Source organism: Novosphingobium sp. (genome assembly GCF_031417815.1).
In the GTDB taxonomy this organism is placed as follows: domain Bacteria; phylum Pseudomonadota; class Alphaproteobacteria; order Sphingomonadales; family Sphingomonadaceae; genus Novosphingobium.
The window spans coordinates 1-56302 of sequence record NZ_JANOWI010000031.1; the positions used below are offsets into that span (position 1 = coordinate 1).

Here is a 56302-nt window from a genome sequence, read left to right on the forward strand (position 1 = left end):
CCTGCAGCGCGCGCAGCAGCTTGGCCTGAAGCCCCAGCGGCATTTCCGCGATCTCGTCGAGCATCAAGGTGCCGCCATCGGCCGCGCGGAAGAAGCCTTGCGCCGCTTCGGTGGCCCCGGTGAAGGCGCCCTTCTTGTGGCCGAACAGCAGCGCTTCCAGCATCGTTTCGGGCATCGCCGCGCAGTTTACGGCCACGAACGGCTTGGCACTGCGCGGGCTGCGCTGGTGGATGAAGCGGCTCAGCACTTCCTTGCCGGTGCCGGTCGGTCCGCCGATCAGCACCGGAATCTGGCTGGCGGCCAGTCGCTCAGCCAGCGCCAGCACCGACAGCGATTCGGGATCGGCGGCGATCGGCAGACCCGGCGTAGCCATTACGGCAAGCAGCGCGGCCAGCGCGCTTTCGTCGCCCGGGTCTGCATAAGCAAGCGTGTAGCGGCCGCGGCCGCCGTCGCGGGTCAGCGCGCAGATTGCAGAGCGTTCCAGCGTGATCACCGGGCCGGGTCCGGGCTGAACCGGATCGGCCGGGCAGCGCAGCAGCGGCATTGCCGATCCTTCCAGCGTGCCGAGGATCGCTGCGGCACGCTGCAGCAATGCCGCGTGGCCGCGCCTGAGCCCCTCTGTTGATCCCAAACCGTTCATCGTTATGGCCCCCTGATTAACCATGCTTCGCGGGCTCTTTTGTGCGCAGAACGTCGAACGGTTCGGTAATTTAAGCCCAAGGACAAACGCTTAAGTATTTTCCCGTTGACGCGGGAAGCAACACCGGCCCGCTCCCCCGGCCCGACCACCCGTGACGTGGTACCCTTGGGGTGGTCGGGGTGCCCCGACGAAATTGTCCCCCGGACATTTTCGCGATCTCGTGACACGGGAACGGGCCGGTGGTGCTTCCCGCGTCAGGGGGAAATTACCTAAGCGTTTGTCCCTGAGCTTAAATTACCAAACAGTTTGCCGTCTTGCGCGCAAAAGAGCCCTCGAAGCATGGTTAATCAGGGGGTCATAACGATGAACGGTTTGGGAGCAACAGAAGGCGTCAGGCGCGGCCACGCGGCGCTGCTGCAGCGCGCTGCGGCAATACTCGGCACGCTCGAAGGTTCGGCGATGCCGCTGCTGCGTTGCCCGGCCGACCCGGTTCAGCCCGGGCCCGGCCCGGTGATCACGCTCGAACGCTCTGCAATCGCTTCGCTGACCCGCGACGGTGGCCGCGGCCGCTTCACCCTTGCCTATGCCGACGCAGGCGACGAAAGCGCGCTGGCCGCGCTGCTTGCGGTGATGGCCACTCCGGGCCTGCCGATTGCCGCCGATCCCGAATCGCTTTCGGTGCTGGCCCTGGCAGAACGGCTGGCCGCCAGCGAGATCCCGGTGCTGATCGGCGGGCCGACCGGCACCGGCAAGGAGGTGCTGAGCCGCTTCATCCATCAGCGCAGCCCCCGCAGCGCCAAACCATTCGTGGCCGTCAACTGCGCGGCAATGCCCGAAACGATGCTCGAAGCCTTGCTGTTCGGACACAAGAAAGGCGCCTTTACCGGTGCCAGCGAAGCCGCACTGGGCTTCTTCCGCGCGGCTGATGGCGGCACCTTGATGCTGGACGAGATCGCGGAAATGCCGCTGGGGCTTCAGGCCAAGCTGCTGCGCGCGCTGCAGGAAGGCGAAGTCGTGCCGATCGGATCGACCGAGCCGATCAAGGTCGATGTGCGGATCATCGCCTGCGCCAACCGCGATCTGCCCACCGAAGTGGCCGAAGGCCGGTTCCGCGCCGATCTGTTCTACCGCCTCAACGTCTTCCCGCTGGGCCTGCGCCCGTTGCGCGAGCGGGCCGAGGATATTGCCCCGCTGGCCTTTGCCATGGTGCTGCGCCACACCGCGTCAAACCGGGCGGTGCCGTGGATTTGCGCAGCAGCGCTGGCCATGCTCAAACTGCACGGCTGGCCGGGCAATGTCCGCGAACTGGAAAACGTGATGCGCCGCGCGCTGCTGCTGGCGGATGGCCAGACAGAGATTGCACCGCACCATATCGTCTTCGATCAGCCCGCGCGGCTGGTCGGCGATGCCCTGCCCGCCGCCGGCCAGCCCGATCCGCGCCGTCTGTCGAACATCGTCCAGATTTCCGAAGCCCGCGCGATCATGGCAACGCTGGCGGCCTGCGGCGGCAACCGGCTTGCTGCAGCGCGCGAGCTGGGGATTTCGGAACGCACGCTGCGTTACCGCCTGGCCGCGTTTCGTGACGCCGGGATCGCCATGGCCGGAGGCCGGCGATGAACGGAATCGGCCCCATTGGTGGCGGCGGGATCCAGCAGATCCTGGCGATGCGCCAGCAGATCCTCGATCGCTCACAGATCCTCAAGGATGTCCATCAGGCCACGCAAGGCGGTGCGCCTGCCGCGCAGGCCCCGCCCCCTGGCGGGGGCTTTGGTGGCGCGCTGAGCAATGCCTTGCAGGACGTATCGGCCACCCAAGGCCGGGCGGAGGATCTGTCCGCCGCTTACGAACGCGGTGACGTGACCGACATCGCCAAAGTCATGCTGGCCCGCCAGGAAGCCGGGGTCGCGTTCGAGGCAACGCTGCAGGTGCGCAACCGCCTGCTCAGTGCCTACCAGGATATCATGCGGATGGGAGTGTAACCGATGGCCGAGGCTGACTTTGCCCCAACCAACACGCCGCTGGTGCCGCTTGCCACCGGCGGACCGCTGGACCGCCTGCGTGCGCTGAGTGCCCAGCCGCTGGTGCGCCGCGCGCTGCCGTGGTTTCTTGGCGCCGCCGCGATCGGCGGTGTCGCGCTGACCTGGTCGCTGCTCAGCCCCGCGCCGCAGCGCATCCTTTATTCCGAACTTGATGACAATAGCCGCGCCGGGGTGGTTTCCAGCCTCGACAAAGCCGGGATCGCCTACAGGATCGACAACGCTACCGGCACGCTGACGGTGGCTGAAGATGATCTTTACAAGGCGCGGATGCTGGTCGCGCAGGATGGCGCGCTGGCCACGCCCGATCCCACCGCCGCGCTCGACAGCCTGCCGCTGGGTGCCAGCAAGAACCTTGAAGGCGAACGCCTGCGCGCCGCGCGCGAGCACGAGCTGCAACTGACGATCGAGGAGATCGACGGGGTGGAGGGTGTGCGCGTGCATCTGGCCGAAGGGGCCAGGTCGGTCTTCGTGCGCGACAATTCACCGCCCACCGCATCGGTGATGCTGCGCATGGCCAAGGGCCGGCAATTGTCCGACGGGCAGGTGGCGGCGATCGTCAATCTGGTCGCCGGGTCGGTGCCGGGGATGAACGCCGATGCGGTGCGCGTCGCCGATCAGCGCGGCAAGCTGCTGTCCGCTGGCGGCAATGCCGACAGCGACCGGCTGGAACTGCAGGGCCGGATGGAAGACAAGCTGCGCGCGCAGCTTGATACCCTGCTGACCCCGATGCTGGGGGCGGGCAATTTCTCCAGCGAGATCCAGCTTGAGCTTGACATGGACGAGGTCACTTCGGCGCGCGAACGGTTCGACAAGGACGGTGTGGTCCGCTCTGAAACGCAGGAACAATCGCAGGCCGGCAGCACCGCGCCGGGGCTGGCGCAGGGCATTCCCGGCCAGCTTTCGAACACTCCGCCGCCTGCGGCCACCGCTACGCCGGGCCCGCCGCAAGGGCAGAGCGCCGCGGCAGCGCCCGCACAAGGCGGGGTTAACGGCGAAAGCTCGGCCAGCCGCACTTACGAACTGGGCCGCGAAGTTTCGGTCGCCAATGCCGCGCCCGGCAAGATCAAGCGGCTGTCGGTCGCGGTTGCGGTCAGCCAGGAGGTGATGAAGAAGGCCAAGCCCGGCGATATCGAGCAGATCAAGGCGCTGGTCGCCGCTGCGACAGGGGTCGATCCGCAGCGCGGCGACCAGATTCAGGTGCTGGTCCGCCCGTTCGACGTGCCCGAAGACACCGCCTTGCCGTTCTACGAAACGCCGTGGTTTGCCATGGTGGTGCGGACAGTGGCGGCCTTGCTGGGCGTGTTGCTGGTTTTGCTGATGGGCGTGCGCCCGCTGGTCCGCGCCTTGAAGCGCGATCCCGCCCCCGCCGGTGAACGTAATAACGGCAGCGCCGCGCCGCGAACTTTGCCCACGCACGGCCCGGTCGATGCTGCAGTCTTGGGACGCCAGGTCGGTCTGGCGCAGCGGATCGTCGAGGAAAAGCCTGAGGACGCGCTGGTGGCACTGCGTGCCATGCTGGGCCAATCGGCAGCGGAGACGGCACGATGAGCGCGCTGGCCGAAACCGCGCTTGCCGGGCTGGGCGATGCCGAACGTGCAGCCGTCATGATCATGCTGCTGGAAGAGGATCAGGCCGCGCAGATCCTCAGCCAGCTGGGCCCGGAAGAGCTTGCGCTGCTGGGCGAGAAAATGTGCAGCCTGGGCGATATCAGCCCCGACCAGATCACCCAGGCAATCAGCGGCTTCGTCAATTCCGCGCAGCAGCAAGGCATCAGCGCGCGCGGGCGCAACGATCACGTGCGCCGGGTGATGACCAAGGCGGTGGGCGCGCTGAAGGGCGAGAACCTGATGCAGAAGATCCTGCCCGAAGGTGCAGTAACCGGCCCCGCAATCGAACTCGCGCGCTGGCTGACCCCGCAGGCGCTGATCCCGCTGGTCAAGGGCGAGCACCCCCAGGCGATTGCGGTGCTGCTGGTGCAACTTGACGCGCAAGTGGCAGCCGAAGTGCTCCATGCGCTCAAACCCGATGAACAGACCCAGGTGGTCCACCGCGTCGCCACGCTGGGGCCGATCTCTGGCGATACGGTCACCATGCTTGAAACGCTGCTCGAACAACGCATCGCCCAGCGCCACGGCAAGGGCGTGCTGTCGATGGGCGGGGCCAAACAGGCCGCAGACATCATCAACCAGGCCGGCAAGGCCGCTGAAAAGCGGATCATGCCTGAACTGAACAAGATCGACAAAGCACTGGCCAAAGCGATCGAAGGCGAGATGTTCAAGTTCGAACACCTGTTCGCGCTCGATCCCCAGGCGATGGGTGCGCTGCTGCGCGAAGTTGAAAGCGAAGTGCTGATCGACGCGCTGAAAGGCACCGCAGAGGAAAGCCGCGACGTGTTTTTCCGCGCCATGTCGAGCCGCGCGGCTGACGGTGTCAAGGACGAGATCGCGGCGCGCGGACGCCTGAAAATGGCCGAGGTGCTCGAAGCGCAAAAGGCGATTGTCACCATCGCCCGGCGGCTGGCGGTAGATGGCGTGATCCAGTTCGGCGCAGGCGGCGGGGATGACGACTATGTCTAGCCTCCCCTTCGCGGCGCTGGCGGCGGGTGGCGGGTTTCAGGCCGATCCGCGCTATGCCACCGACCTTTTCGAACGCGAAGCCGCCGACCCGGTCGATCCCCTGACCCAGGCCTGGGACGAGGGCTATGCCGCCGGTCATGCCGAGGCCAGCGCGGCGGCGCTTGCCGGAGCCGAAGCCGATGCCGCAGCGCGCGCTGCGATCACGCTGTCGCTGGCCCGGCTCGATTCGCAGCTGGCCGAAGCGCTGCGGCAAAAGCTGTTCGTCACGGTCGAAACCTTGTGCGAGGCGGCGATCGCACCGCTCGCGCTCGATCAGGCGGCGCTGACCGTGCGGGTCGAACGCGCCGCGGCAATGCTGTCGCGCGCCGATGATGAACGCGTGCTGCGGCTCCATCCCGACGATTTCAAACTGGTTGCGCGGCACTTGCCCGCCGACCTTGAAGTGCTTTCTGATCCGGCGCTTGAACGTGGAAGTCTGCGGATCGAAAGCGCCAGTGGCGGGGTCGAGGACGGCCCGGCCCACTGGCGCCGCGCGATTGCCGAGGCGCTGGGGCAATGCTGAACCTGTTCGACCCCCTGCTCAGCGAGCTTGCTGCCGCAACGATCGATCTCTCACCCGGCCGATATGGCTTGCTGACCGCTTGCGATGGCGGGCTGCTCGAAGTTTCGGGCCTCAGCGCCCCGGTCGGCGCGCTTTGCAAGGTGGCGCAAGGGCCGAACGAACCGCTGACCGCCGAAGTGATCGGCTTCAGGAATGGCCGTACCTTGATGATGCTGCTGGGCGATACGGTGATGCTGCGCCCCGGCGCGCGGGTGCGGGCCGAAGGCCAGCCCGGGATGCTGTATGTGGGCGAGGCGTTTTTGGGGCGCGCCGTCGATGGCCAGGGGCTGGCGATCGATGGCCTCGCGCCGATCCATTCGCGGCAAGCCTGGCCAGCGGGCGGCAAGCGCACCTCGGCGCTCGACCGATCAGGCGTGCGCGAACCGTTCGACGTGGGCGTGCGCGCACTCAACGCGCTGACCACCTTCGGGGTCGGCCAGCGGATCGGGATCATGGCGGGATCGGGCGTCGGCAAATCGGTCCTTCTCGACATGATCGCCAGCGGCGCCGAGGCCGAAGTGGTCATCGTCGGCCTGATCGGCGAACGCGCGCGCGAAGTGTCCGATTTCGTCGAACGCCATATGGCCGGGTCCAGGCGCGCGCGCACTGCGGTGGTTGCAGTGCCGGCTGACCATGCGCCGAACCTGCGGCTGCGCGGGGCGATGCTCGCCACGTCGCTGGCCGAATATTTCCGCGCACAGGGCCGCCAGGTGCTGCTGATCATGGACAGCTTGACCCGCGTGGCTCACGCCGCGCGCGAACTGGCGCTGTTGCTGGGCGAACCCGGCGCGGCGCGTGGCTATCCCCCTTCGGCACTGGCGGCGATTACCAAGCTGGTCGAGCGCGCGGGCAATTCAGCTGCCAGCGGCGGTTCGATAACCGGGATCTACACCGTGCTGGCCGACGGCGACAACCAGGACGATCCGGTGGTCGATACCGCGCGCTCGATCCTTGATGGCCACGTCGTGCTGAGCCGCGATCTGGCCCAGCGCGGGCAATATCCGGCGATCGATGTCGCCGCCTCGCTCAGCCGGGTGATGGACCGGATCGTAAGGCCCGAGCATGCCGCGTTGGCGCGCGAATTCCGCGCCCTTGTCGCCACTTACGAGGCAAACCGCGACCTGGTTCTGATGGGCGCATATCGTCCTGGTGCCGACCCGCTGCTCGACCGGGCGATCGCGATGCACGATGCGCTGAGTACGTTTCTGGGCCAGCACGCGCGCGAAGTGGTGCCGCTGGAGCGCAGCACCGCGGCGCTGGCACGGCTGCTGAGCGATGCGGACTGAGCAGCGCAAGTTGACGCGGCTGCGGCGGCTGGAAAAAGTGCGGGCGCTGGCCAGGCAACAAGCCGCACAGCAGGCCGCAGAGGCCGAAGGCACGCTCGCCCACCTGAACGCCCTGGCCGCGCGGACCCGCGCCATGGCTGATGGTTACCGCGATCTCAGCGCAATTGGCGATGGCCAGGCCTTGCGCCAGCAGGCCCGGTTCACGCTTGGTCTGGCCGGGATCACCCAGGCTACCAGCCGCGATGCCGCTTCGGCGCAGGCCATGGCCGATCTGCGCCAGCAGGAGCTGGCCCAGGCCGAACGCCGCCGCGCCGCTGTGGAAGACCGCGCGGCAGCCGGTGAACGCGCGCTCGCCCAGCGCGGTTCGCACCCGGCCAGCACCGCCCGCAAGCAAATTGGCACGGGGCTTGAATAGTGGGCGGCAGAGCCAATGCGAAGGAACCCCGTCGATGATTGCCAGCCCTGCCCTGACCGCCTTGGCCGCCCTGCCGATCCCCGGCAGCATGCCGCCAGGTGAACCGGCAGAAGCCGTGCAAGGCCCAGATTTCCTGACAATTCTGGCCCAGTCGGCCCGGCAGACACTGCCCGCCAGCGATGTTCCGATAGATCCGGCGACGTTCACAGCGCCCATCCTGCCCCAGCCCGCACCGGCAAGCGCGGCGGCAACCACCGGCAAAATCTTGCCGCCCGCCTTGCCGCAAACCGCCTTGCCCGAAGCGGCGCTTGCTGCCGAAACAACGTGCGAGGCGGACGCACCGCCCAGCGCTGCTTCGCCAACGGTGTTGCTGCACCGCGCAGCCCTGCCGCGCGGGCAGGCGAAGAAGGCCGAGCCTGCAGGGCCCATACTGGCCGAAGAACCCGCCCCCACCATCACGGACGAAGCTGACCTGCCCGAAGCAGCGCCCGAACCCGCCCCGGTGATCGCACTGCTGTCACTCCCCGCTCCGGCGCTGGCGGCACTGACCGCACATGCGCCCCAGCAGCCCGGGCACAGTGAGCATGCCGCCGTGCTGCGCGCTTTGCCCGCGCTGCCCGCACCCAGCCGCGCTGTCAGCGCTGAGCCTGAGGCCGCACTGCCGATCGAACTTGCCGCGCCGCAGACAGCGCTTGCCGTGCTGGCGCCGCGGGTCCAGCGCCGTCTCGCTCCCGCCGCGCCGCTGATCGAGACGGCTGCGTCGTCACTGTCCGTTCCGGCCGATCCCACGCCGAATCCGGCTCCGGCGCCGCTCCGCCAGGTGCGGGTCGCGGTGGCGCTGGCCGAAACTTTGCCGCGCGCCACCCGGGCCGAAGCCGGCGGGCTGATCCGGTTGCCGGCCGCGCTGCCCGGCGACGAAGGCGAAGCCGCAGCGCCCGCCATGTTGCCCCTGGCCGCGCCGCCAGCCGCGCCGCAATCGCTATTGGCGGCCGCACCCGCTGCGCCGCCCACCCGGCCGCAGGATTTCGCTGCGCTGATCGACCGGCTGTCCGCCGCGCGCGAGGCAGCCGCGCCGCAATCGGTCACGGTCAGCCTGGCGCATGCCGATTTTGGCCGGGTCCAGCTGAATTTCCGCCACGAGGATGGCACGCTGGCGGTTTCGCTGGCCAGCGCCGATCCCGATTTTGCCCGGATTGCCGCGCAGGCCGCACCGCCGGTCATCGCGCTGGCCGAACCGCGCAGCGCCGAAGCGGCGGCCCAGCAATCGGGCAGTCTGCAGACCAGCGCGCGCAGCGATAGCCAGAGCGCCCAGACCGCGCCCGGCAGCCAGCAGCGCGGCCACGGCCAGGATCGCCGCGGCGATGGCCCGCACCGTTTTGAAAGCCAGCCGCGCGCCCGCGCCAGCGCCGAACGGCCCGCCGGTCGCAGCGGCATTTTTGCCTGAACGATCAATGCAAGGGGACCAGACGATGAGTGACACAGCCGAACCGGGCGACAAGCCCAAGAAGAAGAAAAAGGGCAAAGGCCTGATGATCACGGCGATCGGCGCGCTGGTGCTGGTGGCAGCGGGCGGCGGCGGCACCTTTGCGCTGGTCCGGGCGGGGATGTTGGGCAGCAGTGCGCACGCCGAAAAGAAGCAGGAAAAGGACCTGCCAAAGCTGATCAAGAAGGGCGAGGAAGATCCCTATGCCCCCAAGACCGAAGCCAAGGAGGGCGAAAGCGAGGGCGGCGAGGAGGTCGAAGGCGAAGGCGGCAGTCTCTACAAGACCAGCTATTACGCCTTCACCGAAGACTTCACCTCAAACCTCAAGAATTCCAGCTCGCTGGTGCAGATCAATATCGCCTGCTCGACCCGCCGCGATGGCCGCGTGCTGATGTGGCTCAAAAAGCATGAACTGGCGATCCGCAGCGAAATCCTGGTGGTGCTGGCCGATACGCCCGAGGAAGACGCCTTCACCCCCGAGGGCAAGGACCACCTGCAAAAGCGGCTGACCGCAGCGATCAACAAGGTGCTGAGCGATACCGAAGGGTTCGGCGGGGTCGATCAGGTCTATTTCAAGAGCTTCCTGGTCCAGTGAAGAGCGCGCCTGCCTTTGTCGCTGAACGGGCGGCTGCGCAGCATTGCGCCGAATTGTTGCGGCGCGGGCCCGAACCCGCCGATCTGCTGCCCGCGCTGGCCCGCGCCGGGGAACGCTTTGCCCGCGCGCTGGCCCCGGCCTTGGCTGACCTGATCGGCGGCGATGCGCCCACGGTCACCGCGCTTGCCGCCGGCGAATTGCGCGAAAACGAGCTGGCGCAGGAACTGGGCGCACTTGCCGCCAACAGCTTGCTAGCCCCCTCCGCCCCCGGGGTCACGCTGCTCGCTTCGATCGATGGCGGCGCGGTGCTGCGGCTGGTGGACCGTGCTTATGGCGGAAAAGGCGATGCAGCTGGCCCGCTTCCGGCGCAATTCCCGCTTTCGGCCGAACTCCTGATCGCACGGCTTGAAGCGGTGATTGCCGCTTGCCTGGGTCTGGCGCTGGGCGAAGGGCCGCTGCGGGCGCTGAAGCGCAATCCGCGGATCGCGGAGCTGGCCCCGTTTCCCGCCGGTGCACCGCTTGCCGTGCTGCCGATCGAGGTGATGGAAGGCAAACGGGCTCCGTGGAAGCTGCGACTGGTCCTGCCGCTGGCTGCGCTGCCCAAGGTTCTAGGGGGCAGCGGCGGTTCTGGCCCCGGGCGCGCGCCGAGGCCAGCCGATCCGGCAGCCGCACCATTTTCCGAAGTGCCGCTGTCGCTGGTTGCGACCTTGGTCGACATGAACGTACCGCTCTCGGCGATCGCGGCGCTGGAGCCCGGCGCGGTGCTGCCGGTGGCGGTGGCGCGCGCGGTGCCGCTGAGCATCGGCGGGGCGGTGATCGCGCGCGGCTCGATCGGCGCACAGGACGATCTGGTGGCAATCCGCCTCACGCAGATCGCCGTTTAGAATTCTTGGACAGGGGACCAACATGACCATCCACACCCGCGGCTTCGACTTTCTGAAGGAAGTCGATGTGCGCCTTTCGGTCGAACTCGGCCGCACCGACATGAAGCTGAAAGACGTGCTGGCGCTGGGCGAAGATAGCGTGGTGATGCTCGAACGGCTGACCGATGCGCTGCTCGATGTCCACGTCAACGGCAAGCTGATCGCACGCGGCGAAATCATCGCGCAGGGCAATCGCTTTGGGCTACGGATCGTCGAAATGGCCGGTGCGCCGGCAGCCGGCGAGGGCGCGGCATGATCTGGTATGTGATCAAGCTGATCGTCCTGCTGCCGCTGATCGGCGGCCTCGCCTGGGGCACCCTCAAACTGGCGCAGAAGGCGCAAGGCCGGCTGGGCGGCGCGCAAGGCGCGGCCAGGCGGTTCCGGATTATCGAGACAACGATGCTGTCCCCGGGATTGAAGCTGGCGGTAATCGAATTCGGCGGGCGCGAGATTCTGGTCTCGGCGAGCCGTCAGGGGCTGACCCGGCTGGGCGATGCCCCGGTGCGGGAGCTGGGCGAATGAAGCGCCTCCTCGCCCTCCCCTTGCTTCTCCTTCCCACCCTCGCCCACGCGCAGAGCGCGATCCCCGGCGCGCTGGACCGGGCGCTGGGGCAAGTCGGCCCCGGCGGCGGGCCCGGCCTGTCTTTGTCGCTGCAGTTGCTGCTGGTCATGGGGCTGCTGACACTGCTGCCCGGGCTGATCCTGATGATGACCAGCTTCACCCGGGTGCTGGTGGTGCTGTCGATCCTGCGCCAGGCGCTGGGTCTCCAGCAAAGCCCGCCCAACCAGGTGCTGATCGGGCTGTCGCTGTTCCTTTCGCTGTTCGTGATGGCGCCGACGCTTGATGCGGTGAACGCGAAGGCGGTCCAGCCCTATGGTGCCGGGACGATCAACGCCGAGCAGGCCTTTGCCGCGGGCGGCGTGGAGTTTCACACCTTCATGATCCGCCAGACCCGCGAAAAAGACCTGATGATGTTTGCCGAAATGGCCAAGGCACCCAAGTTCGCGAACGTGGCGCAGGTGCCATTTTCGATCCTGCTGCCGGCCTTCGTCACCAGCGAACTCAAGACCGCGTTCCAGATCGGCTTCATGCTGTTCCTGCCGTTCCTGGTGATCGATCTGGTGGTTTCCTCGGTTTTGATGAGCCTGGGGATGATGATGATGAGCCCGACGATCGTCTCGCTGCCGTTCAAGCTGCTATTGTTCGTGCTGGTCGATGGCTGGGCGATGCTGATGGGCAGCCTGGCGGCGAGTTTCGGGTGATGGGGAAGCTTGGACCAGCAAGGTCCTCTCCATTTTGCGAAGCCAAATGGGGAGGTGGCATTCGCGCAGCGAATGACGGAGGGGTATCCACCCTCGCGCCATTACCCCTCCGTCTGCGGCTGGACGCCGCAGCCACCTCCCCATTTGCGGCATTCGCCGAAAATGGAGAGGATCTCAGCCGGGCTTTTTCCCATGGATGACACCGCCGCGCTTCTCGATCTGGCCGACCGGATGCTGTGGGTTACCGCGCTGGTAGCCGCCCCGGTGCTGCTCGCCAGCCTCGCCGTCGGGCTGGTGGTCGGGATCGTCCAGGCTGCGACGTCGGTCAACGAACAGACACTGACGTTCGTGCCCAAACTGGTGGTGACCGCGCTGGTGCTGGTGCTGTTCGGCGCTTCGATGCTGGGGCTGGTCGGCGATTTCACGGCCGAGATTTTCGCCCGGATCGCGGATACTGCGCGGTGAACACGCTGACTTTCGGGTTCGGTGCCGTCGAAACCGAGCTGTGGCGGCTGCTGTTCGTGATGACCCGGATCGGCGCAGCGCTGCTGGCCGCCCCGTTCTTCAGCGCCGCCGCCGTGCCGGTGCAGCTGCGCGTGGGCGTGGCCGGGGCGATCGCCGTGCTGGTAATCACCTGGCTGCCGGTCCAGGTGCCGCCCGCAGTGCTATCTGCCAGCGGGATCCTGGCGCTGCTGGCCGAAGTGCTGATCGGCCTGGCACTGGGCTTCGTGCTGCAATTGTCGTTCGCCGCGCCGGTGCTGGCGGCCGAACAGATCGGCGGGGCGATGGGGATGAGCATCGCCACCGCATCCGATCCGGTCAGCGGCGCGCATTCGCCCGCGCTGGGGCAGTATTTCACCGTGTTGCTGACGGTGGTGTTCCTTGGGCTTGGCGGGCATCTGACCTGGCTGGAACTGGTGATCGAAAGCTACACCGCTTTCCCCCCTGGCGCGGCCTGGCTAAGCCCCGATCACTTGCGCATCATTGTGGGCTTTGGCAGCGACATGTTTGTTGCCGCTGTCGCGATCGCGCTGCCGGTCACTTTGGTGCTGCTGCTGGTGCAGATGGCGGCGGGCGTGCTGAGCCGCTCTGCCCCGTCGCTCAACCTGTTTTCGCTGGGGCTGCCTGCGGGCGTGCTGGCGGGTATGGCTGCGCTGATCGCGGTTGCCCCGCTGCTGACCGATCAGTTCAACGAGCTGTCTTCCCAGATGATCGAACAGACCGCGAGCCTGCTGAAACGATGAGCGGCGAGAAAACCTTTGCCCCGACCGAGAAACGCAAACGCGATGCGGCGCTGAAAGGCGATGTGCTGCGTTCGCGCGATATGGCTAATGCGGCGGCGCTGCTGGCCGGGGCGGCGTGGCTCAAATTTGCCGGGCCGTGGCTGTTCGGCCGGTTGGCGCAAGGCGCGCGGGCCGGATTGCAGTGGGACCGCGCCGCGCTTGAGGACTTCTCTCCAGGCGCGGCGATGGCGCGGCTCGCGCTTGATGTGGCTGCACCGGTCCTGCTGCTGGCGCTGGGCGTGATGGCGGCGGTGCTGGCGGTGCAGCTGGGCCCGGCCGATGGGCGCTGGGTGGCGGCAAACCTTGCGCCCAAGGCTTCGCGGATCGATCCGCTGGCCGGGCTGGGGCGGATGTTCGGCGCGGCGGGATGGATCGAAGCGGGCAAGGGCATCGCCAAGGTGCTGCTGCTGGGCGCGATCGTCTGGACGTGGAGCCGCGCGCATCTGGCCGATCTGATCGGGCTTGGCCGGGTGGCAGCGCTGGGCCCGGCGCTGGCACTGGCGTGGCAGGCGCTTACGGGCTTGCTGTTGCTGCTGGCGGGCGGGCTGTTGCTGATCGCGATGGCCGATTTCCCGATCCAATGGGTCCGGCGCTATCTGCGCCTGCGGATGAGCCAGCAGGAACTGCGCGACGAGCACAAGGAAAGCGAAGGATCGCCCGAACGCAAGGCCGCACAACGCCAGCGCGCGCGGCACTATGCCGGTGGCGCGGTGGCCAGGGCGATGCGCGAAGCCCAATTCGTGCTGACCAACCCCAGCCACTTCGCGGTGGCGATGGCCTATGATCCGGCCAAGGCGGCCGCACCGATCGTGCTGGCCAAGGGCCGGGGTGACAAGGCGCTGGCGATGAAACAGCTGGCCGCCGAACTGGCGGTGCCCACGCTCGAATACCCGGCGCTGGCCCGTTCGGTCTATTTCACCACGCGCGAAAACCAGATGATCCGCGAAGAGCTTTACGCCGCCGTCGCCGCGGTGCTGGCCTTCGTCTTCTCGCTGCGGCGCGGGGAAAGCCCGGCGCGCCCGGCGATCGCGGTGCCGCTGGCGCTGCGCTTCGATGTGGAAGGCCGGCCCGATCCTGCGGCAAACACTTAAACGGGCGCGGCGCGGGCCGTTCTACGCATCATGCCCACCACATCCGTCACCAGTTCGATCGTCCAGACGCTTGGCGGCGGCAGCGGGATTGATATGGCAGCGTTGGCCGAAAGCCTGGCCACCGCGCAGTTCGCCGCCAAGATCGATCGCAACACCTTCAAAGCCGAATCGGTCGATCGCCAGATCACCGCAGCTTCGACCATCAAGAACATGATCCAGCAGCTGGCCTTGGGCGTGGGTGAGCGCGTGCGCACCGGCGATCTTTCCAGCCAGCCGCAAATCGCCAATGGCGCGGTCGCCGCCGTATCGCGCGGTGCGGCGACCGGCAGCGGCAGCTATACGCTCGAAGTGACCGGCCTTGCCGCCAGCCAGGTGCTGAGCAGCCCGGCGATTGCCGCACCGACCGGCCCGGTCGGTTCGGGCAGCCTGACGCTGCGCTTCGGCACGGTCAGCGGCGCGGCCTTCAGCGAGGATACCGCCCACGCAGCCGTGGCCATAACCATTGCCAGCGGTGCCACGCTGGCCGATGTGGCTGGCGCAATCAACGCCGCCGGCGCCGGGGTAACCGCCTATATCCTGAACGGCAGCGACGGCGCGCATCTGATGCTCAAAGGTAGCAGCGGCGCGGCCAATGGCTTTGTCATCGAAGCCGCCGAAACACCTGGCGAGGAAGGCCTTGCCGCGCTCGCCTGGACCCCCGCAGGCGATCCCGCGCGGTGCCTTGCCAATGCCGCCAGCGCGCAGTTCAAGCTTGATGGTCTGGCGATGACCAGCGCTTCGAACACGATCAGCAATATCGCCCCGGGGCTTACCCTGACATTGACCGGGACCAACGTGAACGCGCCGACCACGATCCGCTTTGGCGATCCGGCCGCTGCGGTGACCACCTTCATGAACGACCTGACCGCCGCGCTCAACGAGCTGGCGGGCGAGCTGGGCAAGGACGCCGATCCGCTCTCGGGCGATCTGGCGCGCGATCCCGGTACCCGGGCGCTGCGCCGCGCGCAGGCGCAGTTGGCCGGCAGCACGGTGATGCCCAACGCCGCAGCGGGTGCGCCGCGGACCTTGGCCGATCTGGGCCTCGCCACCAACCGCGACGGCACCTTCCGCCTCGATTCCACCCGGCTGGCCGCCACGCTCGGGTCGTCTCCCCCGGGCGTGACGGCAATGCTGACCAATGGCATCCACGGCGTGTTCGCCACAATCGACAAGCTGGGCCGCACCGTCAGCAGCATCAGCGATCCGGGCACCCTGGGGGGCTCTCTCGCCCGGCTCAATGCGCAGAAACTCAAGCTTGCGACCGAGAAGACCGACCTGGCCGAAGCGCAGGAAAAATTGCGCGCCCAGTTCATCACCCGGTTTGCCGCCACCGACAGCCGGGTCGGTGCCGCGCGCGCCACGCTCTCGTTCCTCAAGAACCAGATCGCAGCGTGGAACAACCCCAGCAACGGATAGGCCATGCACCTCCTCACCACGCCCAGTCAGGCCTATCGCCGGGTCGATTTCGATGCCCGGGTGGCCGTTGGCGACCCGCGCGAGCTGGTGCTGGTCTGTTTTGACCAGCTGGGCCATGCGCTGGGCCGCGCGCAGGCCGCGTCTGCTGCGGGCGACAACCAGGCCAAAAGCGAAGCCCTGACCCGCGCACTGGCAGCCATTGCGGCGTTGCAGCTGGGCATCGATCCCGCCGCCGTCATGGCTGCGGCGCTGCGCCAGTTCTATGCCGGCGCGCGCCGCGTGCTGCTGGATAACGTCATTGATTACGATCCGGCCGTGATCGGCGCCCTGGCCCGCGATCTGGGCGAGGTTGGCCGCGCACTGGGTGGAGGGGATTAATGTCCGATCTGGAGCAAGCTAAGTCTGCAATTGCAAACGATTTCATGACCACCTGCCGCCGCATACGCTTCGAAGTCGAGGTAACGCGGCAAGCATGGCAGCCACCTTCGGCATATCCCCTAGGCACTAACAATTAGGGTAAACTGCGATGCAACAGGGGCATACAATCATTTTGGTCGATTGCGACTTCCGCCGCCGTGCGGGGATTTCGCACAACCTTGCCGGGACCGGCATTCATGTTGAACCGTTCGAAAGTGTCAACGAGATGAAGCAGCGCTGGCCGCGCGGCTCTGTGGCCTTTGTCGCGGACGAAGCCGACGAGATTCACGACCTGATTGGTGCCATGGCCGATAGCGGCAACTGGCTGCCGCTGGTCGCCTATGCCGAAAACCCGTCGATCCCGCGGGTGGTGCGCGCGGTGCTGGCCGGCGCGCTGGACTATATCGACTGGCCGGTGGGCGAGGCGCAGGTACGCCTGGCGATCGACATGGCACAGACCAGTGGGGCCGCCACCGGCAATGCCCGCCTGCGCGAGGCGATGGCCCGCAGCCGGATCCGGAAGCTGACCCGGCGCGAGCGCGAAGTGCTGGAAGGGGTCGCCGATGGCCTGTCCAACCGGCTGATCGGCGAACGCCTGGCGATCAGCCCGCGCACGGTGGAAATCCACCGCGCCAACATGCTGGGCAAGATGGGTGCCAACCACACCAGCGAAGCGATCCGCATCGCGATCGAAGCTTCGCTGGTGGGTTAGGCTGCCACAGTCCGGCCAATCCAAGCCGCTGTAACCAAAATGCAGAAGGGGCCCCGTGCTGTTGCACGTGGCCCCTTCGCTTGGCTCCCCTCCCAGGAAGCTTAGAACTTCATGCCGGCCGTGATGCCATAACGGCGCGGTTCGAGCGTGAAGACGTTGGTGTAGTTACCCGACGATTGATCGGTCACGTAGAGACCGGTGATCGCGTCGTTGTCGGTCAGGTTCTGGATCCACCCGCGCAGGAACCATTTCCGATTCGGTCCATCGAGCTGTAGCTGGGCATTGACCTGGCTGAAGCTGGGCACTTCGTTGATGGCACCGTTGAAGATGTTGCCAGTCGACTTGCCGGTGTAGACGAAGTCAACACGCGGGGTCAGCGTCATTTCGCCCACCGGTGCGGCATACTGGATGCCGGCCGAGAACTTGTAGTCCGGAGCACCGGGCAGCTTGTTGCCCTTGATGTTCGATGCGATGCCCGCACTGTAGACCGTGAACGGCAGCGGCCCGGTCGGGGTTGCAAAGATGCCCCGCAGCCCGGCCGACGGGGCAGCGATTGCCCCCGCCAGCACGTTGCAGATCCCGAAGGCACCGGTCGAAGCGATGCCGCTTCCGGCACCGAACCCGGCCGGGCCAAGCAAGCCGAGACCGCCGTTGACCAGCGTCACGAACTGCTGCGTGCCCGAGGCGTTGCCGGCCGTGGTGGGAGCCACTGCGCAGTTCGCGCCATTGGTGATGTCCTTGATGATCACCGCATCAGCGCGGCCGCCACCAAAGTCACGCGGGTTGGCCAGCAACTTGTCTTCCGAAACTTCGGTGTGCAGGTAGCTTGCCCCGAAATTCATCGACAGTTCCGGGGTCGGCCGGATGACCGATTCGATTTCCAACCCGTAGATCGTGGCGCTGACGTTATCGTTGACCGAGGTCCGGGCAACGATGCGGCTAAGCTGCAGATCCTTGTAGTTGTAATAGAACGCGGTGACGTTGAAGGTCATCTTCCCGTTCATCAGCGTGTTCTTAGAGCCCACTTCAAAGGCGTTGACGAATTCCGGATCAAAGGTTTCCGGGACCGTGAAGATCGGCTGAAGCGGCGGATTGATGCCGCCCGACTTGTAACCGCGCGAGTACGACAGATAGACCATGTTGTCCGGGCTCAGATCGAAGTTGAGCACCGCACGCCCGGTCATTTCACTGAAGCTGACACTGCGGATCTGATAGGCCTCGCAGCCCGGAACCGAACCAATCGCACCAGCCACGTTCGAACCCGACGGTGAGCAGGCCGTTGCCGGATCGGCATCGAAGCCGGCGGCATAAGGCGATTGATACGCGTTGGTCGCGGTGTACGGGGTAATGAAGCTGGCCAGCGTGCTACGGGCCGTGATGAACTTTTCATCATGGTTGTAGCGCACGCCCAGGGTCAGCTTCACGCTGTCATTGAAGTCGTAATAGGCTTCCCCGAACAGACCCTGACTGTTGACCCGCAGGTCATCGGAATTGTTCCGGAACGTCGGCGTGCCAAGATAGCTGGGCGGACGACCCGTGCTAAGCGAGGTGAACGAACCGAACACACCGACGAAGTAATCGATCCCGAATGCGTCCACATAGTAGCTGTTTTCGGTCAGATGGAACTTCGAATAGATCCCGCCGAGCAGGATGTTGAACTTTCCGTCCCACTTGGAGGAAATGATCGCTTCGGCCGACCAGTTCGAGGTGTAAGAGTTTGAACGGTCAAAATCCTGCGGGGTTGTCGAACAGAGGCGGTGGCCGCCAAACACGCCGGTGCCGGTTTCTTCGGGCAGCGAGGTGCAGAGCGTGCCGTTGGGGCCATTGGGGATCAGCGCAGCGGCCAGCGGTGCAAAATAGGGGACAAATACGGCCCCGGCATTGCCCGCTGCAAAGAACGCCAGCGTGTTCAGCGCCGGCGCGTAATTGGCGCGGTTCTGCACCGACAGGTTGTAATCCTGCTGCGATTCGATCACCACGTTCTGGTAATTGCCCTGGAGGCTGAGGTTGAGCCCGCCGCCCAGGTCCTGATCCAGCCCGGCCTGCGCGATCCATTCACGCGTGTAGTAAGTCGGCGTGAAATCGGTGTTGACCGTGCGGTAGTCCGCCGGGTTGGTGGCACCGGCCCAGTTGTAGGGATCGATGGTGTTGCCATAATTGGCAAGCGACGACGAGCTGGTCCAGTTGGTGGCACCCACGCCATAAAGATCGCCCAGCGCAAATGACGTCGGCAGACCATTGATCGCGAAGAACTGCTTCGAGGTCAGCACACCCACGAACGAGGTGTTGGCATTGGTCATTTCAAACTCACGGCTGCCGGCCAGGCAGCCGAGCACGCCGGTGGGATCGCGATCGCACATCTGCTTCTGGATGCGCATGCGATTGTCTTTTTCATGGAAGTACTGGACCATGAAATCCATCGTCGTGCCGGTATCGGGTTCAACCCGCAGCGAGACGCGGCCGCCCCACATGTCGCGATCGTCGAGCTTGGTGTTGTCGAAGATGTTGGTCGTGTAACCACCGCGGTTGAGGTAGAAACCGGCCACGCGGACGGCGGCAACATCGCCCAGCGGCAAGTTGACCATCATCTTGCCCTTGATCGAATTGTAGTTGCCGTATTCGGCTTCCACAGAGGCTTCGGTGGAGGTCAGCTTGGGGGTCTGGGTCTTGAAGTTGATCACGCCCGAAGTGGCGTTGCGGCCATACAGCGTGCCTTGCGGCCCGCGCAGGACTTCGATCTGGCCCATGTCGTAGAATTCACTTTCGAACAGACGCGTGCCGGCCAGCGGCGCGTTGTTCATGTGAATCGCAGTGGCGCTATCGCAGGTCACGCCCACGCAGAGATCGCCGATCCCGCGGATGGTGAAGCTCGACCCGGTGAAGTTGCCTTTGGTGAAGGTCACGTTGGGCAGCGACAGCTGAAGATCCGACGTGTTCTTGATCTGCTGCTTGTCGAGCGCTTCGGAACTGAACGCGCTGACCGCGATCGGCACGTCCTGCAGCCTCTGGCTGGAACGCTGCGCGGTGACGACGATATCCGTTGTTGCCACGGGTTCTTCTGCGGCTGCAGTGTCCTGCGCGAAGGCCGGAAACGCGATTGCGCCGGCGCATACGCCAGCAAGCAGGGTCAATTTGCCCCTCATTATCCCACTCTCCTCATTGTGCCCGTCCCTATCCCGGGCGGTTGCGCATACGAATAGACCACCGTCTGCCGCGCTTTACAACAGGTTTTAATCGAAAGGTTAGTTCGGTTGGAAAGCGTAGCGTTCGCGCCACACCCGCCGACCGCCAAAGGCCGGCACCGGAACGGTCAGCCCATGTGACTTTCATCACTGCGCCGGTTGTGCCGCCGGGCGATTCACGGCAGCACGGCGCAACTGCCGCAAGGCGCAAGGGGAACGGCAATGGCGCGCGAGACGACCAGCAAGAGCATCGACGGGATCGCCGACCTGGTGGTCATCGCCCCGATAAAAGAAGGTTTCATCAACGCATACGAAAATATCACCTATGCCACGCGCCTGCGGATCGTGGCCGAGGCGCTCAACCGGGTGCGGGTCAGCGCGCGCGAGCACGAACTGGGTGTGCCGTTCTCGGATGTTACCGAACGCATCCTCACGCTGCTCGATTTACGCATCGGGGTGCTCGACAAGGGCCTGCTGGCGCTTGAAGGCCGCGGCGCCGGCGAACCCGAACTGCGCCCGCGCCGCTACCTCTATCTGACGGCGACGTTCGATACCGCGCTCGAACCCTACATGCGGCTGATCTGGGATCCGCTCGGGCCGTTCCTTGATCTGATCTTCTGCAACTGCGAAGGCTATGTGACGGCCGGCGATCACAGCTGCGAGGAATTTCTGGATTGGGTCCGCGCCAACCAGATGGACAGCGCAATCTTCTATGCCACCACCGGCAACACGATCCGCGACGATACCTATCACGGCAAGATCGACCGGCTGTTGCGCGATGTGAAAAGCGGCCCCGGCGAACTGGAGGTGCTGCGTGCCCGTGAACTGGATGTGGTGCGGGCGACCGCGCCCAACCCCGATACCGAAGCCAGCAAGATCCGCCGCCAGGCGCTGATCGAAGCCATGGCGGGCAAACCTGAAACCAACGTCAAGGTGGTCAAGCTGAACGAGCTGGCGCTGGAAGTGCTGACCGTGCTTTACCGGCTGGCCGATTTCTACCCGCCCGAATGGCAGTTCAACAAGCCGCTGGGTTCCTCTGCGCCGCCGCTCACAGAAGGCAAGTACCTCGCCCGGGTAGCCTACTCCATCCTGCAAGGCTGGAGCCCAAAGATGCTGAAGGGGGAAACCCCCAAACTCTTCAAGGAACCGCTTGCGTGGTACGAACGTGCGGCCGGTAAACTTGCCGACGGATCCATTCCCAACAAGCTGGGCCGCGCCACCCGGCCCGACCCGGCGTTCGATCCCAGCGAGGTTCAAGGCGGCATCCTGACCGCGCTTGACCAAACCGGCGATCCGGTGCGCCACGGCGCTTTGCTGCTGTTCAGCATTACCGAGCGCCACACCGCGCGCCGCTTCCTGGCCAGCCTGCCGGTTCACTTCGAGGGCGATCCGCCGCCGGCCAGCGGGCTTTATCTGACGATGGCCTTCACCTGCGAGGGTCTGCGGCGGCTGGGGCTTGACCAGGCGGTGATCGATGCGCTGCCCAAGGAATTTCGCGAAGGCATGGCGGCCCGCGCCGGGCTGATCGGCGATCTGCGCGAAAACCACCCGCGCCGCTGGACGCTGCCGCGCCGATGCTGGCCCGAAAAGACCAAGGTGCCGCCCCCGCCAGTTGACCTGACCGAGATCGATCTGGCGCTGCAACTGCGCTATGCCCCGCCAGCAGGCAGCGACCCCAACGACACCTCACCGCTCGAGGCCGAGATCACCCGGCTCGGTGCCGCCGCTGGCGCCGCCGGACTGATGCTGGTGGCCTGCGAGACCATGGGCCGCCTGCCGCACAGCGGCGATCCAGCCAGGTTCCAGGACCATTTCGGCTTTACCGACGGCATCAGCCAGCCCGATGTGCAGGGTGCCGAAGCGCCCGGGGCGCCCGATCTGTTCGAAACCATCACACCGCCCGACCCGTGGAATGCCGGGGTCCCGCTTGCCAAGCGCTGGAACAACAAGGCGCGCCTCGGCGAAGTCGTGTCAGGCTATCGCAACAACCGGATGGACCATGCGGGTGAGATCAAACCGATCACGCCGCGCAAGGACTATGGCGATTGGCAGGCCTGGCCGAAAAACGCCGCACGCCAACTGATGTTTGGGGGCAGCTTCCTGGTGGTGCGCAAGCTGCGCCAGCAGGTCGGCGAATTTGATCGCGTGCTCGAACAGGAAGCCGCGCGGCTGCGCGATCAGGATGGGCTGAAGATCGATGCCGAACAGCTTGCCTGGCAGATCATCGGCCGGCGCAGGGATGGCAGCCCGCTGGTCCAGGCCGGGACCGGACCCAACGATTTCACGTTCGAACGCGACGATCAAGGCAGCGCCTGTCCGTTCGCCGCGCATATCCGCCGCGCCAATCCGCGCAATTTCGAACATGGCCGTCCTGCGCCGCGGATTGTGCGCCGCGGCATGTCGTTCGGGCCGCTCCACGATCCCGGCGATCCGGCCTCGGCCAATGCGCCGCGCGGGCTGATGTTCATGTGTTACCAATCAAGCATTGCCGAGCAGTTCGAAGTGATCCAGCGCTGGCTCAATGGCGGCAACAGCACCGGCATTGCCTCAAGCCACGGCGATCCGCTGCTGGGGATCGGGCCCAAGGCTGATGCGCTTGGCTTTGGCGGGCCCCACGGCCAGCCGCGCCTGTTCCAGTTCGAATGGCAGGGCCGGGTGGCGCGGGTTGCCTTTCCCCGTCCGTTCGTCTCGCTTGATTGGGGGCTATACCTGCTCACCCCGTCGCGCCGGGCGCTGGCCATGCTGTGCGAGCAGTCCGACGAAGGCCGCGCGGTCATGACCGACCAGCCGATCGATTTTGCCGAGCTGAGGGAGAACCGCGGCCGCACTGCGATCGGGCGGGCCGCCAACTTGCCCGCCGAAGCCGCTGCGCTCGAATGGAAGCGGCTGCTTGAGGATATCGACGCCAAGGATCCGTTCGAGCTTTCGCAAACGCCCGATATCTGGTCCTCGATCCGCTGGTACGGCGGTGGTGCGTTGCGCCTGCAAACCCAGCAGACGGTGGTCACCACGCTGCGCGACATGCCATACAAGGATGTCCAGCCACTGTGGGCCAAGCTTGGCAAGCTGCTGAAAATCGGCTCGGCAGCGCTGCGCGAAGATGCCGCCAGCACCGCATTCAACCAGGCCGAGGTAGCCGCCGATGCGTCCGCTGATGCAAGCGCCAACGAAGCCGAAAAGCAGCCCACAGTGCTGGTTGCCAGCCCTTATCACGTCCGCCGCGTGCTGTCGGACTGGAAGCGCTATTCGGTTGACGAGCAACTGCACCGGATCGAGCAGACCAGCGGCGCGATCTATGTGACCCAGCAGCCTGACGACATCTACAAGAAATATCCTGAGCTCAACCACAAGTACAATTACCGCAAGGAAGCGCTGGCCACGAACCAGATCCTGCTGGCCTATGACGAGGCCGACGGGTTCGCCGACGGCTATGGACCGGCCACAGCGATCCTGGATACGGCGCGGACCACAGCGGCCGCGGTGCAGGTGGCGCCGCCGCTCGACTATTTCAAGCTTGAGCTGCGCCGCCAGTTTCTGATGCCAGCGCTGGGGGCGGTCTGTTCAAAGTGGTTCGGCATTCCCGGGCCGCCGGGTGACACGCCTGATCCCGAAGGTCTCAACAAGATCATGCTGAATGGCGGGTGGAACTGGGACACTGCAACCAAGGCCGACGATCCCAAAGGCGAAACGCTGCGCACCGCGCAGTGCCCGGGCGATTGCCTCTCACCCTCGCGCGGGGCGTTCTATCCGCGCCCCACGCCCAGCATCACCGCCTATGCCCACGATCACGGCCCCGCAATCCGCAAGGCCGGAAAGATGTTTATCGACAAGTACTGGGACAGCGGCCGCCCCCCGCCCGGCGATGTTGCCAGCGCAATGTTTGCGGCGATGGACGACAAGGCGGCGGTCTCGCGCAACCTCATCGGCATCATGGTCGGCGCGATGCCGCCGATGGACGGCAATCTGCGCGGCATTCTGGTCGAATGGCTGGGCGAACGGACGCTGTGGCGCCATCAGGCTGCCTACCTGCGCAAGCGCGCCGCGGGGATGGCGCCCTTCGAAGCCGCCCGCGCCGCGCTGTGGCGGCCGATGACCCGGGCGATGTGCAAACGCCCCGCGCCAGACCTGATCTATCGTCAGGCCAACCGCGACGATGTGCTGAAGCCCAATCCGAAGTCGAAATCGAAAGCCCAGCCAACCGCGGTGAAGGAAGGTGATCTGGTGATCGTCAGCCTGGTTGGCGCGGCGCAGGAATCGCTGCGCGATGGCGATCAGGACGGCGATGTCTCGATCATTTTTGGTGGTGACCGAAAGGCCGCATGGCAAGGCGATTACAAGTCCGGCTGCCGGCGGCACGAGATCGCCGATCCGGTCCATCCGGTCCATGCCTGTCCGGCCCAGAAAATGGCGATGGGGGCGATGCTGGGGATCCTGGCCGCGTTGTTCGACGCCGGCCGGATCGAAGCTCTGCCCGCATCGCTGATCGTCAAGATCAAGAACCTGCCGGCGCCGTAAGTGCCGCCAGGCGGCGCTGCATGCCAAGCGCGGCAAAGCCCGCGTGCGCGCGTGCGCGGCAGGCCTCTGCCATGGCGTGATCGCCCTGCAGGGCAAACACGTCAGCCGCGCACAGATCGGTTTCGAACTGTTCGCGCGGGGCCTCGCGCAGCCGCGCCGAAGCATAGGCGCGGTCAAGATAGTGGCGCGGCTCGAACGGTGTCCGGCCTTGCACAGCCAGCCGCGCGATGGCCCGGCAAGCCGTCCCTTCGCCGAGCCGGTCGCCCTCGTCCGCGCGCCTGCAGGCGGCCTCGTAGTGGTCCAGCGCGCGCTGCGTCTCGCCCGTCTCCGCTGCCATTTCAGCCAGCCAGCCGTGGTAGTTCGAAAGCCGCTGGCGACTGGCCGATCCGGTCAGCCAGGCGATGCGCGATGACAGCGCCTCGACATGCCGCTGGTCGCGGCTCAGCACCCACAGCGCGTAATCCTCAACCGCGCGGCACGACATGGTGAGATACCGCGCACGGGTCAGCAGGCTCACCTCGATCGCCTCGCGGATGAACGGCAGGCTGGCCTCGAATTCGTGTTCGCAGATCAGCCCGAGCGCGCGCAGCGACTGGATCGAGGCGATCAAGGGATGGAACGTGCCTTTGAGCGCCGCCATTGCCGCTGCAAAACCCAGGTGCGCTTCGCTGAAATGCCCCTGCACCGCCTCGACATAGGCGCGGCTGGCATAGGCATAGGCCAGCCCTGTTGCCGGCTCGCGCCCGGCCGAAGCGGCTTCCTTGGCGGCGATCGACTGGCTGAGCAGCGCCTTGGCCTGCGCGTAATTGCTGGCTATGGCATGCGATTGGCCAAGGTTGCCAAGCAATTGCGCGGTGAAGCCCGGACGCGCGGCTGCATCAAGCATGGCGCGCGCGGCTTCGAGGTGGTGGATTGAAGCCGCCGCATTGCCAAGGCCATAATTGATCGAACCCAGCCAGTATTCGGCCAGCAGCAGGCCCTCCTCATCCCCGGCTGCACGCGCGATGGCCGCCGCCGCTTCCAGCACCGGCAACTGTTCGTGCGCGGGATCGACCACCGATGCGCGGCCGAACCGGCCAATCAGGCTGCGGTGCAATTCGCTGCCCCCGCCGCCTACGCCAAGCTGTTCAAGGCCGAGCCGGTATTGCGCCTGCGCCCGGTCAAGCGCGCCTGCCGTCATCGCCAGATCGCCCGCCTTGATCGCATAACCGATCGCCTTTTCGGCACTGCCGCAGGCAGCGTGATGCCACGCCAGGGCATCGACCAGCCCGGCTTCACCGGCGCTGGCCGCCAGCCGTTCAAGTTCTTCACCGACCCTGGCGTGCAATTGGCGGCGCTGATCCAGCCCGATCGTGCGGTAAATCGCATCGCGGGTCAGCGCATGCTTGAACCGCATGATGCCGTCCACCTCGCCGCGGTGCAGGAAATCGCTTTCACTCAGCGCGGCCAGCACCGGGTCGTCTTCGGCCACACCGGTCACGCCCGAAAACAGCGCCAGCGGGACCATGTGGCCGATCACCGCAGCGGCCCGAACAAGGTCAGCCTGATCTTCGGGAAGCCGGAAAAAGCGCTTGTGGACAAGCGCTTCAAGCCAGGCTCCGGCATCGTTCCCGGCCGGTGCGCCCTGCCCGGGCAGTCGCGCGCTTTGCGTATGACACAGCTCTTCGATGTACAGCGGGCTGCCCCCGGCCAGATCGCGGATCCGCTCGATCCGGAAGGGATCGGCCGAGCGCAGCAGGCCCGTGATGATCTGATCGGACTCGTCGGGCGAAAGCGGCCCCAGCTTGATCGCGGCGATCCCGTCCTCGATCGCCGGCGCCGCGCCTTCGGGCCGGCTGGCCAGCACCACCAGCAGGCCTTCGCGGCGGCAGCGCAGCACTTCGCCCAGCAGCATATGGCTGGCATCGTCGGCCCATTGCCAGTCGTCGATCGCCAGCACCGCCGGGCGGTCTGGCGGGGCCCGTGCCCAATCGAGCACTTGCGCCGAAAGATCACCGCCGGCCAGCGCCGCCCCGTGGCGCAGCGACTGGGCAATCTGTTCGAACGGTTGCAGCGGCCGCGCGCCAAGATAGGCCTCGCAATACCCCTGGTGCACCGCGCAGCCGGCCGCAGCCGCTTCAGCCAGGAATTCGCGCAGCAGACGGCTCTTGCCGATGCCGGGCTCACCCCACACCAGCACCTGGCATTGCCCGCCGCGCACCGCCGCACCCAGATGCTGGCGCAGCACCGCAAGCGCGTCCTGCCGCCCGCTGAACGGCGACGCCCCGCGCCGCAGCCGCGCGCCAAAGCGATTGCCCACCGCCGCCCGCCCGGTGACCAGCAGCGCCTCGAGCGGCGCGCTGCGGCCTTTTACGCTGACCGCCCGTTCCGCGCCGATTTCAAACAGGTGCAGATCACCGCCAAGGCTGGCCTGGCTGACCAAGATCTGGTCGGCTTCGGCGGCATCGCACAGCCGCGCGGCAAGGTTTGTGGCATCCCCCAGCAGTTCGACCCGCCCGCGCACCAGATCGCCTTCGCGCACCAGCACCGTGCCGGCGTGAATGCCCGAATGGAGCCGCACGACCACGCCGGGAAAGCCGAACGACTGATCGAGCGCGGCAACCGCATCGTGCAGATCGAGCGCGGCTTCGGTGGCGCGGCGTCCGGCATCGTCGCGCGGCTGGGGATAGCCAAACACGCACAGCAGCCCGTCGCCATCGATCCGCACGATCAGCCCGCCGTGGCGATCGACCACGGCATCGAAAATGCCGCGCAGCGATTCGAGCAGGGCGGCAAACTGTTCGGGCTCAAGATTGCCAGAAATCAGGGTCGAATCGCACAAATCGCAGAACAGGATCGCCACATTGCGCCGCTGGCTGGAGGGCGGCGGCGCGGGCGCCTTCATCGCCGCAGCTCCTGCATCAGCGCTTCGAGCTGCGGCACTGACGGGATCGTCAGCGTGCGGCCCTGCTGCACGATCAGCCCCTGCCGCGCCAGCGCGCGCAGTTCACGCGTGGCGGTTTCGCGGTGCGTGCCGATCCGCGCGGCCAGTTCGGCATGGGTCGGCATCCGCGGCACGCTGCGCGCTTCGCCCTGGCCGGATCCGGGCAAGCGCAGCAATTCGGCGATCAACCGCCCCGCCACCGGCAGGCTGGCCATTTCAAACGCGCGGTCAGACAGGTTGCGGACCCGCACCGCCAGCTGCTGCGCCTGCCACAGGCCGGCGCCGGGAACGTCAGACAGGAAGCTGCGGAACTGCTCCGCGCTCAGCACCGCCAGTTCGCTGTTGCGCTGGGCCACCACGCTGGCTGATCGTTCGCCCCCGTCGATCGCCGCCAGTTCGCCCACCAGTTCGCCCGGTCCCATATCGCGGAACACGGTTTCCCAGCCGCCGAATGACAGCACCGAGGCGGTCAGCGTGCCCGCGACGATGTAATAGACTTCGCTGGAGCGCGTCCCCTCGCCGATCACGGCCTGTCCCGCGCCCGCCGAAACGCGCCGCGCCCGCGCCAGAAACGCCGCCGCCAGATCCTGCGGCAACCGCGCGGCCCCGCCACGCTGGCTCGAAACACTGTCTGATGGATCGGCGCTGTGCATGGTTCCCCCCGGAATCGCGACAACGATATGCTGATGTGAGGTTCGTCACAAGCCGCTTGGCACACCGCCCGCTGTTCGGTTTCGGCGCGGAAGAGCGGCAGTGCGCAGGGATGGTCCACACCCGCCCCGGAATCTCCCCATCGACTTGCGATGGGGAGGTGGCAGCCGGAACAGCTGACGGAGGGGTAACGCGCGCGAACCGGTCCTAAGCGGGCAAGAACCCGAGTTCATAAACCATCGGCCGCAGCTTGTTACCCAGCGCCGTATAGGCAGTCTTGAACGGATCGAAATCGGTCAGCTCGGTATCGCCATAGGCTTCGAGCGCCGTAGAATCCTATTTACCGCTCTTGATCCGATTGTGAGGCTGACACAGCATCTGGCAATTACTGGCGATAGATTTGCCGCCCTTGCTCCACGGCGTAATATGATCGGCTTCCATCGCCGAAATGTCGAATTTTTGCTTTGGTTCATCACAGGCCGGACAGAGCCCACCCTGGCGCTCATAAGCTTCACGCTTCATGTTGTCGGTAAAGGCTCTGATAGACAGTGTCCGTACACTGCCACTCAGAACATAGTCAAAAATGCCCGATTTCCGGGTGACATCTTCGTCCTGCATCAGGCGCAACACTTCGGCCTCAAGCTTTGATGTGTCCAGCTTCTCTTTACCATACCGGTTGTAAAGCGGCCCCCAAGCCACACCCTTCATCTCCCGTCGATAGTTTGGGAAAGTCAGGTTGACCCAATTGAGGACGGACTGAAAATAGCTCCACAGTTCGTTGGCATTTTGGTCGTGCTGGTGCTCGGCCATATAAACTTCAATCTTGCCTCCGGACAACCAGTCGAGCGCGGTTTCGAGATAGTCCTGCCGGATTGGCGTCCCATTCACCAGCTTGCTTCCCAGCGCTGCTGCAGGTGCGCCTGTGCGCGAGAACCAGCGCTTGGCGTCGCCAAGCCACGGGCCAGTGTAGATGGCGTTGCGCAACTCTTGCTCAGTCAGCTTCTCGCCCGCGATGTTGATAACCTTAAACCAGTCGAGCTTCTCGCCGTCATCGCCGTCGCAGACATAAACCGACAATTCATAGTCGAGAATCTGCTGCTGGCGCTCTTTGGGCAGATTGACGAAGCCGAACGGGTTGCCGTCGATTTCGACCGAATAATCCCCGTTCACATATTGGCAGATACTGACTGTGCGCTGTTGACCGTCCATCAGTTCGTAGCCGTCGTCCGCGACCGCCCAATACATCGTGTTGAGCGGAAACCCCCGGCGCACCGTGTCGATCACAGCGTTACGCTGCTTTTCCTTGTAGATAAATTCGCGCTGATATGCAGGGCGGATGTTTAGTCGACCGCTATAGCCGGTCACGCCCTGCTCGCCACAATCGGAGAAATTGTCGAAAAGTTCGGCAATTCGTATTTTCCGCAGATCGATTTTCATGTTGGCCTATGCCTGATTACCACACGGTCATACATCCGTTTATATTGTGCGTTCCCCATGTCGAGGTAGAAACGACCCGAACCAGACTGACCCGGGACGGCCAGTGCCATAGGGCGGGCCAGGTTCCCACTAAATCCTACAATTTCGAATTGATCCGGCGAAATCTTAGCTAACGCGGTAATTGGTAGACCCATATTCCCATCATAGTCACAAGGTATTTCTGTATATCTACCAACTTCTATTGCATCATAATTGACATAAGAAGGGTAACTTTTTGAATCATATGATCTAAATAAATTAAGCTTCTCATGCCTTTTTGAGAAATCCAAATTCGTGTACCAGCACCCTGTGCCTAGGCTTCTCCATTTTTGGCCATCATCATCAATCCAATAACGAGTATCACGTGGTTCGTAGTAAGATGGCACACGAAAGGCCATATCCCCGCAATATACTCCTTGCCACATGATGACGTCTGTTATCAAATTCGCAATTTCATTTGTAGCTACTTGATTTTGATTTCCTACAATAAGAAATTTTTTCTGATATTTTATCAACTGTGCGACAAATTCTCGAAATAAAGAAAATGGTGGATTCGTCACCACCACATCAGCCTGCTCCAGATATTCGACGCACTCCACACTCCGAAAATCGCCCGGTCCATATTCGGCGTCGCCCTTCAGCGTGCGGCAAGTGTTGGCATCGTTACGCAACAGCCATTCGACATCGGCGAGGTCGGTTGCACCGTCACCATTGGCGTCTGGAACTTCGCTGATCTCGATCGCATACGGTTCCTTCCCCTCTGGCTTCAGCCCTTTGATATCCAGCAAAGGCAAATAGCCGCCCGCAATTGTTGACTGAGCATAGCTCGTTGCGATCAATTTCTTGAGGCCCAGCGCGTTGAAATTGAGTGCGAAATAGCGGAAGAAATTGCTTTCATAAGGGTCATCACAATTGCACAGCACAACGTTGCCGCGCAATTGGGCACGGTAATGCTTTAGCTCGTTCTCTATATCCACGAGCTGTGTATAAAATTCGTCCTGCTTGGCGCTTTTCGCTTTTGAAAGCGCGCGGTTCCCGGACCCTTCTGTTGCATTTTGACGACTCATATCAATCCAACCTTCGCCTGCATGTTCCTTAATTGTTCCGATCTATAAGTTGAAGCTCCATTTGGGTCCAGTCTTTGATCGCATTTGCCCCCGTTTCGGTTCATCTTGATCGCGGGCGCACCAACATCGACCAGCCGCTTGGGCTCGTTTATAACGGTCAGTTCGGGATCGATCTGCTGAAACAGCCGCGCCAGTGCCGGACGGAAGCCGTGTTCGGTGGTCTCACAGCTCTTATAAAGGTGGCGGACTTCATCAAGATAGGCGGCAATCTGCATGCCCGTCTTACTTCCCTATTCGGAAAGTTCCCGCAAGGGCCGATCTTCTGGACTCCGTTTGCGCCGGAACCGGGATCTTCGGGACGAGAGCGTGCCCCTTCGCTTGCGCGCGGGAGTTTTTTGGATGACCGTCCCCCGGACGGTCATTTGATCCAATAAAATGGTGCCCAGAAGAGGACTCGAACCTCCACGCCCTTGCGAGCGCCAGCACCTGAAGCTGGTGCGTCTACCAATTCCGCCATCTGGGCACGGGTGGCATCCAGCGCCAGTTTGCGCGGGGTGCCGGGTAGGAGCGCGCCTCTAGCTGGGGGGTGAGCGGCTTGTCAACCAGTCGCTGCGCGACTTGTGGGTGTTTTTGCCAAAAAGCGGAAGGATTGGTTCACGCCAAGGCGCAAAAGGCGCGAAGGGATTGTGGTTGGGGTGATGGGAATCGTGCGCGGCAGCGCTGGGCCAGCGGCGGCTTTGCACTCTTGCAACCCGCTGCGCGGGGGAACTGGCTTTGAGGTTGATTCCATCCTCTTTGCGCCTTTGCGCCTTGGCGTGAACCAGACTTCCTTACGCGTTGACATCGGCGTAGTGGCTGGGCGGCTGGATCACTTCCATCCGTTCGGCCAGCAGCGGGCGGAAGCTGGGGCGGCTTTTGATCACGCCGTACCAGGCGGCGGCCTGTTCGTGCCCGGCCCAATCGAGCCCGCCGAGGTAATCGGCCACCGAAAGCTGCGCGGCGGCGGCCAGATCGGCCAGGCTGATCGTGGCCCCGGCCAGCCACGGGCGGTGATCAACCAGGTGATCGATGTAATAGAGATGCTCGTGCGCCAGCTTCATCGCTTCGCGCAGCATCCGGCTGTCGGGCGCCTGGCGATAGACCAGCCGCTTCTTCATCCGTTCGTGGAGCAGCGGCGCGGTGACATCGCCGAACAGGTTTTCATCGAACAGCGCGATCAACCGGCGAATTTCCGCGCGGGTCGCGGCGGTGCCGTTGATCATCGCATTCTTTTCAACCGTTTCTTCGAAATATTCGCAGATCGCCCGGCTATCACACAGGGTCAGGCCCTTTTCGCTTTCGTGCAGCACCGGGGTGCGTCCGGCGGGATTGAGGCCGAGGAAATCATCGCGCGCTTCCCACGGGTTTTCGCGCCACAATTCGTAAGGCACGCCCTTTTCGCTGAGCAGCAGGCGAACCTTGCGGCTGAACGGACACAGGGGGAACTGGAAAAGCTGCCACATCCCCCTGCCATGCCCAAGGGCGATTCGCGCCACAAGGCACGAGGGGGCGGAGCGACGACTTAATCAGGTGGATAACTGTTGCAGGAGCAGCCCCTCGCGCAGGCCGGTGGTGGAGATCTGGACCGTCTGCGCCCCGGTTTCCCCGATCAGCGCCGCCAGCAGCGCGGCAGCATGATCCAGCTGGCCGGCGCGGGCGGAACTGATCCCGGGCAGTGCGGCCAGCCGGCGCGGGCCGTATTCACGCACCGCTGCCTTGAGCGCGCGCGCCTCGGCGGCGAGAAACGGATCGGTGAAGTTCTGGCCCGAGCGCGCGGCTTCGAACTTGCCCAGCGCGCGCCACGATCCGCCGACCAGGTAAAGCGTCTCATCCGGCGCCATCTGTGCCCAGGGATGATCGCGCAGCCGTTCCTTGAGCGCGGCGCGCAACAGCCCGCGGCCCCCGGCCCGGATCGCCGCCACCGGCAGCACGCCCAGCCGGAACGAGGTGCATTGCGCCACCCGGTCATCGCCGATCCGCGCCAGCTCAAGACTGCCGCCGCCAAGATCGGCGACCAGCCCTTGCGCCCCGCCATGGGTGGCGATCACCCCGATCGCCGAGGCGCGGGCTTCATCCTCGCCCGAAAGCAGGCGGGCGGGAAGGCCCAGGGCGCGCACCGCAGCAAGGAATTGCTCGCCGTTGGCCGCATCGCGCACCGCCGCGGTGGCGACCACCTGCACCGACGTGGGCCGGATCAGGCGGATCAGCGCGGCATAACGGCGCAGTTCGCGTAAAGCCGCATCCATCGCGCGCTTATCAAGCTTGCCCTGCGCGACAACGCCGCGGCCCAGCCCTGCGGCCAGCTTATCGTTATACAGAACGTCGCCCACCCCGGCCCCGAACACTTCGAGACGGATGGTGTTCGATCCGATATCGACGATCACGTGGCGCGGCGCAGCAGACATCTTGCCGCGCTTAGCTCCATTTTACAGCGAAGGCGAAAAAATCAGTCGAGATCGCCCAGATCGCGCTCAAGCTGCTTGCCGATCGCCGCGAGCTGGGGGGCCAAGGTTTCGGCCACGCCCAGCAGCGATCCCGCCGCAGTCATCATGCCGGGCACGCGGCGTTTGATTTCGCGCGGCATGGTCCTGGCATCGGGGCCGGCCAGATCGCCCAGCGTGGCCCCTTTGGGGATCCTGCGCGCGGCATCGTGGTTGCCGGTGCTTTCCATTACCCGCACCAGCGGATCGGCCGGCATTGCCAGCATCGCCGCGATCAGCGCGCCCATGGCATGGCCCACGGCCGCCTGGGTGCGAGGATCTTCCAGCTGGCGGATCATATCGTCCGCAGCACCCGCGCGATCACGCGCTGCGGCCGGCACCGGAGCGAGCACGAGCGCGGCCAGCGGCAGCGCCAAAAGCTTGACCATCGACATTGGCGAATTCCCCTAAAACCCGAATGCCGGGCGCGCCGGATAATTAACGCCAACGAGCTTGCGCGTATCTGAATGAACCCGCGGTGGCGGCGGTTCAGGCCATCGCGGTCTGTCGGCCAAACAATGTACCCTGGCCAGGGGCTTGCGCATCGGCCATCAGCCGCGCCTCGATCCCGTTGCAGAGCCGCGCCAGGGCGCGCGCGGCATCGCCATGTGCGGCAAAGGTGCCAAGCGGCGCGCGTTCCACGGCCACCTGCTCAAGCTGCGCGGCAAACGGGATGACCGGCCAGCCCGCCGCTGCGCCTTCACGCACCGCGCGGTGCAGCGGGCGGCGCGAATTGTACATCGAAAGCACCGGCAGCAGCGGCGGATGCCGATGGTGGTGGCGCACCAGCTCGCGCCGCAACATTTCGAGCGCGCGGGCCGAAAGCGGGCTGGCGGGGAGCGGCACGATCAGGACATCGGCGGCGGCGATCACCTGGTCGGAAATCTCGCTGAGCCCGGCCGGACAATCGATCACGATCCGTTCAAAATCACTTTTCAGCAGGTTGGTCATCGTCGCCAGGCGGCGGCGCTGGCCCAGCCGTGCCAATTGTCCGGGCAGATGGCGCAAGCTTTCGTCGCCAGGGATCAGCGAGAGGCGTTCATAAGCTGTACGCTCAATCAACTGGCGCGGCTTGCCATCGCGCTGGAAAGCCGCCGCAGCCCGGCCGTGCGGAACCGGATCGAAGCCCAGCAGGAACCCCGCCCCGGCCTGCGGATCAAGATCCCACAGCAAGGTGTTGCGCCCGCCGGCGCTGGCCAGGCGCCAGGCCAGATCGACCGCCAGCGTGGTCTTCCCGACCCCGCCCTTCATGCTGTAGACGGCGATTACCGCCATCGTTTGCGCCCCTTGTCTGCGTGCTTGGAGCCAGCATGACGCAATGCTGCCGTTTGGCAATCGGTAGGTTTCCGCTATCCACCAGCATCGTGCAAACGATTGTGCCGCGTTTAATCCGCCATGGCCGATTGACCCGGCCCAAGCATCGGATAAAGTGGCATAACGCAACTGGATGGAGAGAGCAGATGTACAGTCACAACATGGTGGGATCGAACGATCTGGCCAAGGCGAAAACCTTTTATGATGCCACGTTCCAGGCGCTGGGCGGCAAGGAAGCGATCCAGGACGACAAGGGCCGCCTGATCTACATGCACAACAACGGCATCTTTATCGTCACCCCGCCGATCGATGGCCAGCCCGCCACCGCCGGCAACGGCTGCACGATCGGCTTTGCGGTCGACAGCCCCGAACAGGCCAATGCCTGGCACGATGCCGGCGTGGCCGCTGGCGGCAAGGCGATCGAAGATCCGCCGGGGGTGCGTGAAGGCGGCATGGGCGCGCTCTACCTCGCCTATCTGCGCGATCCCGATGGCAACAAGCTGTGCGTCCTCAAGCGGATGTGAGCGAAACCCTGTTTGAAATACGGCCAGACGGCACCCGGCGCGCGATCACACGCGACTGGGTGCCCGAAGCCCCGGTGGCGCTGGAATTCAACGGCCTGTCCTATGCCGTGATGATGGCCAGCCCGGCAGACCTCGATGATTTCGCCACGGGCTTTGCGCTGAGCGAGGGCTTGGCCGCCAGCCCCTCCGACATTTCCGATATTGCCGCCGCCGAAGTGGAAAACGGCTGGGTGGTGCGCGCGCAGCTGGCCGGGCTGGGGATCGACAAGCTGACCGAACGGGTGCGCAACCGCGTGGCCGAATCGAGCTGCGGTCTGTGCGGGATCGACAATCTGGCCGAAGTGGCGCGGCCCTTGCCGCAGGTCGCTCGGCATCAAGCGATCGAACCGGCGGCGATCTTCGCCGCGCTGGCAGCGCTGCGCCCCTTGCAGGAACTGACCCGCCGGACCGGCGCCGCCCATGCCGCGGCCTGGGCTTCGCCAAGCGGCCAAATCGGGCTGCTGCGTGAAGACGTGGGCCGCCACAATGCCATGGACAAGCTGATCGGCGCGATGGCCCGCGCCGGGCGGCCGCTTTCCCCCGGCTTTGTGATCAGCACCGCGCGGTGCAGCTATGAAATCGTCGAGAAGGCGGTGCGCGGCGGCGCGACGACGCTGGTTTGTGTGTCGCTTCCGACGTCGCTGGCGGTGCAGCGGGCCAAAGCCGCCGGGCTCAGCCTGTGGGCGCTGGCGCGCGACGATTCGGTGCTGCTGGTGACTGCCGCTACCCCCTAGGACTGCACCATTTTCACACAGTGCAATTGGGGCGGGGGCTGTGCGAAGCACTCACGGAGGGGTATCGACCCTTGCGCCATTACCCCTCCGTCACGTCCTGCAGACGATCCACCTCCCCATTTGTGGCATTCGCCAAAAATGGAGAGGACCTCCGGCTTATCTGGACAGCAGAAACACCGCGTGCTCGGCGCGCCAGGCCGCCGCAGCCGGGCCGATCCGCCGGTCGCCCGAAAGGAACCATTCGCCTTCCACCCGGCAGCCCTTGTCCGCCACCAGCAGGCGGAAATCGCGCACCGTCACGTGGTGGATGTTGGGGGTTTCGTACCAGGCGATCGGCAGCAGCCGGGTCACCGGCATCCGCCCGTTCCACAGCAGGCTGGCGCGCACCCGCCAGTGCGCGAAATTGGGGAACGAGACGAACGCCTTGCGCCCGACCCGCAGCAGCTCTTCCAGCACCTGATCGGGCCGCTTGGTGGTCTGCAGGGTCTGGCTGAGGATCGCGTAATCGAACGCCGCATCGGGATAGTCGGCCAGATCGGTATCGGCATCGCCCTGCATCACTGAAAGGCCCTTGGCGACGCATTCGGCAACGTTGTGCTGATCAAGTTCAAGCCCGCGGGCATCCACTTGATGACGATCACGCAGTTCGGCCATCAGCGCACCATCGCCGCAACCAACATCGAGCACACGGCTGCCCGGGACGATGTTATCGGCGATGATCGCAAGATCGGGACGCAGCGCGGTCATCCCAGGAACCCCGCGATCACCCGGTCAAGCGCCGGTACATCAAGCAGGAAGCTGTCGTGGCCGAACGGGGCCGACAGTTCAACGAAACTGACCGCCGCGCCCGAGGCGTTGAGCGCATGGGCGATGGTGCGGCTTTCTGCCGTGGGATAAAGCCAATCGGTATCGAAGCTGACCAGGCAGAACCGCGCGCTCGAACCGGCGAAGGCCTGGGCCAGTTTTCCGCCCCCCTCACCACCTGCAACCTCCTCGGCCAGATCGAAATAGTCCATCGCCCGGGTGATGTAGAGGTATGAATTGGCATCGAACCGGTCGGTAAAGCTCAGCCCCTGGTGGCGCAGATAGCTTTCGACCTGGAAATCGGCGTCGAAACCGAATGTCTTCACATCACGGTCTTGCAGTTTGCGGCCGAACTTTTCGTGCATCCCCTCTTCGGACAGATAGGTGATGTGCGCCGCCATGCGCGCCACGGCCAGGCCGTTATCCGGGCCCTTGCCGCTGGCGTAGTAATCTCCGCCCTGCCACTTGGGATCGGCCATGATCGCCTGCCGGCCAACTTCATGGAACGCAATGTTCTGCGCCGAATGGCGCGCGGTGCTGGCAATCACCAGCGCGGCGCGGGTGCGCTGCGGCCAATTGGCGGCAAAGCTGAGCGCCTGCATTCCGCCCATCGATCCGCCAACCGCGGCGTGGAGCTGTTCGATACCCAGCGCATCGAGCAACGCAACCTGCGCGCGGACCATATCGCGGATGGTGATCACCGGAAAGCGCATCGCATAGGGCTTGCCATCGGCGGCCAGGCTTTCTGGCCCGGTCGATCCCATGCACCCGCCCAGCACATTGGCGCAGATCACGAAGAACCGGTTCGTGTCGATCACATTGCCGGGGCCGATTGACTTGGCCCACCAGCCCGGCTTGCCGGTCTTGGGGTGCGCGCTGACCATATGCTGGTCCATTGTCAGCGCATGGAACACCAGAATGGCGTTCGACTTCCCGGCGTTGAGCGTGCCAACCGTTTCATAGGCAACTGCCACTTGCGCCAGCGATTGTCCGCCATCAAGCGGCAGCGGTGCGGGCAGCACAAGGGTTTGATTCACCAGGTTCAGATCGGCGGCGGCCATGGCGGCCCGATTGGGCGAGGACAGGGGCGCTGTCAATTCCTCCCCGGTGCGGGAGGGGGAGGAACTGGCTGGCAAATCCGCCGTCACCTGCTATGCGCAGCCCGCAATGGCAAGCGCACCCATCCCCAAGCCGTGGATCGCCGCGATCCAGGCCTATGTTCCCGGCAAGTCCGGGGCAGACGGTGTGCCGGTGGTCAAGCTTTCGGCCAACGAGAACCCGCTGGGCTGTTCGGCGCTGGCGCTGGCTGCGCGGGCCGATGCGCAGCACCCCAGCCGCTATCCCGATGGCGATAGCGCCGCGTTACGGGCCGCATTAGGCGCCCTTAACGGGATTGACCCCGCGCGGATCATCATGGGTGCCGGTTCGGGCGAACTGCTTTACCTGGCTGCCAGCGCCTATGCCGGGCCAGGCGATGAAGTGCTGTTCTCTGAGTATGCCTTCTCGCTTTATGATATCGTTGCGCGGCGCGCCGGGGCGGAGCCGGTGGAGGCCCCGGCCAGCGATTACGGCACCGATGTCGATGCGCTGCTGGCAGCCGTCACGCCGCGGACCCGGGTGGTGCTGGTCGCCAATCCCAACAATCCCACCGGCACCTATCTGCCCAAGGCCGAGATCGCCCGGCTTCATGCCGCGCTGCCCGCTGACGTGCTGCTGGTGCTCGATCTCGCCTATATCGAATATGTTGATCCGGCAGTCGATGATGGCGCGATGGCGCTGGCGACGAGCCAGCCCAACGTGCTGGCTACCCGCACCTTCTCCAAGGCCTATGGCCTGGCCGGTGAACGCGTCGGCTGGGGCACGGGCAGCGCCGCGGTGATCGAAGTGCTGAACCGCCTGCGCGGTGCGTTCAACGTCTCGAACGAAGCCCAGGCGATGGCGCTGGTCGCGCTGGACGATCAGGCTTTCGTTGAACAATCGCGCCGCCACAACGCCGCGGTGCGGGCGCGCTTCGCCGCACAGATCGAGGCTTTGGGCAACCACGGCCTGCGCGCCGTGCCCAGCGAAGCGAACTTCGTGCTGGTGTTGTGCGAGGGCAAGCTGACCGGCCAGGCTGCTTACCAAGGGCTGGCAAAAGCCGGCTATATGACCCGCTGGTTTTCCGTCCCCGGCCTCGACAAAGGCGTGCGGATCACCATCGGCACGGCGGACGACATGGACGGCGTGGCCCGCGTGCTGCGCGAACTGGCTAAGGCAGCGCGATGACCTTTCAGCATGTTGCGATCATCGGGCTGGGCCTGCTTGGCGGGTCGATCGGACTGGCGGTGCAGGAACATCTGCCGCAGATCAAAACCACGGGTTACGATGCCGATCCCGCCACCCGCGCGCGCGCGGCTGAGCGCGGGCTGATCGCCGCGGTGTGCGATAGCGCCGCCGCTGCCGTGCAGGGTGCCGATCTGGTGATCATGTGTGTCCCGGTCGGCGCGATGGGCGCAGCGGCGGCCGCAATTGCCGGGGCCTTGCCCGCAGGCGCGCTGGTCAGCGATGTCGGCTCGTCCAAGCAGACGGTGGCAAAGGCCTTGGCCGAGGCGCTGCCCGGCCATGCCATCATCCCCGCGCACCCGGTGGCGGGGACCGAGCGCTCCGGCCCCGACGCGGGCTTTGCCAGCCTGTTTCAGCAGCGCTGGTGCATCATCACTCCGCCCGCCCCCCCTGCACTTGGAGCCGATCCCGCATTGCTGGCCGCGCTATGCGCCTTCTGGGAGGCGCTCGGGGCGAAAGTCGATGTGATGGACGCCGCGCACCACGATATGGTGCTGGCCGTCACCAGCCACCTGCCGCACCTGATTGCCTATACCATCGTCGGCACCGCGTCCGATCTTGAAGGGGTGACCGAAAGCGAAGTGATCAAGTATTCGGCCGGGGGTTTCCGCGATTTCACCCGCATCGCCGCCAGCGATCCGACCATGTGGCGCGATGTGTTCCTGTCCAACAAGGACGCGGTGCTGGATATGCTGCAGCGCTTCACCGAAGACCTGACCGCGCTGCAACGCGCGATCCGGGTCGGCGACGGCGATCAGCTGTTCGAACATTTCGCCCGCACCCGGGCGATCCGCCGCTCGATCATCGAACTGGGACAGGACGATGCCCGGCCAGACTTTGGCCGTAGCGATCATGACAGCTGAACCGGCAGTGGGAACAGCGCCCGCCCCCGGGGATTGCACCGGCTTATGAAAATCCGGATCCATGCGCGGCTGTTCTACATGTTTGCCGAACCGACCGACGTGCTGGTCCAGGTCGAGGCGGCGGCGCATGCCGACCAGCAGATCGAGGACCCCGAACTGTGGCTGACCCCGGTGCTGCACTTTGCCCGCGTGCCCGGCCACGACGAGATCGGGAGCCGGATCTGGCTGCGGGTCGAAGGCGAGCTGGCGCTTGATTACAAGGCGGTTGTTGCGGTGGAGCGGCCACTGGTTGATGTGGCCACCCTGCCCGATACCCAGCCGCACCTGCTGCCGGGCGATGTGATCGACTATCTGATGCCCTCGCGGTTTTGCCCATCAGACCGCTTCAGCGATTTTGTTGCGTCCGAATTCCCCGATCTCGCGGGCGGTGCGCTGGTCGCGGCGCTGCGTGATTGGGTCGCCAGACATCTGACTTACGAGCCGGGGGCCAGCCACGCCGGGACCTGCGCCAGCGATACCTTCATCCAGCGCCGCGGGGTATGCCGTGACTATGCGCATCTGCTGATCACGCTGACCCGCGCGGCATCGATCCCGGCGCGCTATGCCAGCGTCTATGCCCCGGATGTAACCCCGCCCGATTTCCATGCAGTTGCCGAAGTCTGGCTGGCCGATGCCTGGCACCTGGTCGATGCCACCGGCATGGCCGCGGCCGATGAAGTGGTGAAGATCGGGGTGGGGCGCGACGCGGCGGACATCCCGTTCCTGTCCAGCTTTGGCAATGCCGAACTCTATGAAACGAAAGTCAGCGTCAGCCGGGCCTAGCTGAGCAAAAACACCCCGGCCACCACGAACATCACCGCGGTGGACAGCCAGCCGCCGAATTCCAGCCAGCGGCCCATCACCAGATCGCCCATGATCGCCTTGTTGCGCGCGATCAGCATGGTCACCACCATCAGCGGCGGGGCGAGCAGCCCATTGACAACCGCGGCCCAATAGAGCGCCCGCATCGGATCGATATTGACCAGGTTGAGCAGGATCCCGCCCGCCGTTGCCGCCGCGATCGCGCCGTAGAACGCCTTGGCCTCGCGCGGTTTGCGGTCAAGCCCTTCGGTCCAGCCGAACGTCTCGCTGACTGCATAGGCGGCGCTGCCGGCCAGGATCGGCACCGCCAGCAGCCCGGTGCCGATGATCCCCACGGCAAACAGGGCAAAGGCAAATTGACCGGCAATCGGGCGCAGCGCCTCGGCCGCCTGGGCCGCGCTGGTGATGTGCGTCACGCCGCCAGCGTTCAGCGTGGCGGCGGTGGCAATGATGATGAACAAAGCGGTGATATGCGAAAAGCCCATCCCCACCAGCGTATCGGTGCGGATCCGGCGCAGTTCGGCGCCGGCGCTGCGCGGGCTGACGTGCAGCGGCTTGATATGGCGGCGATGCTGCTCTTCCACTTCCTGCCCGGCCTGCCAGAAGAACAGGTAGGGGCTGATGGTGGTGCCGAAAATCGCCACCAGCGCCATCGCATGGTCCTTGTCGAAGGTGAAGCTGGGCACCAGCACACTGACGATCGCGGTGCCCCATGGCACATCGGCCACAAATACCACCCCGACATAGGCAAACAGCGACAGTGTGGTCCATTTGAGGATCCGCGCATAGCGGGTGTAGCTGACGAACACCTCGAGCAGCACGCTGGCCAGCCCGAACGCCGCAGTATAGGCCAGCACCGGCCCGGGCACGACCAGCGCCAGCACTGCCCCCATCGCGCCCAGGTCTGCGCCCAGATTGATGACATTGGCGACCAGCAGCAGCAACACGACACTGCGCAGCAGCCATGGCGGATAGTGCTGGCGCAGGTTCCGGGCGATGCCCATGCCGGTGGTCGCCCCGATCCGCGCGCAGATCGCCTGGATCGAGGCGAGCAGCGGAAAGCCGAAGAACATCGTCCAGGCCAGGCCATAGCCGAACTGCGCGCCGACCTGGCTGTAGGTGCCGATCCCTGATGGATCATCATCCGCCGCGCCGGTCACCAGCCCCGGTCCCAGCACCTCGAGCGGCGAGCGATGCTGGCCGTGCTCGCTCATTGGCTGTTCAGCGCGTTGATCGCAGCACCGACCCGCTGTTCGATCTCGGCGCGCGGCAGGCCGGGCGGGATCGGATCGGAAATGCGATAGGTGATGGTGCCGGGCAGCTTGATCCAGCGGTGATAGAGCGGGCCGGTATCCACCGCGATCGCCACCACCGGCAGGCCGAGCAATTTGTAGATCCCGGCAAAGCCCGCCTGCAGCGGCACCCGGGTGCCGTGCTGAACCCGCGTGCCTTCGGGAAAGATGAACAGCGAGCGGCCTTCGCCGATGATCTTCTTGGCCGCCGCCATCATGTGGCGCAGCGCCCTCGCCCCCTGTTCGCGCTGCACCTCGACCAGACCGTACCGGTCGGCAACCGTGCCCCACAGCGGGATGCGCATCAGTTCGGCCTTGGCGAAAATGCCGGGGAACGCGACCACCTGCGGTATATCGATCGCTTCGAAAAAGCTTTCGTGCTTCATCGCCACGAACACCGGGCCAGGCGGCAAAGCGCCTTCGACCACGATCCAGATCCCCACCAAGTTTCGCGCGCACCAGCGGTGCCACAGCGACCAGCTATCCACCCGGCGCCGGAAGGTTTCGCGCGAAGCCAGCAGCGCGGCCAGGCTGGCCAGCACCACAAACACGCTGCCGGTGTAAAACGTCAGGTAGAACAACGCGCTGCGCAGGATCCGTGCCGCCGCCATATCAGGACGCCTTCAGCCCTGGCACGCTGCGGAACAGCAGCTTGTGGTATTCAACCATCAGGATGCGCAGCGAAGGCTGGGTGTGCACCGCATCGTCAACCACCGTGATTTTGGCCGGCAAGACCTTGGCCAGTTCGGCCCGGGCGCGGCGCAAATGCCAGTCGCTGGTCACCACCCGGACGCTGCGATAGCCGCGCGTCTTCATCCAGGCAGCGGTTTCCTTGGCATTGCTGGTGGTATCGAAGGCCCGGTAACCCAGCGTGATGCAGCACTTCATCGCGGCCGGGGCGATTTTGAACTGTGCGGCAAATTCCCCCGGCTTGACCTGCGGATCAACCCCCGAGACCAGCATCTGGCGGGCCCAGCCGTTGTGCAGCACCTCCAGCCCGCGCTCGATCCGTCCGGCCCCGCCGGTCAGCACCACCACGGCATCGGTGCGCTGCGCCGCGGCGGGTTGCGGCAGGCTGATCGCGAACAGGATAAACCCGGCGGCCCAGGCAATCAGGATCAGGGAAAGGATGCGGCGCAGCATGGCGGGACTACAGCATCTTTCTGAGTGTACGCAGCACCGTCTGCCGCGCGGTAACCATCGCCAGCGCGATCCCCGCCAGCGGCACCAGTGCCAGCAGCAGCCAGTCAGCCAGGCCCAGCGCGCCGCTTTCCACCAGCCCGGCGCCCAGACTGCCAAACTGGCGGCCCAGCAGCGTCACCACCGCCAGCCCCAGCAGCAAACCGATTGCGCCGCCCACGGCTGCATCGAAGCCCACCGAGCGCTGGAAAATCCGCGCGATCTGCGTATCGGTACCACCCAGCAGATGCACGATCTCGATCGTATCGCGGTTCGATCCCAGCGCATTGCGGACTGCCAGCAGCACCGCTGCGGCCAGCGCAAAACCCAGCACCGCCGCCACCGCCATTGCCAGCCAGCGCATCGTCTCAACCGCGCTGAACACCGGCTTCAGCCAGCCCGATTGCGCATCGACCCGCGCCGCCGGGGCGACGCCGCGCAGTGTCCGCCGCAGTGCGCCCAGGCTCTCGCCGGTCACCGCGCCGCGCAGCCGGGCATCGATCAGCGCGGGCACGGGGATCGCGCCAGCGGCATCGACCGGCTGGCCGATCCAGGGTTCGATCAACCGGTCGATCTTGTCCTGCGGTACCAGTTGCACGTCGGCCACGCCCGGTGCCGCGCGCAAGGCCTCAAGCGCGGCCTGGGCCTGGGCATCGCGGCTGGCCGGATTGGCATCGACGATCTGCACCGTAACCCCGCCGCTCAGCGCATCAGACGCAGTCCCGGCGGCGTTGGAAAAGGCCAGCCCTGCGGCCGCGGCAATCACCGTCAAGGCGACCATGATCGCGATCACCCAGGGCATCGGACCCGACAGCCGCCGCTGTCCGATCAGCTGGCTTTCGGCGCTGCGGCCGAACAGGCGGGGGATCAGGGCCATCGGCTCAGCCCTCTGCCGTGACGCTGCGCGAACGGACCCGCGGCGGATAGCGCAGCGCGCCGGTGGGATCGGATAGCCGCCCGCGATCAAGCCGCATGATCAGCGAATCCGGTACCCGTTTCAGCAAATGGACATCGTGGGTTGCGACCACCACCGTGGTCCCGATCCGGTTGAGCGCCTCGAACAACCGCAGCAACTTCACCGCCATTTCGGGATCGACGTTGCCGGTCGGTTCGTCTGCCACCAGCAGTTCGGGGCGGTGGATCACCGCGCGGGCGATCGCCACGCGCTGCTGCTCCCCGCCCGAAAGCTGGGCCGGCAGCGCATGGATCCGGTCGGCCAGCTGGACCCATTCGAGCATGTCGGTGACCGGCCGCAGGATATCGCGCTCGGCCACGCCCTGCACGCGCAGCGGCAGCGCCACGTTGTCGAACGCCGAAAGGTGCGGCACCAGCCGGAAATCCTGGAACACCACCCCGATCCGGCGGCGAAAGCCTGGCAGCCGTTCGCGCGGCAGGGTGATCGCATCGGTGCCGAACATGCGGATCATCCCGCGCGATGGTCGCTGGGCCAGATAGAGCAGCCTGAGCAGCGAAGTTTTCCCTGCGCCGCTGGCCCCGGTCAGGAAGTAGAAGCTGCCCGGATGCAGCGTAAACGACACGTCGCTCAAGACCTCGCGATCCGAGCCGTAGCGCAGCCCGACGTTGTCGAACTGGACAATTTCCCCTTCGGCAGTCCTGGTCATATCAATGGGGATCGGTCCGGCTTGAGGGAATTGACGGGTCGGTGGCGCGCTGCAACGCATCCGGGGCGGCTATAGCGGCCAATCGATGTGGAAAAAAGGGTCATGCAGCACCCTACCCACCGTGCGAGCCTTGCCCTTTGCCATGCGGGCATGCTTAACACCATGCAACCATGATTATTTCGTGCCCTGCCTGCGCCACGCGCTATGTCGTTCCCGACACCGCGATCGGCGTTGAAGGGCGCACCGTGCGCTGCGCCAAGTGCCGCCACGCCTGGTTTCAGGATGGGCCGGAGCTGATTGCGCCCGCACCGGCGCCAGATCAGGCACCCGCACCGGCTGAACCGGCCCCGCAAGCCGAAGCGCCTCCGCCGCCGCCCGTTCCAGCGCCCGTCGCCGAACCTGAACCTGCGCCCGAACCGGTCATGGCCGAGCCGGCCGCACCGCCGCCCGAACCCGAAACGGTCGCTCCGCAGGACGAACCGGCTGCACCTGCGCCGCCGCCCGAAACCGCCGACGACGCGGAAGCCGGCGAAGCGCCCACCCCGCCGCCGCTCAACTTCGCGCTTGATGATCCGCCTGCGCCAACCCCTGCAGTGGCCGAACCCGCTTACGCCGATGCGGACGAGGACTATTCGCGGTTCGCGCACGAACCACTGTTTCGGCCGCGCCGTAATCCGGCGAAAATCGCGATGTACGCGGCGGTGCTGTTCGCCATCGTCGCGCTCGGTTCGATCGCGGCCACCGCGTGGTATGGCCTGCCCGATTGGCTGCCGTTCGGGCATAAGACCTTTGCCGAGGAACAGCCCGGCCTCAAGCTCGATTTCCCGGCCAAGCAGCAGGGCCAGCGCGAACTGCCCGATGGCAGCTTCTTCTTTGAAGCCAACGGCACGATCACCAACACCTCGTCGCAATCGCGCACTGTGCCGACCGTGCAGGTGGTGCTATACGACGCGCGCGGGACCGAGAAATTCATCCAGGAAATTCATTCGCCCAAGCGGGTGCTGGCGCCGGGCGAAAGCGTCTCGATCAACGAAGCGCTGGTCAACGTGCCCAAGGGCGCGGTCAAGGCGCGGTTCGGCTGGAAACCCGGCAACTGACGGCGCGGCCGTCTATTCGAAAATGCCCGCTATTCGAAGATAATTGTGGTCTGGCCGTCTTTCTGGCGGCTGACATGGCGCACCAGCCCGCCCGGCTCGGCAATTTCACTGGCGCGTTCGGCGCGCAGGATCGTCACCGTGGCGCTGGCCTGCACCGCAGCGCCGCCGCCGCCGCCCGCGCCAGGCGTGCCCGGGTGGGCGAGGGCAACCACAGCGGCAAGGGCAAGAGGCAGAAAGCCGGACACCGCCAAAGGTAAACGCGCGATTTACCAAGCCCGCAACGGCCCCGTCCGCGCCGTCCCCCAAAGAGACACAGCCTCGCCACGGTGTAACCCGCTTGCAGCCCATGAAACCCTTTGCTAAGGGCGCGCTCCTACCCCCCCGGGACGAGATTTTCGTGCCGATGATTTAGCGGTCGTGGCGGAACTGGTAGACGCGCAACGTTGAGGTCGTTGTGGGCGAAAGCCCGTGGAAGTTCGAGTCTTCTCGACCGCACCAGTCAGTCAGACACGGACACTGATTTTCGCCGCTGAGCGCAGCGCGCCTGCGGAATGGAGCTGTTCTGCGGGCCTGGTGTGATTCCTGGCCGTGGGCGAGACACGCGTCACATCGGTCGGACGAGAGCCAATTTTCACCGCATATCACTGTCGCGCATTTCGTCGCTCACACTCGGTCATGTTGGATGGTGTTGGATTATGTTCGCGCTTACTGCAGTTTGCGGTTCGTTACTGGTGATCTAACCCAGCAATTCTGCAGAGTTCCTTCTCAATCGCACCCTTCCACCAGAAACGCGAGCCGCAGGCCGTTCCCGCACAATTGCTCCTCAAGATCATAAGTCCAATACCTCGACAGCAGATTGATCTCCGAAAAACGCTAAACATTCCGAGCCTTTGTCCGACTGTGATCATGCCGCCCGCATTTGCGGAGCGGCTTTTGGTTCGGGGTAGGAAAACTGGCATGGTTGCGGTTGTTGGTGGTTCGGGATTGGGACTGCTGCGTAATTCGGGTGCGGCCGTTGGGGCTGACGGTATCTTGGGATCAAGCGGTCTGGGCCGGGCGGCGCAAGGCGTTACGGTCAATGCCTCGACCGGAAACCTGATCATCCAGACGCAAGACGAGTTCCTGGCCGGACTGGGAATAGGCGCCGCATTTACGTCAAGCTACAACAGCCTGGGCGCGGCGAGCGGCAACTACACCAACCTCGATGGCAGCCAGGACGCCGATGGCTGGCTGCTCGACACCCAGCGCAAGATCGTGCTTACGGGCACCGGCAACACTGCTGGATCGACCGCCACGCTGACCGACTGGGACGGGACCCAGGTTGTCTTCACGTACAACACATCGACGGGCCGCTACGAGAGTGCCGAGAGCCCCTATAATGACGATCTGCTGACATGGTCGGCCAATGTCTTGACCTGGACCGAAGGGCACAGCCGCGCAGTCCAGACCTTTGCCTCGAACATTGGCGGGCGGATCGTTTCGATCGCCGATGCCGATGGTAACGCGATCAGCTTTACCTATGACGCCGCCACAACTGCAGGCAAGCTTGCGCGGGTCACCACCGCCAATGCCTCGTCCGGCCAGAACAACTGGATCGACTATGTTTATGGCGCCAATTCACTCACGCTGGTCACCAGCTACTATGACCTCGCCGCAGCGACCAACAAACAGCTCAGCCGGGTGGTCTATGGTTACGATGCCACGGGACGGCTCTCGAGTGTCACGACCGACCTGACTCCGCTCAATGGTGGCGATGCGGTAAGCTATGTCGTTACGTATAGTTACAAAAATTCAACATCGAAGCTGGTCACGGGGATCGCACAAAGCGACGGCACCAGTCTGACGATTGCTTATGATGCCTCAAACCGGGTCTCCAGCCTCACGCAAGCGATGGACAGCGGAGTCTCGCAGACCACCAACTTCAGCTACGATACGATAGGCCGCGTCACCACGATCACCGATGGGCTCGGGGGCCAGTACAAAATGGGCTACGACGCGGCCGGGCGGCTGGTTCGGCTGGAAGAGCCTGCGCCGGTAGCGGGCGGCAATGCCACGGTGAAGACCTTTGCCTATGATGCCCAAGGCAATGCCACCGAAGCACTGACTTTCGACAACCCCGCCAGTGTCGGCACTGCATCGCTGGCGATTGAAGTGACACGCAGCCGTTTTGACACGGCTGGCAACCTGCTCGAGCGGGTCTATGGCGATGGCTCGGCGGCGCTCTACACCTATGGCGCGCTGGGCGAGCTGCTCACCGAAACCCGTTACACCGGGCTTGATGCCAATGGCTTGGCCGACGGCGCTGCGCCCACCGGCGGTATGATCACGCGTTATATCTACGACGCTGCAGGCAACGGTGTGGCTGACGATGGCAGCGCGAGCGGCGACGATGCGGCCGAGCGTCACTTGCGCTTTGCGGTGAGCGCCGAAGGCCGGGTAAGTGAATACCGCTACAATCCAGCCGGGCAGTTGGTCGCTACGATCGCTTACACCGGTAACGCTTATACCGCCACCAGTTGGAGTGAAGCGGATCTAGCCGCTTGGGTGGCAACTGCAGACAAAAGCCAGGCGCAGCGCAACGACAATCTCTACGATTTTCGCGGCAATCTGATCCAGACCACGTCGTGGTCGGCCACCGATAGCGCCGGAGCCGGATTGACCACGGCCAACTGGTCGCGGGCCGAATACACGTACGACCAGGCCGGACGGCTGCTCACCCGCCGCGTCTCGGGCACCAACGATCTGGGCGGTGAAACCGCGCCAGCTACCGAGAGCTTGGTCTACGATGGCCTCGGTCGGGTGATTTCCGCCACCGATCTGCTTGGCGTAACCAGCACCATCGCGATCAACGATGGCACCCGCACGACCACAATCACCACCCCCAATGCGGCAACTCAGACGCAGGTGTTCAAAATCAGCGGCGCGCTGGAAGGCGAAACCGTAAGCGCTGCAGGCACCGCTACTGCGACCACCAGCTATGCCTATGACGCACTCGGGCACCTGCGAATGGCGACCGATCCTTCGGGGGTGAAGACCTATTTTGTCTATGACCGGCAAGGCAGGCTGACTGCGACGATCGACGACAACGGCACCCTGAGCGAGGTCAAGTACGACGGGGCCGACCGGGTGGTGTCCAGCGTCACTTATGCCGCAGCCGTATCGGCGGCGAACCTAGCCTTGCTGGGAACGGTCACTACAAACACCGAGGTGGCCACAATCCGCCCCGCCGCGTCTGCCGCCGATCATTGGCAATGGACGATCTATGACAAAACCAGCAAAGTCCTTGAGACGATTGATGGCACAGGTGCGGTGGTCAAGTACGACTACGACGGAGCCGAGCGGCTGCTGGCGACAACAGCCTATTCGACAGTTCTTGCGGTCACAACACTCAACGGGCCCGATGGCATCAGTGGATATCGCAGTGCACCGCCTAGCGCGGTCGTCTTGCCTGCAGCCAGCGCCAGCACTGACCGGGCCACCCGCAATTTCTATGACAACGATGGGCTCCTGATCGGCGCTCTCGACGAAGAAGGCTACCTGACCGAGGTCGTCTATGACAAAGCCGGGCGCAAGATCGAGACGATCGGCTTTTCGGGCGTTACAGCCTTGGCGCAGCGGGCCAGCGGGACGTTAACCCAGCTCAAGGCAAGCCTGGCGCTTTCTGCAGCAAGCGACATCCACAACTATTGGCTCAACGACGGGCGCAGCCGCCTGGGATCGGTGATCGATGGCGAAGGCAATGTCACTCGGTTTCACTACACTGCAGCGGGCAATGTCGATCTGGAGGTCCGCGGGCAGCAGGTCGGCACCAACACCGCCTACACGCTAGCCACGCTTCCGGCGGCGAGCGGAACGCTTGAAACCACGCGGTTCTATTATAATGCAGCCGGTCAGGTGACCTCGCAAGTGCGCACCCTGACTGGCGGAACCGAGACCACCAGCTACACTTATGACAGTCGCGGACGGCTGCTCAGCCAGTCCACTTCGGAAACGCTCTCGAGCGAAACCCGCACCCAGACCATGCGTTATGACGCCAAAGGGCGGCTTATCGGCCAGCTCTCTGGCGTGGGCAGCGCGGCTTTGGCAGCACTCGGCGCGAGCCCTGCTCAGGCCGCGATCGACAGCATCTATGCCACTTACGGCACGCAGTACGTCTATGACATCGCCGACCGGTTAATCCAGACGATTACCCCCGATGGCAGCGGCGCGGTCGGCGTCAAGACGCTCTACTACTACGATGCCGACGGCCAACTGCGCTTCACGATCAACGCGCTCGGCGAGGTTAGCGAGCACCGTTACAATGTTCTGGAAGAGCGCACTGAGACGGTTCTCTATGGCACCCGGTTATCGTCCGGCACCCTGGCAACGCTAAGCGGCGGGCTGGTTACCGCGACTGTCACCACCGCAGTGGCGGCGGTGGCTAATAGCGGACTCGACAGCAAGGTTCAGGCGGCCTTTGACAATCGCGGCCTCGTTGCGCAGTCCACCGATCAGCTTGGTGTGGTCACCACTTATACCTACAGCGCCTTTGCTGAGCTGCTGAGCAGCGCTGCCTTGGTCTCGGTGAATCCCGCACAAGTGCTGACCCAGTTTCTGGAATATGGCCGGCGCGGGCTTACCGGTGCCCGGACGCTGGCCCAGAATGTCAATGATCCGACCACCAAATTGCGCACGAGCTATAGCTATGATGCGTTTGGCCGGAGCGTTGCCCGGACCTTGAACGCCACTGACCAGCGCTTTGAGAGCTGGAGCTATGATCGGGCCGGGCGGATCACGAGCTATCGCGACGCTTCGAATAATCAGGCGACTTCCAGCTACGATCCGCGCTCGAACCTGATCGCAAGCACCGATCGCGCCGGCAAGACCACCACTTTCGCTTACGATCTGTTTGGTCGCAATGTCACTACCACCAGTGCGGAAGGGATCGTCAGCTCGGTCAAGAAGAATGCCTATGGCCAGACTATTCTGCTGACCGACGGCAAGGGCCAGACGGCCAGCTATGCCTACGACAAGGACGGCAATCTCAAGTCCATAACTGATGCAGTTGGCACCACCACCAGAGATTTCGACATTGCCGGGCGGGTAATCGATGTGACCGACGCGAGTGGCGGCAAGATTCATTACAGCTACGACGCGGTCGGCCGGGTGCTCACCGAAGCGCGAGATTTTGGTGCGGGCAAGCTCAACCTCGCCACCACTTTTGCTTACGATGCCAAGGGGCAGGCGATCAGTGTAACCGATGCCTTGGGCGTGGTGACCACTTACGGCTATGACCTCAAAGGACAGAAGGTCACCGTGGTGCAGGACGCCGGTGTCGGCAAAAGCAATCTCACCACCCAGTACACCTACCGCGCTGATGGCAAAGTCACCGCGCAGGTCGAAGCCTTTGGCACCGCGCAGGCCCGCACCGCCCAGTACGAATACGATGCTTATGGCCGCCTGACCAAGACGATCGCCGATGCCGGGACGGGCAACAACGCGCTGGGCATTGCCTATGCCAATGCGGCTAAGCTGTATTACTATGACGTCGACAGCAACCTGATCGCCCAGACTGATGCTCTGGGGCGCACGACGCGCTTCGTTTACGACGCAAACAACCGTCTGGCATTGACAATCGATGCCGAGGGCGAAGTCGTTCAGACCATTTACGATGCCGCAGACCGGGTGGTTGCGTCCCGCCGGCTCGTGACAGTTCTGTCGAGTGCGCAGCTTGCTGCTTTGGCCGACAAGACCTTGCCGGCGCAGTGGAACGAGGTGACCACCGCGACGAATGGCGACATCACTATCACCAAAAAGGTCAGGGACTTCGGCACGGGAACAGTCACGCCGACCGTAGCGGCAAGCCTGGTCGCAAATGAGGGTGACCGTGTTACCCGCACCTTCTACGATGGCGATGGCCGCGCGGTCTATGGCGTGGATGGCGAAGGCTTTGTCATCCAGAACGTTTATGACAAGGCGGATAACGTCATCCAGACGATCCGCTACGCCTCGCAGACCAGTCTGACCAGTGCCTCAACCACCACCACTGTTGCCGCGCTGTTCAGCACGACCCAGGCGACCGGCGCAATGGCCACCAATATCCCTGCCGACGCGGCGGTCACCCAATACACCTATGACAACGCCAACCGGCTGACCGATGAGGTGGTGCTGTTCGACAGCGCCGTCGGGACCAACAACGACAGCGTTGTCACCCACCTGGTGCTCGACGCTTTGGGTCAAGTCACTGAAACCCATGTCGCTTATGGCACCGGCGATGTCTCGGTTACAAAGCGCAGCTACGATGCGGTCGGCCGCGTCATCAGCGAGACCCGCGCCTTTGGCGCAAATGAAGCCGCAACCACGCAGTACATCTACGATGCGCTTGGCCAGGTGGTCAAAGCGATCGATCCGCGCGGCAATGCTGCGTTTTTCTTTTACGACAGTCTTTGCCGCCTGACGTGGAGCGTCGATGCTGAGGGTTATGTCACCAAGACCGAGTACCTCAACGGCACCGCCAACACCAAAACCACGCGCTATGCCGCCAAGGCCAGCAATGCCGCGAGTCTGACCCCATCCACCCTGCCCTCGGTAGCGGCGGATGCCGCGCGCGATGCGGTGAGCTATGCCTATTACGACGGGCAGGACCGCTTGGTCTGGAGCGTCGATGCTGAAGGTTATGCAGGCAAGACCACTTACGCAATCGACAGGGTGATCGCCTCGGTTACCCGTTATGCGAACAAGGCCGGCAATGTCTCCGGCCTTGCACTGGGGGCCCTGCCCACTGTCACCACCTCGAGCGCCGATGCGACCAGCACGTTCACTTACGATCTGGCTGACCGGGTCAAGACCGCGACCGATGCAGAAAGCAAGGTCGAGAGCTACAGCTACGATGCCTTCGGCAACCGCACCAGCGTAACCAACAAGCTCGGCGGGGTAACCAACTACACCTACGACAAGCGCGGCCTCTTGAAGAGCGAGGCGGCCGATCAGGTCAGCTATGACAGCACCGGCGCCGCACTGCTCGAAGGTGCATCCGGCGCCACCCGCGTGGTCACCAGCTACACCTATGACGCGCGCGGCAACGTCAAGACCAAGGTCGCCGGATCGAACCTGACCGCAGCGATCCAGCTCATCACCAGCTTCGATTATGACAAGCTTGAGCGGGTGATCCGCCAGATCGATCCAGCGGTAACCAACGTCGACGGATCGGGCGTGGTCACGCCAATCACCGAGTTCGCTTACGACAAGCGCGGCGATGTGGTGCAGCAAAAGGTCAAGCTTGACGCTGCCACCTGGGCCAGCACGGTCAGCTGGTTCGACCGGCTGGGCCGCAAGTCCGCCGAAGTCTCGCCGGTCGGCACGCTCAGTCAGTGGACCTATGACGGGGCTGGCAATCTTACCAACCAGAGGATCTGGTCGGGGGCTGTTACCTTGCCGGTGACCCCGGGCTCGGCCCAGCCCGCGGCTATCGGCAGCGCCCGCGAGACCCAGTTGAGCTACGACAAGAACGGACGGCTCATCCAGACGCTGGTGATGGGCGTGCGAACCGGTGCCTTTAACGGCACCGCCTATGTCACGACTGCAGGCCAGAACCTGCAGAGCAACAACGAATACGACGCCTTCGGTAATCTTACCAAAGAGATCGATGCCAACCGCAACCCGATTTGCCACTGGTTCGACAAAACCGGACGTGAAACTGCCAAGCTTGACCAGGAAGGCTTCCTCACCAGCTGGAGCCGCGATGCAGACGGCAATGTCCTGTCCGAAACCCGCTTCGCCACGCGCTTCACCGGAACTCCAGGCATAGCTGCGCCAACAGTAACCGCCACGGTCGACGACCGCACAACCGGGTTCACATACGACAAGATGGGTCGCCGCCTGACCGAAGTGCGCAATGCCGTGCTGGTCGCGAGCGTCAGCGGCAATACGGTCTCGACCGCCAGCCAGGCCGCAACCATCACCTATGCCTACAACGCGCTGGGCGAAGTGCTCTCCAAGACCGAGGCCACCGGCGACAGGGCCGACTACCAGTATGACAAGCAAGGCCGCCTGATCCGCCAGGTCGATGCGATACAGAGTGACTTCAATGTCTCGGGAACCGCCAGCGTCCGCCACGTCACCTACTTCATGTACGACGGCGCCAACAACCTGATCCGCGCGACCGAACGCGCTGAGGCTGGCACGGCGGCAGCAAACGATGCCATCACACCCGCCGCGATGGGCGCAGCGGCAGCCGGCTACACCGCCGGGGCCGCAGGCGACGATCGCATCACCTCCTACCAATACTCCGGCGGCAAACTCACCGCGCAGTCCGATCCGCTGAGCTTCACCCGCCGCTTCGTTTACGACACGGCCGGCCGCAAGACGCTCGACTACTACACCCGCACCCTCTCGGATGGCACCACCCAGATCACCGAAGGCAACTTCGTCACCTACGACGCCGCTGGGCGCGCAACCGTCCAGTGGCAGGCGAGCTCGCTCACCGCAGTCAATCCGGTCTGGACCGCCATCTGGCCGATGACCCTCCTCAATTACAACGCCTATGGCGAAGTGACGAACCGGGCGATGCGTTCACCGACCAGTCAAACCAATGCGACGCTCGTCGATCTGACCCAGGAACAGATGGTCTATGACAACGCCGGGCGCGTGGTGAAGAGCAACAGCGGCGACGGGGCGTGGAAGGTCCTGGTCTACGATGCCAATGGCAACGCCACGCTGACGCTGTCGGCGATCTCGGCCGATATGTCCGCAGGCACCTATACTATCGACAGCGCGCTCACCGCCTTCGGAGCGATCGACACCTCGGCCAACCAGACGATGGCCGCCACAATCTCGCTCTACGACAAGCGCAACATGGCCAGCGCAACCCGCGAGCCGCTGCGTGCAATCGATAGCACCGCGCTGCGCTACACCATCACCCGCGCCCGCAGCTACACCGCGTTCGGCGAAGTTGCGTCTGAAACCGACGCGCGCGGCAACATCACCGAATACAGCTACAACACCATGGGCCGGATGGTCCGTAGCGTCGCCCCCACCGTATCGACCACCAACGAGAACGGCTCGGTCCAATTCGTCCGCCCGGCCAGCGATTACTACTACGACGCCTCCGGCCGCCTCGTCGCCACGCGCGACGCGAACGGCACTTACGCCACCGGCGGCACCTCCACCGCAGGCACTGTCAAAGCTGCCAACACCGGCAACCTCACCACCCGCCAGCTCCTCGCCGGAACCGGCTACGGCGGCGCTGAGGCCAAAGTCGCCAAAGATTTCCGCGCCGATACCTCGGTCTGGGAAAACCAATACGATGCCTTCGGGCAATTGCGGGTGCAGATAGACGGCAACAATTCGCAAAAGAAGGCGCTGAGCCAGGCTTTCGTTACCACTCAATACCTCTATGACAAGGGCGGCCGCGTTTCCGCTGAGGTAAAGGCATCGGGCTATACCGAGTTCTACGGCTATGATCAGCTTGGTCAGCGCACCCGCCACTGGAACAGCTTCCTGGGCATGTCGGTGGTTGAAAGGACCGACTATGACATCCAGCAACGCGTATCGGGCACCACCGATTACCTGAATCACCGCACCAACTATACCTACACCTGGTCTAACACTGCGCACAGCGCCGGGCTGGGCAACTTTGGCAGCTGGATCAAGACCACCACCTATGTCGATGCCGCCAACCGCAGCATGAGCGAGGGCACAGACGAGTTCGGCCATGTCACCACCCGCACCGATCTGAGCGGCAATATCACCAGCTTTGGCTTCGACAAAGGCGGGCGGCTGACCAGCCAGACCTCCACGCTAGGCCAGAGCATCACCTACAGCTACTACAACACCGGCAAGGTCAGCCAGATCCTCGATGGCGCCCCGCAGGCGACCGGCTATTATTCCAGCAATGTCACCTCCAGCTTCAGCTATGACGCGCAAGGCAACAGGCTCACCTCAAAATACGACCAGACCAGCTATTACCAGTGGGGCTACTACACGGGCGGCGCGGGGGCCGGGTCCAGCACCTATACCTCCAACCTTGAGAACGCGGCCGCCAACTACGATGCGCTGAACCGGATCACCAGCATTGTCGATCCGGGCGATGCCGCGAACAAGCGGCCCAGCTTCAGCCTTGCGCGCACGTACGATGCCAACAGCAATGTCCGCTCGGCGATCACCGCGCACCAGAGCATCGACAGCGCGCAGAACCTGGTCACTACGGTCACCACCGATGCCTATTGGTACCGCTATGACAGCCTCAACCGCCTCGCCACCAGCAAGGGCGCGCTGATCAATGGCGTGATCGTGCGTTCCAGCACCGGCGCGGATCTGACCTATGACCTTTCAGGCCGCCGCAAAAGCGCAACCTACACGCTGGCGTTGCAAGTATGGAAGATCAAGTACGTCAACGGCGTCGAGCAGGAATACACCGTCGCCTACACCGGCAACAGCACCGAACACTATGGCTATGACGGCGATGGCTATCTCGTCACGGTGCACAACCAGCACGATGGCTATATCGACAATGCCGATGGCACGGTCAGCCGCAACGGCACCGCGCAGACCTACTCGCTGC

General features: G+C 64.6%; 46 protein-coding genes and 2 tRNA genes. 28 read left to right on the forward strand and 20 right to left on the reverse strand.

The features are described 5' to 3' along the window. Nucleotides 1-640 (reverse strand): sigma-54 factor interaction domain-containing protein (locus RMN99_RS07790; protein WP_309622739.1); only part of this gene is annotated, 640 nt, incomplete at its 3' end. A 363-nt stretch (nucleotides 641-1003) separates the two neighbouring features. Between RMN99_RS07790 and RMN99_RS07795 the strand changes: the two genes are divergently transcribed. From RMN99_RS07795 to RMN99_RS07885, 19 genes are all read left to right on the forward strand, one after another. Beyond that, entirely contained in the window at nucleotides 1004-2257 is a 1254-nt protein-coding gene (locus tag RMN99_RS07795; RefSeq protein WP_309622740.1) for a sigma 54-interacting transcriptional regulator, read from the forward strand. Next, a complete protein-coding gene (gene fliE / locus RMN99_RS07800) occupies nucleotides 2254-2619 on the forward strand; it encodes a flagellar hook-basal body complex protein FliE (protein WP_309622741.1) in 366 nt (121 codons plus the stop codon). The genes RMN99_RS07795 and fliE overlap by 4 nt, the downstream gene beginning before the upstream one ends. Before the next feature lie 3 nt (nucleotides 2620-2622). Continuing rightward, nucleotides 2623-4227 carry a flagellar basal-body MS-ring/collar protein FliF gene (gene fliF, locus RMN99_RS07805; protein ID WP_309622742.1) on the forward strand — a complete coding sequence of 535 codons (1605 nt, stop codon included), beginning with the start codon at nucleotides 2623-2625 and terminating at the stop codon, nucleotides 4225-4227. Continuing rightward, entirely contained in the window at nucleotides 4224-5255 is a 1032-nt protein-coding gene (gene fliG / locus RMN99_RS07810) for a flagellar motor switch protein FliG (RefSeq protein WP_309622743.1), read from the forward strand. Before fliF ends, fliG begins: the two co-directional genes overlap by 4 nt. Next, nucleotides 5248-5817 (forward strand): FliH/SctL family protein, encoded by a 570-nt coding sequence (locus RMN99_RS07815; protein ID WP_309622744.1) that lies wholly within the window; start codon nucleotides 5248-5250, stop codon nucleotides 5815-5817. The genes fliG and RMN99_RS07815 overlap by 8 nt, the downstream gene beginning before the upstream one ends. Continuing rightward, complete coding sequence (locus RMN99_RS07820) at nucleotides 5811-7142, forward strand: FliI/YscN family ATPase (protein WP_309622745.1); 1332 nt, start codon at nucleotides 5811-5813, stop codon at nucleotides 7140-7142. Before RMN99_RS07815 ends, RMN99_RS07820 begins: the two co-directional genes overlap by 7 nt. Next, on the forward strand, nucleotides 7132-7557 hold the full coding sequence (locus RMN99_RS07825) for a hypothetical protein (RefSeq protein WP_309622746.1): 426 nt from the start codon (nucleotides 7132-7134) through the stop codon (nucleotides 7555-7557). Before RMN99_RS07820 ends, RMN99_RS07825 begins: the two co-directional genes overlap by 11 nt. A gap of 34 nt (nucleotides 7558-7591) precedes the next feature. Beyond that, the gene (locus tag RMN99_RS07830; RefSeq protein ID WP_309622747.1) at nucleotides 7592-9001 is read left to right on the forward strand and encodes a hypothetical protein; all 1410 of its coding nucleotides are present in this window, start codon (nucleotides 7592-7594) and stop codon (nucleotides 8999-9001) included. 25 nt (nucleotides 9002-9026) lie between these two features. Next, nucleotides 9027-9635 carry a flagellar basal body-associated FliL family protein gene (gene fliL / locus RMN99_RS07835; protein ID WP_309622748.1) on the forward strand — a complete coding sequence of 203 codons (609 nt, stop codon included), beginning with the start codon at nucleotides 9027-9029 and terminating at the stop codon, nucleotides 9633-9635. Further along, on the forward strand, nucleotides 9632-10519 hold the full coding sequence (locus tag RMN99_RS07840; RefSeq protein ID WP_309622749.1) for a FliM/FliN family flagellar motor switch protein: 888 nt from the start codon (nucleotides 9632-9634) through the stop codon (nucleotides 10517-10519). Before fliL ends, RMN99_RS07840 begins: the two co-directional genes overlap by 4 nt. 22 nt (nucleotides 10520-10541) lie before the next feature. Further along, nucleotides 10542-10814 carry a flagellar motor switch protein FliN gene (gene fliN, locus RMN99_RS07845; protein WP_309622750.1) on the forward strand — a complete coding sequence of 91 codons (273 nt, stop codon included), beginning with the start codon at nucleotides 10542-10544 and terminating at the stop codon, nucleotides 10812-10814. Further along, nucleotides 10811-11080 (forward strand): flagellar biosynthetic protein FliO, encoded by a 270-nt coding sequence (locus RMN99_RS07850; protein ID WP_309622751.1) that lies wholly within the window; start codon nucleotides 10811-10813, stop codon nucleotides 11078-11080. Before fliN ends, RMN99_RS07850 begins: the two co-directional genes overlap by 4 nt. Beyond that, on the forward strand, nucleotides 11077-11820 hold the full coding sequence (gene fliP, locus RMN99_RS07855; RefSeq protein WP_309622752.1) for a flagellar type III secretion system pore protein FliP: 744 nt from the start codon (nucleotides 11077-11079) through the stop codon (nucleotides 11818-11820). The genes RMN99_RS07850 and fliP overlap by 4 nt, the downstream gene beginning before the upstream one ends. Nucleotides 11821-12012: 192 nt before the next feature. After that, nucleotides 12013-12285 carry a flagellar biosynthesis protein FliQ gene (gene fliQ / locus RMN99_RS07860; RefSeq protein ID WP_309622753.1) on the forward strand — a complete coding sequence of 91 codons (273 nt, stop codon included), beginning with the start codon at nucleotides 12013-12015 and terminating at the stop codon, nucleotides 12283-12285. After that, the gene (gene fliR, locus RMN99_RS07865) at nucleotides 12282-13064 is read left to right on the forward strand and encodes a flagellar biosynthetic protein FliR (RefSeq protein ID WP_309622754.1); all 783 of its coding nucleotides are present in this window, start codon (nucleotides 12282-12284) and stop codon (nucleotides 13062-13064) included. Before fliQ ends, fliR begins: the two co-directional genes overlap by 4 nt. Continuing rightward, nucleotides 13061-14194 carry an EscU/YscU/HrcU family type III secretion system export apparatus switch protein gene (locus RMN99_RS07870; RefSeq protein ID WP_309622755.1) on the forward strand — a complete coding sequence of 378 codons (1134 nt, stop codon included), beginning with the start codon at nucleotides 13061-13063 and terminating at the stop codon, nucleotides 14192-14194. Before fliR ends, RMN99_RS07870 begins: the two co-directional genes overlap by 4 nt. A 30-nt stretch (nucleotides 14195-14224) precedes the next feature. Continuing rightward, nucleotides 14225-15649: a flagellar filament capping protein FliD gene (gene fliD / locus RMN99_RS07875; protein ID WP_309622756.1), complete on the forward strand. Its 1425-nt coding sequence runs from the start codon at nucleotides 14225-14227 to the stop codon at nucleotides 15647-15649. Between the two features lie 3 nt (nucleotides 15650-15652). After that, complete coding sequence (locus tag RMN99_RS07880) at nucleotides 15653-16027, forward strand: flagellar protein FliS (protein WP_309622757.1); 375 nt, start codon at nucleotides 15653-15655, stop codon at nucleotides 16025-16027. Nucleotides 16028-16175: 148 nt separating this feature from the next. Further along, on the forward strand, nucleotides 16176-16778 hold the full coding sequence (locus RMN99_RS07885) for a LuxR C-terminal-related transcriptional regulator (RefSeq protein ID WP_309622758.1): 603 nt from the start codon (nucleotides 16176-16178) through the stop codon (nucleotides 16776-16778). A 101-nt stretch (nucleotides 16779-16879) separates the two neighbouring features. Here the strand turns inward: RMN99_RS07885 and RMN99_RS07890 are convergent, their stop codons facing one another. After that, complete coding sequence (locus RMN99_RS07890; RefSeq protein ID WP_309622759.1) at nucleotides 16880-19921, reverse strand: TonB-dependent receptor; 3042 nt, start codon at nucleotides 19919-19921, stop codon at nucleotides 16880-16882. A gap of 261 nt (nucleotides 19922-20182) precedes the next feature. Between RMN99_RS07890 and RMN99_RS07895 the strand changes: the two genes are divergently transcribed. Continuing rightward, nucleotides 20183-24475, forward strand: coding sequence for a Dyp-type peroxidase domain-containing protein (locus tag RMN99_RS07895; protein WP_309622760.1), 4293 nt, complete (start codon nucleotides 20183-20185; stop codon nucleotides 24473-24475). Here RMN99_RS07895 and RMN99_RS07900 read toward each other — a convergent pair. The 10 genes from RMN99_RS07900 to RMN99_RS07945 all read right to left on the reverse strand — a co-directional run bounded on the left by RMN99_RS07900 (nucleotide 24453) and on the right by RMN99_RS07945 (nucleotide 34386). Further along, nucleotides 24453-27359: an adenylate/guanylate cyclase domain-containing protein gene (locus RMN99_RS07900; protein WP_309622761.1), complete on the reverse strand. Its 2907-nt coding sequence runs from the start codon at nucleotides 27357-27359 to the stop codon at nucleotides 24453-24455. The genes RMN99_RS07895 and RMN99_RS07900 overlap by 23 nt on opposite strands. Then, a complete protein-coding gene (locus tag RMN99_RS07905; protein WP_309622762.1) occupies nucleotides 27356-28051 on the reverse strand; it encodes a Crp/Fnr family transcriptional regulator in 696 nt (231 codons plus the stop codon). Before RMN99_RS07905 ends, RMN99_RS07900 begins: the two co-directional genes overlap by 4 nt. 334 nt (nucleotides 28052-28385) lie before the next feature. Further along, a complete protein-coding gene (locus RMN99_RS07910) occupies nucleotides 28386-29486 on the reverse strand; it encodes a DUF262 domain-containing protein (RefSeq protein WP_309622763.1) in 1101 nt (366 codons plus the stop codon). After that, nucleotides 29483-30592: an adenine-specific methyltransferase EcoRI family protein gene (locus RMN99_RS07915; RefSeq protein ID WP_309622764.1), complete on the reverse strand. Its 1110-nt coding sequence runs from the start codon at nucleotides 30590-30592 to the stop codon at nucleotides 29483-29485. Before RMN99_RS07915 ends, RMN99_RS07910 begins: the two co-directional genes overlap by 4 nt. Next, nucleotides 30589-30867, reverse strand: a complete 279-nt coding sequence (locus tag RMN99_RS07920; RefSeq protein WP_309622765.1) for a hypothetical protein — start codon at nucleotides 30865-30867, stop codon at nucleotides 30589-30591. The genes RMN99_RS07915 and RMN99_RS07920 overlap by 4 nt, the downstream gene beginning before the upstream one ends. A gap of 161 nt (nucleotides 30868-31028) precedes the next feature. Next, a tRNA-Leu gene (locus RMN99_RS07925) sits at nucleotides 31029-31115 on the reverse strand. Between the two features lie 307 nt (nucleotides 31116-31422). Continuing rightward, nucleotides 31423-32094, reverse strand: coding sequence for a glutathione S-transferase family protein (locus RMN99_RS07930; RefSeq protein WP_309622766.1), 672 nt, complete (start codon nucleotides 32092-32094; stop codon nucleotides 31423-31425). Nucleotides 32095-32157: 63 nt separating this feature from the next. Next, on the reverse strand, nucleotides 32158-33036 hold the full coding sequence (locus RMN99_RS07935) for a hypothetical protein (RefSeq protein WP_309622767.1): 879 nt from the start codon (nucleotides 33034-33036) through the stop codon (nucleotides 32158-32160). A gap of 41 nt (nucleotides 33037-33077) precedes the next feature. Beyond that, nucleotides 33078-33506, reverse strand: coding sequence for a hypothetical protein (locus tag RMN99_RS07940; RefSeq protein ID WP_309622768.1), 429 nt, complete (start codon nucleotides 33504-33506; stop codon nucleotides 33078-33080). A 94-nt stretch (nucleotides 33507-33600) separates the two neighbouring features. After that, nucleotides 33601-34386 carry a ParA family protein gene (locus RMN99_RS07945; RefSeq protein WP_309622769.1) on the reverse strand — a complete coding sequence of 262 codons (786 nt, stop codon included), beginning with the start codon at nucleotides 34384-34386 and terminating at the stop codon, nucleotides 33601-33603. A 185-nt stretch (nucleotides 34387-34571) separates the two neighbouring features. On the opposite strand from RMN99_RS07945, the gene RMN99_RS07950 reads away from it, so the two are divergent. Together RMN99_RS07950 and fdhD are read left to right on the forward strand one after the other, a co-directional pair. Continuing rightward, complete coding sequence (locus RMN99_RS07950; RefSeq protein ID WP_309622770.1) at nucleotides 34572-34949, forward strand: VOC family protein; 378 nt, start codon at nucleotides 34572-34574, stop codon at nucleotides 34947-34949. Next, complete coding sequence (fdhD, locus tag RMN99_RS07955; protein ID WP_309622771.1) at nucleotides 34946-35722, forward strand: formate dehydrogenase accessory sulfurtransferase FdhD; 777 nt, start codon at nucleotides 34946-34948, stop codon at nucleotides 35720-35722. The genes RMN99_RS07950 and fdhD overlap by 4 nt, the downstream gene beginning before the upstream one ends. Nucleotides 35723-35878: 156 nt before the next feature. Here fdhD and metW read toward each other — a convergent pair whose 3' ends face one another. Together metW and RMN99_RS07965 are read right to left on the reverse strand one after the other, a co-directional pair. Next, nucleotides 35879-36469 (reverse strand): methionine biosynthesis protein MetW, encoded by a 591-nt coding sequence (gene metW / locus RMN99_RS07960; RefSeq protein WP_309622772.1) that lies wholly within the window; start codon nucleotides 36467-36469, stop codon nucleotides 35879-35881. Further along, a complete protein-coding gene (locus RMN99_RS07965; protein WP_309622773.1) occupies nucleotides 36466-37587 on the reverse strand; it encodes a homoserine O-acetyltransferase in 1122 nt (373 codons plus the stop codon). Before RMN99_RS07965 ends, metW begins: the two co-directional genes overlap by 4 nt. 106 nt (nucleotides 37588-37693) lie before the next feature. On the opposite strand from RMN99_RS07965, the gene RMN99_RS07970 reads away from it, so the two are divergent. Genes RMN99_RS07970 through RMN99_RS07980 form a run of 3 tightly spaced genes read left to right on the forward strand, consistent with a single transcriptional unit; the run spans nucleotide 37694 to nucleotide 40533 of the window. Continuing rightward, nucleotides 37694-38791, forward strand: coding sequence for a histidinol-phosphate transaminase (locus RMN99_RS07970; RefSeq protein ID WP_309622774.1), 1098 nt, complete (start codon nucleotides 37694-37696; stop codon nucleotides 38789-38791). Beyond that, the gene (locus RMN99_RS07975; protein ID WP_309622775.1) at nucleotides 38788-39711 is read left to right on the forward strand and encodes a prephenate/arogenate dehydrogenase family protein; all 924 of its coding nucleotides are present in this window, start codon (nucleotides 38788-38790) and stop codon (nucleotides 39709-39711) included. Before RMN99_RS07970 ends, RMN99_RS07975 begins: the two co-directional genes overlap by 4 nt. Nucleotides 39712-39756: 45 nt before the next feature. Then, a complete protein-coding gene (locus RMN99_RS07980; protein ID WP_309622776.1) occupies nucleotides 39757-40533 on the forward strand; it encodes a transglutaminase family protein in 777 nt (258 codons plus the stop codon). Here RMN99_RS07980 and RMN99_RS07985 read toward each other — a convergent pair. Genes RMN99_RS07985 through ftsE form a run of 5 tightly spaced genes read right to left on the reverse strand, consistent with a single transcriptional unit; the run spans nucleotide 40530 to nucleotide 44665 of the window. Beyond that, nucleotides 40530-41786 (reverse strand): divalent metal cation transporter, encoded by a 1257-nt coding sequence (locus RMN99_RS07985; protein WP_309622777.1) that lies wholly within the window; start codon nucleotides 41784-41786, stop codon nucleotides 40530-40532. The genes RMN99_RS07980 and RMN99_RS07985 overlap by 4 nt on opposite strands. Continuing rightward, nucleotides 41783-42475 carry a lysophospholipid acyltransferase family protein gene (locus tag RMN99_RS07990; RefSeq protein WP_309622778.1) on the reverse strand — a complete coding sequence of 231 codons (693 nt, stop codon included), beginning with the start codon at nucleotides 42473-42475 and terminating at the stop codon, nucleotides 41783-41785. The genes RMN99_RS07985 and RMN99_RS07990 overlap by 4 nt, the downstream gene beginning before the upstream one ends. A 1-nt stretch (nucleotide 42476) precedes the next feature. Then, entirely contained in the window at nucleotides 42477-43007 is a 531-nt protein-coding gene (locus RMN99_RS07995) for a YdcF family protein (RefSeq protein ID WP_309622779.1), read from the reverse strand. Between the two features lie 7 nt (nucleotides 43008-43014). Beyond that, nucleotides 43015-43920, reverse strand: coding sequence for a cell division protein (locus RMN99_RS08000; protein WP_309622780.1), 906 nt, complete (start codon nucleotides 43918-43920; stop codon nucleotides 43015-43017). A gap of 4 nt (nucleotides 43921-43924) precedes the next feature. Then, nucleotides 43925-44665, reverse strand: a complete 741-nt coding sequence (gene ftsE, locus RMN99_RS08005) for a cell division ATP-binding protein FtsE (protein WP_309622781.1) — start codon at nucleotides 44663-44665, stop codon at nucleotides 43925-43927. Nucleotides 44666-44835: 170 nt separating this feature from the next. Between ftsE and RMN99_RS08010 the strand changes: the two genes are divergently transcribed. Further along, nucleotides 44836-45762 (forward strand): MJ0042-type zinc finger domain-containing protein, encoded by a 927-nt coding sequence (locus RMN99_RS08010; RefSeq protein WP_309622782.1) that lies wholly within the window; start codon nucleotides 44836-44838, stop codon nucleotides 45760-45762. A gap of 29 nt (nucleotides 45763-45791) precedes the next feature. On the opposite strand, the gene RMN99_RS08015 is transcribed toward RMN99_RS08010, so the two are convergent. Beyond that, nucleotides 45792-45974: a hypothetical protein gene (locus RMN99_RS08015; RefSeq protein ID WP_309622783.1), complete on the reverse strand. Its 183-nt coding sequence runs from the start codon at nucleotides 45972-45974 to the stop codon at nucleotides 45792-45794. Between the two features lie 199 nt (nucleotides 45975-46173). Here RMN99_RS08015 and RMN99_RS08020 point away from each other — a divergent pair. Both RMN99_RS08020 and RMN99_RS08025 read left to right on the forward strand, forming a co-directional pair. Then, nucleotides 46174-46260, forward strand: a tRNA-Leu gene (locus RMN99_RS08020). A 459-nt stretch (nucleotides 46261-46719) separates the two neighbouring features. Further along, the coding region (locus tag RMN99_RS08025; protein WP_309622784.1) for a hypothetical protein at nucleotides 46720-56302 on the forward strand (9583 nt) is incomplete at its 3' end.

Bases quoted from the DNA above. Each gene is read 5' to 3' on its own strand.
- ftsE (WP_309622781.1), bottom strand. From the start codon at position 44,665: ATGACCAGGACTGCCGAAGGGGAAATTGTCCAGTTCGACAACGTCGGG.
- fliP (WP_309622752.1), top strand. From the start codon at position 11,077: ATGAAGCGCCTCCTCGCCCTCCCCTTGCTTCTCCTTCCCACCCTCGCC.
- RMN99_RS07890 (WP_309622759.1), bottom strand. From the start codon at position 19,921: ATGAGGGGCAAATTGACCCTGCTTGCTGGCGTATGCGCCGGCGCAATC.
- fliQ (WP_309622753.1), top strand. From the start codon at position 12,013: ATGGATGACACCGCCGCGCTTCTCGATCTGGCCGACCGGATGCTGTGG.
- RMN99_RS07920 (WP_309622765.1), bottom strand. From the start codon at position 30,867: ATGCAGATTGCCGCCTATCTTGATGAAGTCCGCCACCTTTATAAGAGC.
- RMN99_RS07830 (WP_309622747.1), top strand. From the start codon at position 7,592: ATGATTGCCAGCCCTGCCCTGACCGCCTTGGCCGCCCTGCCGATCCCC.
- RMN99_RS07795 (WP_309622740.1), top strand. From the start codon at position 1,004: ATGAACGGTTTGGGAGCAACAGAAGGCGTCAGGCGCGGCCACGCGGCG.
- RMN99_RS07880 (WP_309622757.1), top strand. From the start codon at position 15,653: ATGCACCTCCTCACCACGCCCAGTCAGGCCTATCGCCGGGTCGATTTC.
- RMN99_RS07990 (WP_309622778.1), bottom strand. From the start codon at position 42,475: ATGGCGGCGGCACGGATCCTGCGCAGCGCGTTGTTCTACCTGACGTTT.
- RMN99_RS07950 (WP_309622770.1), top strand. From the start codon at position 34,572: ATGTACAGTCACAACATGGTGGGATCGAACGATCTGGCCAAGGCGAAA.
- RMN99_RS07965 (WP_309622773.1), bottom strand. From the start codon at position 37,587: ATGGCCGCCGCCGATCTGAACCTGGTGAATCAAACCCTTGTGCTGCCC.
- RMN99_RS07930 (WP_309622766.1), bottom strand. From the start codon at position 32,094: ATGTGGCAGCTTTTCCAGTTCCCCCTGTGTCCGTTCAGCCGCAAGGTT.
- fliE (WP_309622741.1), top strand. From the start codon at position 2,254: ATGAACGGAATCGGCCCCATTGGTGGCGGCGGGATCCAGCAGATCCTG.
- fliN (WP_309622750.1), top strand. From the start codon at position 10,542: ATGACCATCCACACCCGCGGCTTCGACTTTCTGAAGGAAGTCGATGTG.
- RMN99_RS07915 (WP_309622764.1), bottom strand. From the start codon at position 30,592: ATGAGTCGTCAAAATGCAACAGAAGGGTCCGGGAACCGCGCGCTTTCA.
- RMN99_RS07815 (WP_309622744.1), top strand. From the start codon at position 5,248: ATGTCTAGCCTCCCCTTCGCGGCGCTGGCGGCGGGTGGCGGGTTTCAG.
- RMN99_RS07995 (WP_309622779.1), bottom strand. From the start codon at position 43,007: ATGCTGCGCCGCATCCTTTCCCTGATCCTGATTGCCTGGGCCGCCGGG.
- fliG (WP_309622743.1), top strand. From the start codon at position 4,224: ATGAGCGCGCTGGCCGAAACCGCGCTTGCCGGGCTGGGCGATGCCGAA.
- RMN99_RS07900 (WP_309622761.1), bottom strand. From the start codon at position 27,359: ATGAAGGCGCCCGCGCCGCCGCCCTCCAGCCAGCGGCGCAATGTGGCG.
- RMN99_RS07905 (WP_309622762.1), bottom strand. From the start codon at position 28,051: ATGCACAGCGCCGATCCATCAGACAGTGTTTCGAGCCAGCGTGGCGGG.
- RMN99_RS07935 (WP_309622767.1), bottom strand. From the start codon at position 33,036: ATGTCTGCTGCGCCGCGCCACGTGATCGTCGATATCGGATCGAACACC.
- RMN99_RS07945 (WP_309622769.1), bottom strand. From the start codon at position 34,386: ATGGCGGTAATCGCCGTCTACAGCATGAAGGGCGGGGTCGGGAAGACC.
- RMN99_RS07975 (WP_309622775.1), top strand. From the start codon at position 38,788: ATGACCTTTCAGCATGTTGCGATCATCGGGCTGGGCCTGCTTGGCGGG.
- metW (WP_309622772.1), bottom strand. From the start codon at position 36,469: ATGACCGCGCTGCGTCCCGATCTTGCGATCATCGCCGATAACATCGTC.
- RMN99_RS07870 (WP_309622755.1), top strand. From the start codon at position 13,061: ATGAGCGGCGAGAAAACCTTTGCCCCGACCGAGAAACGCAAACGCGAT.
- RMN99_RS08000 (WP_309622780.1), bottom strand. From the start codon at position 43,920: ATGGCCCTGATCCCCCGCCTGTTCGGCCGCAGCGCCGAAAGCCAGCTG.
- fliF (WP_309622742.1), top strand. From the start codon at position 2,623: ATGGCCGAGGCTGACTTTGCCCCAACCAACACGCCGCTGGTGCCGCTT.
- RMN99_RS08010 (WP_309622782.1), top strand. From the start codon at position 44,836: ATGATTATTTCGTGCCCTGCCTGCGCCACGCGCTATGTCGTTCCCGAC.
- fliL (WP_309622748.1), top strand. From the start codon at position 9,027: ATGAGTGACACAGCCGAACCGGGCGACAAGCCCAAGAAGAAGAAAAAG.
- RMN99_RS07980 (WP_309622776.1), top strand. From the start codon at position 39,757: ATGAAAATCCGGATCCATGCGCGGCTGTTCTACATGTTTGCCGAACCG.
- RMN99_RS07895 (WP_309622760.1), top strand. From the start codon at position 20,183: ATGGCGCGCGAGACGACCAGCAAGAGCATCGACGGGATCGCCGACCTG.
- RMN99_RS07985 (WP_309622777.1), bottom strand. From the start codon at position 41,786: ATGAGCGAGCACGGCCAGCATCGCTCGCCGCTCGAGGTGCTGGGACCG.
- RMN99_RS07825 (WP_309622746.1), top strand. From the start codon at position 7,132: ATGCGGACTGAGCAGCGCAAGTTGACGCGGCTGCGGCGGCTGGAAAAA.
- RMN99_RS07970 (WP_309622774.1), top strand. From the start codon at position 37,694: ATGGCAAGCGCACCCATCCCCAAGCCGTGGATCGCCGCGATCCAGGCC.
- RMN99_RS07940 (WP_309622768.1), bottom strand. From the start codon at position 33,506: ATGTCGATGGTCAAGCTTTTGGCGCTGCCGCTGGCCGCGCTCGTGCTC.
- RMN99_RS07885 (WP_309622758.1), top strand. From the start codon at position 16,176: ATGCAACAGGGGCATACAATCATTTTGGTCGATTGCGACTTCCGCCGC.
- fliD (WP_309622756.1), top strand. From the start codon at position 14,225: ATGCCCACCACATCCGTCACCAGTTCGATCGTCCAGACGCTTGGCGGC.
- RMN99_RS07820 (WP_309622745.1), top strand. From the start codon at position 5,811: ATGCTGAACCTGTTCGACCCCCTGCTCAGCGAGCTTGCTGCCGCAACG.
- RMN99_RS07910 (WP_309622763.1), bottom strand. From the start codon at position 29,486: ATGAAAATCGATCTGCGGAAAATACGAATTGCCGAACTTTTCGACAAT.
- RMN99_RS07850 (WP_309622751.1), top strand. From the start codon at position 10,811: ATGATCTGGTATGTGATCAAGCTGATCGTCCTGCTGCCGCTGATCGGC.